Below are 57271 nucleotides of genomic sequence, written 5' to 3' on the forward strand. Positions count from 1 at the left end.
CTGCCCCGGCGCCGCGCCCCCGCACGCCCTCCCAGCCCGCGCTCGAGGCCGTGCGCGACCGCAACCGCGAGCCCGAGGCCGCCGCCGCGCCCGCCGCGAAAAACGCCCCCGCGGCCGACACGCTCCCGCCGCCGCCGCCTCTGCCCTCGGACCTCGCGCCGCCCTCGCCGCCGGTCGCTCCCTCGTCGGTCGAGCGGGTCCTCTCGGCGGCTGAATGGCGCGCCTTCGCGATGGACCTCGACAACGCGCGCGGCCCGAAGCCCGCGGGCGTCATCGATCGGCTCTTCGCGACCCGCTACATGCCCCTCGTCGGCGCCCTCTCGCGTGGCCACGCCGACGGCTCCGTCCAGCGCGTCGTCGACGGCTTCCGCACCGCGTTCGAGCACAGCTACACCGAGGGGTTCGCGGCGATCCGCGCGACCGGTAAGCGCCCGCTCATGGTCCTCGACGCGCCCGACGTGGCTGCGCGGATCGCGCGCCTCAACAACGCCCGCGCCGTTCGCCTGCTCCTCGTCGACGCCCTCCGCTTCGACCTCGGCGAGCGCGTCATGGCGCGCCTCAAGCCGACCTTGCAGGGCCGCGCCGTCTGCGTCGACCGCACCCTGCTCTGGAGCGCCCTGCCCACGACCACGCCGGCCCAGGTCGCGCTCCTCGGCCGCGGCCCCGAGGGCTTGCGCGATCCTTTGCCCGAACCTGGCCCCGAGCCTGACATCGTCCGCGGCCGCGCCCTCTCCACGATCCGGCGCGAGCGGTACGGCACCAAGGAAGTCTTCAAGCTCGACCTCGTCGAGGCGCGTTTGCGTGGCGTCGGCCCTGGCTTCGACGAGCGGCTCGGCGGCATCGCGGACGAGGCGGCGCAGGTGATTGCGCGTTTCATCGAGAGCTCACCCCCGCGCACGCTCCTCTTCGTCTTTGGCGACCACGGCTTCCGCCTCTCGTGCGACGCGCGCGGCACCGCGCCTGCGACCCAGGGCGGCGCGAGCCCCGAAGAGGTGCTCGTGCCCGGGTATGCGTGGCTCGTGGGTGGGGTGCATTGAGCGTGCTGTCCCGTCACCGCGACGGGGCATAGACCGGATCGGGCCGCTGCCAGCACGGCCAGCCGGCCCGTTCCGAGACAAACCGGTCCGCCCGTCGGCGCGGCGGCCGGAAAAGGCTCAAACCAAGGTCATTACGATGAACGGCGTGGCGACGAGCCGAAGCGCCTCGACGGGTTTCGCCCATGCGCGCCCCTCGATGAGGCCGCCGAGCCCGACGACGGTGACGGCGACCCACGCGATGAACGCGAGTTGCATCCTCAGCGGCCGGGTGTTCAGGTCGTTGATGAAAAGGAACCACATCATCATCGCGATCGTGAGCCCCGTCATGGCCATCAAGTAAAGCGCCGACTCGCGGTTGAGCTTCACGTCGTATTTGGGCCGATCGAGCCTGACCTGGGTATCGGCCTTCGCCATGCTCTTCGGTCGCCAGCCGGGGGGCATGATCCAGACACCAAGCTCATCCATGGAGTCCGATGTGCGCGACGCGCGTTCGATCACATCGTCCAGCGGGGCCCACATGCAATGGACGGGGTCGAAGGACGCGACCTGCTCGACCGCGCCGTACACCGGAGGCTCGTGCTCCTCCGCGAACGTGCCGAACATGCGATCCCAGATGATCAGCATGCCCCCGAAGTTCTTGTCGAGGTATTGGGGGTTGATGCCGTGGTGGACGCGGTGATGCGAAGGCGTGTTCAGCACCCACTCGAGCGGGCCGAGCTTGCCGACGAGCTCGGTGTGGAGGAAGAGCTGGTAGGCCGCGTTGATCGTGACTGCAATGGCGGCCTGCCTGGGGGGAAACCCGATGAATGCGAGGGGCAGGTAGAACGCGCGCTCGAAAAACCCCTGCGTCGGGTGCTGGCGGATCCCGAGGGCGAGGTTGTAGTCCTCGCCCTGGTGGTGCAGCGCGTGCGAGGTCCAGGCGACATGCACGCGGTGCGAGAAACGATGAAACCAGTAATAGCAGAAATCGACACCGATGAGCAGTCCGATCCACGCGATCGGTGACATCTTCACGATTTTTAATGCGGCGGAACGATCGTAGATGAATTCGTAGGTGACCTGCAGGAAGCCAAAGAGGACAACAGCGGGGGCGAGCTGCGCCATGCCGAGCAACAAGTTCGACGTCGCGTCGGGCACGCGAAAGACCTGCCGCCCACGCGTGCGGCCCACGTGCCATTCGAGCCCCATGACGATGACGAAGGACAACAACAGGAGCGCTTGAAGCACGGTGGACGAACCTACTACCACACGCGCACTCCATCTTGTAGTAGGATGCCACGCATCGTGGACTTGACCCGGAAGCACCCAGAGAAGCAGCTCTTCGGGCCCATGATTCGCGATCTGGCCATCACCTTCGTATTGCTCGCGCTCGTCGCTGCGTGTTTCGTGCGAGGTGGCAGGTTCGTGCCAGACCTCCCAAATCCCTCGCGGCTCGTGAATGTGGAGGCCGTGAACGAGACGCTCCGCGATGTTTGCGGGGCGTGGGCGCCCGCAGATCATCTCGTCCTTCGTGTCTCGACGCTCGCTGAAAGCAGTCAGTCGGGGCGAGCAAGCCGTCCCGAGAACCCCTGGGCAGGCCTGGAGCTCGGCCCGCTTTTCGATGATTACGTTTTTCCGGTCCTCAAGGTGCTCGCCGTGGGTCTCCTGGGGAGGGAACGACGTATCGGCTTATGGGGAGCGCTGATTCTTTCCGTGGTCCTCACGCCGATCGGAGGGCTCCTCGTCGCGCTGCTCTCCGGGCCTCCGCCGCCTCCGCCCGACGCGGAAGCGACGCGTCACCGCGAAGCGCGCGACGGCGCATAAATCAGATCGGACCGCACCGCATACTTCACGCCGGCCGTGACCTCGGCCCCCTCGTGCAGGAGCAGGTGATCGAACACGACGACGCTCCCCGGGGCGGGCTGCACCGCGAATCGCACGCGATTGTCGAATTTGCGCCCGCGACCCTCCCCGCGGCGGCTCTTCTTGTCCTTCATCTCGAAGAAACGCGTCGAGCCGCCCTCGAAGCCATCGTTCAGATAAATCATCAAGGACGCGCGCGTCTCTCCCCGCGGCACGGTCGTGCGCACGTCGAGGTGCGGGGAGAAGCGCTGTCCGACCTCGTATCGATAGACCCGGAACCGATCGTTCAAGCCCACGAGGGGCGAGGCCTCGTGCTCCGTGTCCACGTGCCCCCGAATGCGCGCCCAGAGCCCCTCGGCGAGCCGCGGCGAATCGAGCACGACGCGCAGATTGTTCCGCGCCGCGAGGTTCACCCGGTACGTGTCGTTGCCAATGGCGAGCCCCGCGTGCGAAAAGCCGATCGCCTCCGCCGTGGTGATGAGGCGCTTGTTTTCCTTCGGCGACATCACGCCATGCAGGACATAGACCCCCTTTTCGACGTCCTCGCGGCGGACCGCGACGGCGCGGTCCTCGTCGAGCAAGACCTCGTCGAGGCGATGCGGCACGGCGCGGAAGGTCTCCTCCCTGCGGAAGGAGATGTGGGTTCGGGTTTTCATGGACATTCCCTCGGGCAGCCTGGACGCCTTTGACGGAGTGAGCGCCATCATGTATACGATGTCGCATGGATTCTCCCATCCTCGAACGTCTCGCCGAGCTTCGTCGACGCCTGACCCGGCTCCGCGACGGACTTTGACCTCCCCCGGCAGGCGCGGCGCCTCGCCGAGCTCGACTTCCTTCTCAGCGAAACCGACCTCTGGCGCGACCGCGAACGTGCGGAAGAGCTCCTCGCGGAGCGAGCACGTCTCGGCGCGCTGAACGATCGGATCACGCACGCCGAGCGCACGCTGGGCGATACGCATCCGTTCGTCCTGCTCGCCCTCCAGGAAGGCGACGCGGACGCGCTCGCCGCGGCCGAAGCCGATCTCGCGGTCATCGAGGTCGAGCTTCGCGAGGCAGAGCGCTCGTGCGTGCCGCCCGAACCGGAGGGGTGCATGGGCGCGATCGTGTCCATTCAACCGGGCGCGGGCGGCATCGACGCCAAAGACTTCGCGGCCATGCTCTTGCGGATGTACCTCCGCTGGGCGGCAAAGCGAGGGCTCGTCGTCGACGAGCTCCACCGGCAGGAAGGAGACGAAGCGGGGATCGACGGCGCCGCGCTCCGGATCCCGGGCGCCGGCGTGTACGGCGCTCTCCGGGGCGAGACCGGCGTCCATCGGCTCGTGCGCGTGAGCCCGTTCGGCAGAGGCGATCGGCGACAAACCTCGTTCGTCGCGGTCGAGGTCCTCGTCGATATCGATGACGCGATTCCCGTCGAGATTCGCGACGACGAGCTCGAGGTGACCACGATGTGCGCCGGCGGGCCCGGCGGACAGAACGTCAACAAGGTCGCGTCGGCGGTCCGGATGCGGCACGTTCCGACGGGGATCGTCGTCGTCGCTCGGTCGGAGCGCAGCCAGCTTCAAAACCGCGCGAGCGCGCTCCGGCTCCTCCGGAGCAAGCTCGTCGAGCTCGAGCTCGAGCGGCGCGAACAGGCTGCGGCGGCGAGGCGCGGCGCCCGTCCGATCGCTCGATTCGGGCACCAGCGGCGCAGTTATGTCTTTGCGCCGCAGCGGCTCGTGCGTGACGAAATCAGCGGGGGCGTAAGCCCCCATGTCGAGCGTGTCCTCGACGGCGACCTCGACGCCCTCCTCGACCTGCCCCCGAAAAACTGATCCACCTCGGCGCGCGCTCGCCTACGCTGAGGCCTCACCTCGGCGAGGCCCACCATGCAAGACCCTGCGCGCAGTGACGTTCCCACCGAACCCACCCCGCCCGCTGAATCCGAGGTCATCGCGGACGACGTCCGCCAGCTCCACCGGATGGGGTATGCCCAGGAGCTCCTCCGGCGGATGAGCGGCTTCTCCAATTTCGCCGTCTCCTTTTCGATCATCTGCATCCTCGCCGGCGGCCTCACCTCCTATCACCTCGGCCTCTCCGCCGCGGGCGGCGCATCCATTGGCCTTGGCTGGCCGCTCTCCTGCCTGCTCTCCTTTTGCTTCGCGCTCGCGATGGCGCAGCTCGCCTCGGCGTTCCCCACGGCGGGCGGCCTCTATCACTGGGCCTCCCTTCTCGGCGGAAAGGGACTCGGCTGGGCGACGGCCTGGTTCAACCTCGTCGGCCTCGTCACCGTCCTCTCCGCGATCAACGTCGGCGCCTATCTCTTCATCGCGAGCTCGCTCGGCCCCGTCGTCGGCGTCGACCCCGACAAACTCGGCCCGGGCCATCAGCTCGTGGCCGTCGTCGTCATCACCGGGACGCAGGCCCTCTTCAATCATCGCGGCATTCGACTCACCACGCGCCTCACCGATTTCAGCGGGTATCTCATCTTCGTCGTCGCGACCGTCCTCACGGTCTCCATGCTCCTCTTCGCGCCGCGCCTCGAATGGTCGCGGCTCGTCACGTTCACGAATTTCAGCGGCGCGCGCGGCGGCGACGTCTGGCCGGCGACGGACGGCATGGGCTGGCTCTTCTTGCTCGGCCTGCTCATGCCGGCGTACACCGTGACCGGGTTCGACGCCTCCGCGCATACCGCCGAGGAGACCGTGGGCGCCGCGGCGAACGTCCCGCGGGCCATTTTGCGCGCCGTGCTCCTCTCGGGCATTTTCGGGTATCTGATGGTGACCTCGATCCTCCTCGGCATGCCGAGCGTGGAGGTCGCCGCCTCGAAAGGCCCGAACGTGTTTTTCTGGGTGATGAGCGAGATCGTGCCGCGACCCTTGCAGATCGCCCTCTACCTCGGGATCGGCATCGCCCAGTATCTTTGCGGGCTCGCCACGGTGACCAGCGCCTCGCGCATGACGTACGCGTTCGCCCGCGACGGCGGCCTGCCCTTCTCTGCGGCCCTTCGCCGCGTGAGCGAGGTCCACAGGACGCCCGCCCATGCGATCTGGGTCGTCGCGGCCGTCAGCACGGCGTTCACCGTCTACACGCCCGTGTATTCGACGATCACCGCGGTCTGCACGATTTTCCTCTACATCTCGTACGGCATGCCCATCGCGCTCGGGCTCTACGCGTACGGACGAACCTGGACCACGATGGGGCCCTTTTCGCTCGGCCCGTGGTATCGCCTCGTCGCCGTGATTTGTGTGTTCGCCTGCGCGCTCATCCTCGGCATCGGCGTCGCGCCCCCGAATGACAAGGCGCTCCCGATCACGCTCGGCGCGCTGCTGCTCTCGATTCTCGTGTGGTTCGGGGGGCTGCGGCGGGTGTTCAAGGGGCCGCCTGCCGCGACGGGTACGTCCTGAAAAACGTTTCTCAGAACAGAACGAAGATCACGAAGAACCCGATGAGCAGCACGATCGCCGCGCCCACCGCAGCCGCCAGGTAAAACCCCATCTTGCTGACGGGGTGCACGTGCTGCGCCGGGCGCTGGTGCAGCTCCGTCACCGTCATCTGCGGCTGCCGCGCGCTGTGCAGCGTCGGCGCCATGGCTCCTGGCGGCGGCGCGGTCGGCGGCGGCGCGGTCGGCTCGTCCTCGATGTGCGCGCCCAGGGGCATCACCGGCGGCGTGAAGACGCCGGATGGCTCGATGTAGACCTGCGTCGGCTCCGAATCACGCGAGGAGCGCGGCGGCGGTACGTACGCCGGTTTCGGCCGCCGCGCCGTTTCTTCGGCCCGCGGCTGCGAAGGCGGCGCCCCCGGGGCCATCATCAACGTGCCGAGCGGACCCGCCGACGACGGCGGAAAACTCCCCGACGCGGGCGACGTCCGCGGCGAAGGCGCGGGCGACGAGGACAATGGCTCCATCACCAGCGTGCCGAGCTGACCTCGCGGCATCGGCGGCTCGTCCGGCATGGGCGTGTGCGCCGCGCCGTTCGTGCCGACGTGGTCCCTCGCCGGAGCCGCGGCCGCGGCCGCCGGCGCTTTCCGCCCCTGCGCCGCGAACACCTCGAGCATGTGCGCGACGACCATCGCGCTGCCGATCCGCTTGTCGCGCTCGCGCTCCATGCACCGCGCCACGATCTCTTCGAGCGCAGGATCCACCGAGGGCATGAGCTGCGAGATGCGCGGCACCGGGCCGCTCGTGATTCTCGCCGTGATGTCCGCACGCCCGCCCTCGAACGGACGTTGCCCCGCGAGCATCTCGAACAGCACCACGCCGAGCGACCAGAGATCGGTCCGCACGTCGAACGACTCGGGCGCGGCGAGCTGCTCCGGGCTCCGATACGACGTCGATCCGAGGCCGAGCATCTCCGCCACGACCGCGGGCACCGCCCGCGCGACCCACAGATCCAGGAGTTTTACGGTGGGCTCGTCCGTGCCCGGCTCTCCGTGCAGGAACACGTTCGCCGGCCGGATGTCGCCGTGGACGAGCCGCGCCCCGTGCGCGATCGACAGCGCCGTCGCGATGTCGCGACCGATCTGCGCGGCGAGCGGCGGCGAGAGCGCACGCTCGCGCGCGAGCCTGTCGGCGAGCGTCTCGCCCGTGAGCAGCTCCATCGCGACGAACGGCTCGCCGCCGGCCGTCTCGCCCACGTCGTGGATCGTGACCAGCGTGGGGTGCTTGGCCGCTTGCGCCGCGCGCGCCTCCTCGCCGAGCCGCCGCCCGACCTCCGCGTTCGCAATGCTGAGGAGCTTCAGCGCGACGTGCCGCGACGCTGTGTGGTCCTCCGCCTCCCAGACGGCCCCGAGCGCGCCTGTCCCGATCTGCCGTACGAGGCCGTATCTATCGCCGATGAGTTCGCCGTCGCTCATTGCTCTGTTCGACTCGACCCGAAATCATGCCCGCGTTCAAGATTCCTTCAGAGCGATCGAATGCGCCGCGCCGCCTCTTCCAGCACGGCGTCCTCCTTCGCGAAGCAGAACCGCGACAGCGTCTCGCCCACCGGATCGCCGTAGAACGAGGTGCCGGGCACGCTCGCGATGCGGACCCGCTCGAGCAAGAGCATCGCCGCCGCCTTCGCGTTCGGCGCGCCGAGCCTGCGGATGTCGGCGAGCACGTAATACGCGCCCCGCGGCACGTACGGCGTGAGGCCCGCGTCCGCGAGCGCGCTGCAGAGGATATCGCGCTTTCGCTGGTAGCCCTGCCCGATCGAGGCGAAGTATTCGTCCGGCATCCCGAGCCCCGCGACCATCGCGTGCTGCAGCGGCGTCGGCGCGCAGACGTAGAGCAGATCGTGCGCCACCGTGATCCGCCGCGCGGCCTCGGGCGGCGCCGTCAGATAACCGCATCGCCAGCCCGTCACCGCGAACGTCTTCGAGAACCCCGAGATCGACACCGTGCGCGCGGCCGCGTTTTTCCGCGTCGCGAGCGGCACGTGTTTCTGCCCGTCGAACACGATGTGCTCGTAGATCTCGTCCGTGATCGCCACGAGGTCGTGCGCCTCGGCCGCGTCCGCGAGCCAGTCGAGCTCCTCCTCGGTCCAGACCTTGCCGCTCGGGTTCGACGGCGTGCAGACGACGACCGCGCGGGTACGAGGACCGATCGCCCGCGCAAACGCCTCCCGATCGATCTCCCACGACGGCGGCCGCGTCGGCACGAGCACCGGCACGAGCCCGAGCGCGAGGATCGTGTTCAGGTGGTAGCCGTAATACGGCTCGAACAGGATCACCTCGTCGCCTGGATCGAGCAGCGCGAGGCACGCCGCCGCGAACGCGCCCGTCGCGCCCGACGTCACCACGACCTCACTCGCCGGATCGACCTCGCGCCCGTAACGCTTCTGCAAATCCCCCGCGATCGCTTGCCGGAGCGGCAGGATCCCCTCGGGGGCGGTGTAGATCGCCACGCTCGCGTCGATCGCCGCGTTCGCCGCGCGGGCCACGGGCGGCGGCGTGGGCAGATCGCACACGCCTTGCCCGAGGTTGATCCCGCCCACCGCCTCACACGCGCGGCTCATCGCGCGAATGTCGGAGATGACCAGCGAGCTCAGGCGTTGACCGATCCGCATGGCTGCACCCTACCTCAACACGGACCTGGAAGTCCCCTCCGCTGCGCACGCCCGTGACCACGAAGCCCCCGGCCGCTCCTTGCCCGAAACGCCGGACCATGGCACCCCCGCCGCCGTGCATCCGTCGACCTCCGCCGAGACCCGCCTCGTTCGTGAGGGTGATCGCGCCCTCATGACCGAGGTCTGGGCGCTCGCCTGGCCGGCGATCACGCACATGCTCTTGATCACGCTCGTCTTCCTGGTCGGGCGGCTCTTGCTCGGGCGGTACTCGCCCACGGCGCTCGCGGCGATCCAGATCGGCGGCGCGACGACCTGGACCCTCTACTCCGTCTGCACCGCCTTCTCCGCCGGCACCCTCGCCGTCGTGGCTCGACGCGTCGGCGCCGGCGACCGACCTGCCGCGGCTCGCGCCGCCCGCGCCGCGCTCCTCTTTGCGGCCGTGCTCGGCGCCGTCGTCGCGTTTGCCCTGTATTTCGCGGAAGGCCCCTTCATTCGAACCCTCTTCCCTCGCGCCGGCGCGGCCGTGCATGCGCAAGCGGGCGCGTACCTCCGCGTCGCGTGCTGGGCCATGCCGCTCACGTTCGTCGAGGCGATCGCGGCCGCGTCGCTGCAAGCCTCGGGCGACACGCGCACGCCGCTCGTCGTCGCGGGCGTGGGCAACGTGCTGAACCTCGCGCTCAACGCGCTGCTCATCTTCGGCCTCTTCGGCCTGCCCGAGCTCGGCATTCGTGGTGCCGCCGTCGCGAACGCCGCGACCATGTCCCTCGAAGGCCTCCTGCTCACCTTCGCGCTCTATCGTCGCGCGAGCCCGCTGCCATTGAACAGCGCGAGCTTCGAGGGAGCGGGGGATGCTTTGCGGCGCGTCCTCCGCGTCTCGAGCGCGGCGTTTGGCGAGAAGGCGGCGTATCACCTCGGGTACATGTTCTACGTCGCGATCGTCGCGCTCCTCGGGGAGGTCGCGCTCGCGGCGCAGCAGGCGGCGATCAGCATCGAGTCGATCTCGTGGCTCTCGGCGGATGGGTTTGGCATCGCGGCGGGCGCGATCGTGGGCCAGAAGCTCGGGGCGAATCGACCCGAGGAGGCGGCGCGGGCGGGCCGGGTCGCGGCCATGCTCGCCGTGTTCTGCTTGACCCTCGTCGGGCTCTCCTTCGTGACCATGGCGCCCTTGCTCGTCGCGGCGTTCACGCCGGATCGGACCATCGTGGAGACGGCCGTCCCGGCGATGCGCGTGGGCGGGTTCGCGCAGCCGTTCATGGGGTTCGCGATGGTCACGGCGATGGCGCTGCGCGGCGCGGGCGACACGCGCACGGTGCTCGGCACGATGATCCTGTGCGGCCTCTTTTTGCGGGCGAGCGTGACCTGGCTCTGCGCGATCAAGCTCGACCTCGGCCTCGCCGGCGTGTGGATGGGCAGCACGGCCGACTGGGTTTGTCGGGCTGTGCTGCTCGGCTGGGCCTTTGCGCGGGGGCGGTGGAAGAAGGTCGAGGTCTAGCAGGCGGGGGGCGCTATGCGCCGTCGAGGCAGGTGAATCCCACGCAGCTCTGATCGTTCTGGCAGTCGTTCGTCGACACGCATTGCACGCCGAGGCACGACGGCAGCGACGAGCACGCGGTGTCGCCGCAATTGGCGATGGCGGCGCGCTGGTCCTCGGTGAGGCCCTCGCAATCGGTGCGACACTTCGCGGTCTCGTCCGCGGCGAGGCCGCACGTCTGGAAATGGTCGCAGGCCGCCTTGCACGCGGCGAGGCTGTCGGGCGGGGGGTTGGTCGTGCTCGACCCGATGCATTGCCGGAACGTGCTCGCGTTCGGATCGCAGATCTGCTGCGTGGGGCAGTTCTCGTCGGTGAGGCAACCCTCCTCGCAAATGGAGACCGAGGGCTGCTCGCAGTGTTGGCCGGGCGAGCAGGTGACATCGCCGCATTCGGTGTAGCCGGGCCCCTTCTGGGGTGTTTCGGAAGACGACGACTGACACCCGCCGCCGAACGCGCCGAGCGCGAGGGCGAGGAGCGAGACGATCTGGAACGGAGCACGTCGAAGCGATGCAAGCATCATGGGTACCTCCCTTTGAAGTGGCCCATATGTGCGTCGCGCACGCGTGTCTGGCTTCTCGCATTTGTGCGAGAAGCCTTCGCAGAGTTGCAATGACACCGCAATCGCGCCGGCTCAGAACGCCGCGCGAAACCGCTGCGTGAGCGCGTCCATGAGCGCCCGCACGCGGGGTGTCTTGCGCAGGTCGGGGTGGGTGAGCAGCCACGCGGTCCGTTCGAGCGGCGCGACGCGCTCGCGATACCCGGGCATCTCCACGAGCTCGGGGTGGAGCGCGGCGATGGGGCGCGGCATGAGCCCGACGCCCACGCCGCCGGCGACGAGCGACACGAGCGCGCTGAACTGGGCGCGCGTGGCGAAGTGAGGCACGTGCTCGCGCTCCCACGCCGACTCGGGCGAGGAACGCTCGCTCAGCGCACGCACGACCCAGAGCGGCTCGGGCTCGCGCCGCACGGCCGTCGCGGTCCCGAAGACCCCGTACGGAAGTTTGCCAAGACGAACCCCCCAGCATCCCGGCGGCGGCCGCCGCATGACGCCGATCGCCACGTCGACCTCGCGATCCCGCACGCTCGGCCCCGAATCGCCGAGGATGAGGTTCACGCGCAAGGGGTATTGCGAGGTGAGCTCGGCGATCGGTTCCACGAGAAAGGGGAGCAAGGCCTCGACGGTCGTGAGGCTGACCTCGCCGACGATTTCCGTGGCCTGGGCGTGCAGTTGCCCCGAGACCTCCGCGAGGGCCTTGCGCATGCGGTGACCGACCTGCGCGACCATGGCCCCGGTCTCGGTCAAGCCGCCGGTCCCTGCGCCGCGCTCGAGGCACGGCGCCCCCACGGCGGATTCGAGGATGGCAATGCGCCGGTACACGGTGGATACCGACACGCCGAGCTCACGCGCGGCGCCGCCCACGCCGCCGGCGCGGGCGACCGCCTCCAGATACCGGACGTCTTCCCAGAGAATCGACATGTCAGGGCTCGATCTTCGAGGGGAAATCGACCGGATCGGGGCAAGCTTGCACGAGGAGCGACGCGCTCGTCGAGCACAGGAACGTCGACGAGTGATCCTCGTAGCCGAACGTGTACACGTACGGGCACTCGCCCTTCACGGCGGGGCTGTAATCGGTGCCCGCCTGCACCCCGAGCGCGGTGCAGCCCGCGCTGTCGTACCGGTAGGTAAAACCATTGTACGCGTGCACCGAATCGGGGCAGCAATACTTGAGGCACGCGTCGTCCCCGGCGCCGACCTTTTGCGTCACCGTGCAGAGATCACACCCGCCGAGGCACGTATTCGCCTTCCCTGGCGCCGCATCCGTGCAGCCTGCGGGTCCACACGAGAGCCTGCGGTTCGCGTGCGCCCCCTCGTCGTGACCGAACCCGACCGCGAAATCGGGGGCGCCGTTCCACGTCCACTCGGGCCCGCCGATGTTCCCGGCGTTGAAGACCGTGCCCGTGGGGATACGGTTCGCCGAATGGCCGTCCGGGCACGTCCCGCAGGAGCCCACGATCACCTTCTTCCCATTGCCGTCGATCATCGTGGGGCACTCCTTGCACCCCGCGGGCGCCGGCGCGAACGCGTCCGACCCGTCCGGGCATTGCGTGTTCACGTCGAACCGGCACCCCGTCCCGCGGCACCAGAAAATGTTGTTCGGATCCGGCGCGCCGCCCCCGCAGCTCTTCATGCCGACCGAGCTCGCCGTCGTCCACGCGTTGACCGCGCTGATGTCGTAATAAAGCGAGCCCTGGCCGGGGCTATCGTACGTGAACTCGAACGTGGAGTTCTTCGCGGCCTCGCTTCCGACCTCGCACGCATTGCCGTACGGATTGCACCCCGTCGCGAGCCAGCCCGTCCCGCTCGGGAACGCGGCGTCGTTCGGCAGGACGATCTCGTGCTCTTCGCCCGGCTCGAGCTCGAAGAACGGGTTGCACGCGCAGGTGTTCCCCTTGCAATACACGAGCCCGGGATCCCCGCCGCCGGCCATGTCCTTCGCGATCTGCGTGCATTGCCCCACGCCCTCGGGGTCGCCGCACGCCGCCCCGTTCCACGCGCAATCCGTCGGCCTCGCCCACGTCGGCGTCGTCCGGCCATCCATCTTGAACCAGCGCGTCTCGGCGCAATTGTTCACGAGCTTGATCCGGCGCACGCCGTCGTCGGCCGGACAGAATGCCGTCCCGGCCTCGTACGCGGGCCCGCGCGAGCCCGCGCCGCCGCTGCCGCCCGCGCCCGCGCTGCCGCCCGAGCCTGCGTCCCCGCCGGCCCCGCCCGCGCCCGCGGATCCCCCGGATCCCGTCGCATTCGTGCCGGGGCCGTCGCCCGAGCAGCCCCAGCACACGAGAGCCACCGACGCCACGGCGGTCCACCCGATGTTCCACGCACGGTTCGTCATGGCAGGGAGCCTATCATCGCCCGGCCCTCCCGTGGTATATGCCCCGCCATGGCACAGGTCCACGGCGGCAGGCTCGTATCGAAGGCGCTCGCGCGGCACGGGGTCACCCACCTCTTCACGCTCTGCGGCGGGCACATCCAGGCCATTTACGATGGGTGTCTCGACGACGGCATCCGCGTCGTCGACGTCCGGCACGAGCAGACCGCGGGTCACGCGGCCGACGCCTGGGCCCGCGTCACGGGCAAGCCCGGCGTTTGCGCGGTCACGGCCGGACCCGGCGTCACCGACACCGTCACCGCCGTCGCCAATGCCCAGCGCGCGGGCATCCCCATGATCGTCATCGGCGGCGCCGGACCGCGTTTGCTCGCCGACATGGGCTCGCTCCAGGACATGAACCACGTCGAGCTCATGCGCCCCATCACGAAGTGGAGCGTCTCCGTCCCCTCCACCGAGCGCATCCAGGAGTACATCGACGCCGCCTTCCGCATCGCGCAGGGCAACGTCCCCGGCCCCGTCTTCCTGGAGATGCCGCTCGATCTCCTCATGAACTTCGGCGACGACGCCCCGCCCGCCACGGTGCCCTTCGACGAACCCCCGCGCCCCGGCGGCAATCCGCACGCGATCGCCCGCGCCGCGGCCATGCTGCGCGAGGCCGAGCGGCCCATGTTCATCGTCGGCACGCAGCTCCGCTGGTCGCCGCGCAAGGACATCCTGCGCGCGTTCGCCGACGCCATCGACGCCCCGTATTTCCTGAACGGCATGGCGCGCGGCGGCCTGCCCCACGCGCACCCGAACTTCTTCGCCCGTTCGCGCCGCGTCGCGCTCGGACAAACCGACCTCTGCGTCGTCCTCGGCACGCCCTTCGATTTCCGCCTCGAATACGGCCGCGCCATCAACCCGGGCGCCCGCGTCGTTCAGATCGACCTCGATGGCAACGAGATGGGACGAAACCGCAAGGTCGACGTCGCCATTCACGGCGACAGCGGCCTCGTCCTCGAGCAGCTGCTCGCCGAGGTGAAGGAGAAGCGCGCGCCCGGCTGGATCGCGGCGATGCGCGCGGCCGAGGACAAGTCGCGGGCCAAGATGCAGCCCGAGATCGACGCCACGACCGACCCGCCGAACCCGCTGCGCGTCTGCGACGAGATCGGAAAGCGCCTCGGCAAGGAGGACATCGTCATCGGCGACGGCGGCGATTTCGTGGCCACTGCGGCGAACGTGATCAAGCTCGAATGGCCGCAGCTCTGGATGGATCCCGGCCCGCTCGGCACGCTCGGCGTCGGCCCCGGGTATGCGATGGCCGCGAAGCTCGCCCGTCCGGGCGCGAAGGTCGTGCTCATTTACGGCGACGGCTCGTTCGGCTTCAACGCGGCCGAGTTCGAGGCGCTCGCGCGGCAAGGGATTCCGGTCGTCAGCATCATCGGCAACGACGCCGCGTGGATGCAGATTCGCCGCGGTCAGGTCGATCTGTACGGCACGGAGCGCGCGCCGGCCACGGCGCTCGAATACACGCGTTATGAAAAGGTCGTCGAGGCGCTCGGCGGCGTGGGCTACTGGGTCGAGCGCACCGAGGACCTCGGCCCCGCGCTCGACGCGGCCTTCGCCGCGGACAAACCGTCCTGCGTGAACGTCAAGATCGCCCGGAGCGAGTTCCGCAAGGGCGCGATCAGCGTGTAGCGAGGCGGGACGTGGAGCTCCGCTTCTGCAACCCCGAGCTCACGAGCCTCGATGATCTCGACACCGAGATCCTCGCGTGCAGCGTGTGGGCGGACGCGCGCCCGGTGCACGGCACCTTCGGCCTTTGTGATTGGCGCCTCGCCGGGCACCTGTCCGGGCTTTTGCGCAGCGGCTTTTTGACGGGCAAGCTCGGCGAGGTCTTGATGGTCCCGGCCAAGCCGCGCCTCACGTTCGACAAGCTCCTGTTTTTCGGGGCGGGTCCGCGCGAGGGGTTCGGCGAGGAGGCCTTCCGTCGCGTCGTGCAGCACATGCTCGACGTGATGGAGGGCCTCGCCGCGCGCGTCGCTGTCGTCGAATTGCCGGGCCGCCCGGACGGCCTGATTCCGGCCGAACGAGCGGCCGACATCCTGCTCGCGAGCGCCGGCCGCAAGCGCGAGCACGACGTCTGGACGCTCGTCGAGGGCGCCGACGGCAAGCAACGGATCACGCAGCACATGATCGAGGAGCGGCGGCGGGTGCGGCGGGTCCTCTAGCGGCTCAGGGCAGGGCTCGACAAACCCCTTTTCGCTGCGTATTGCAGATTCGCCCGTCGACCATCGGCGCGAGCGGTTTTCCCTGCGCGTGAAGCGCGCCGAGCGCGTCCACGACGACCTGCTTCAGGTCCCGCCCCTTGGCCACGACCATGGATGGATTCAGCATCGTGTATCCGTCCTGGTTCGTCTTCGGATTCGGCGTGACCAAAAACTCGGTCGTCACTGCGTAGATCACGTCCTTCGGTCCGATCTTGTGGGGTTTGTCGCCGAGCAACGTCAACCTCGTGGCCGTCTTCGCGGCCGGGTCGTGCTCGAATGCGAGGCCGGCGATCTGCAGAAAATGCCCCTGTCCCGTCCAGTCCTCGATGCTGCGGTTCAAGACCTGCTGCAGCGTCTCCCCGTTGATCTCCACGAGCCGCAGCTCCGCGGAATACGCGAAGAGCTCCTCGATATGCCGCCGCGTGATCGGCTCGCCTTTGGGCAAGTTCAGGTTCAGCCGGAGGGATCCGCTGTTCACGAAGGCGACGTCGGGGCGCTTCTTCGCGTCGGGAAAGGCGCCGAGCGCGAGGTCGAGGATCCAGTCTCCGAGGTTCGTCTCGAAGCGACGAATGTCGAGCTCCTCGGCGACGAGGTCCTCCCCCGCCGTGGCGAGCACCTCGCCGAGGCACCCCGGGCCCGCGGGCGGCTTCTGCTGCGGGCAGTATTCGTCCTCGTGTTTTCGTAACGTGGCATCGACCCACGACTTCATGTCGGCATCCTCGGGCACGGACGGATCCTCGAGCGGGATCCATTCGTGCGCGATATGGAGGTCACCCTTCAATCGAGCGATCCGGAGCACGTTCGCGGTCACCGCCTCCGCGTCGGCCTTGTAGATGCCGCGCTTCCCGGCCATGAACTTTTGCTTTTGATGCTCGTGCCCACCGACGAGGACGTCCGGTCCCTCGGCGCCGAGCCGTCCGAGGAGCGCCTGGTCCGTGCTCATCGAGAGGTGCGTGAGCCCGACGACCGCGTCCGCGCCCTCCTTTCGCAGCGCCGCCGTCTGCGCGCGCGCGGCTTCGATCGGGTCGTGGATCGCCGCAACGTACGGTGCCTTCGCGCCGATCGTCACGCCGAAGATCCCGACCTTCAGCGATCCGCATTGCACGATCGTCCGCGGCAGCACCTTGCCTTCGGGCCATGTGACCGCGGGTTTGCCCTCTTCGTCGATCTTGAAATGCACGTTGCTCGATAACCAGCGGAACTCCGACTCCGCGAGCCGCGCCGACAGGACGTTCGGATCCTCCTTGTCGAACTCGTGATTGCCGAGGGCCACGAAGAGCCGCTCGTCGTTCCCCTCCCGGCCGTCGAGCCGGTTCACGGCTTCGATCATCTGCCCGCCCTTGTACCTGTTGCTGAGGAGCGACGGAAACAGGAGGTCGCCGGCGTGCAGCACCACGAGGTCCGGGTACGTTTTTTCGAGCTTCTTCCGGAGCGTACGGACACGCGCCATGCCGCCTCGGCCGCGCGGCAAGGATTCGATCCGATAGGTATCGTTGATCGAAAGGATGGCGCAGCCCGGCTCGGGCGCCGGGGGCTTCAGGGGCGTCTCGGCCGCGGGCGCGCCGCAACCCGACGCGAGGACGAGGGCCACGAACAGGGCCGGGGCGTGTGTCCGGGCACGATCACGAATCCGAGGCGGCATCGTCCCCAGCGTATACGCCTCCCCGAGTTGAAATCCAGCGCGACATCGCTGTTGACTTTCAATTTCAAGAACGTTACACGGCATCGACTCGAATCGAGAACCGCATGCATCCTCGCACCCTGCTCGGCTCGTTTTTCCTGCTCGCCAGCGCGACGCCGGCCTTCGCCGACGAGGCCAAACCTGCGCCCTCCGCCTCCGAGGCCCCGCCAAACGAGGCGCCCGCGAAGGCCGAGGCGAAGCCCGAAGCCGCTCCGGAAAAGTCGAAGGAAGGTGAGGCCGCGGCCGAAGCGCAGCGGCCGCCGCCCGCGGTGATCGAGGTGAGCGTGCTCGGCCGGAGCGACGACGCGCTCCAGAAGGTCCCGGGCTCGGGCACGTTGATCGGCGCGAAGGAGATCCGCCGCGCGATGCCCGCGGAGACGGGCGAGATCCTGCGGCGCGTGCCGGGGGTCGTGGTGCGCCCGGAGGAGGGCCTCGGCCTGCGCCTCAACATCGGCATGCGTGGTCTCGACCCGACGCGCAGCCGGCAGGTGCTCATTCTCGAAGACGGCATCCCCGTCGCGATCAACCCCTACGGCGAGCCCGATCTCTACTACTCGACGCCCGTCGAGCGCATCCGCGCGGTCGAGGTCGTGAAGGGCTCGGGCAGCATTTTATTCGGACCTCAAACCATTGGCGGGGTCGTCAACTTCCTCACGGCGCTGCCCCCGGACAAACCCGAGTGGTCGCTCGAAGCGCAGGCGGGCCAGCGCAACTACTACAAGCTCTCGGGCCTCTACGGCGGGACGGCCGGCGACGCGCGGTACGTGCTGCAATTGACCCGCAAGCAAGGCGACGGCTTCCGCGGGATCGAGTTCCACGCCACGGATTTCCTGGGCAAGATCGCGTTCCCGACCTCGGCGCGCGGCGAGGCCACGTTCAAGATCGCGGTGTACGACGAGTTCTCGCGCTCGACGTACGTGGGCCTGACGCGCCGCATGTTCGAGCTCGACCCGCGCACCCCGTCGATCGCGCCGCACGACCAGTTCAACGTGCGCCGCTACGACGCCTCGCTCACCCACGAATACCGCATCTCCGAGGCGACGCGGCTGCGCACGACCGTCTATGGCTACATCACGGACCGCGTCTGGCGCCGGCAGAACTACGACCGCGAGGCCAGGCCGGACGTCAGCTACGAGCGGATCGTCGGCGATCCGACGGTCTCGGGCGCCGCGGTTTATTTCCGCAACACCTCGATGGTCCGGGACCGCGAATACGAGGTCCTCGGCATCGAGCCGCGTATCGAGCACCGCTTCGAGACGGGCCGGGTGCGCCACACGATCTCGGCCGGCGTGCGCGGGCACGTGGAGACGGCCGATCGAAAGCAATTCCAGGGCGAGATCATCGAGACGGAGGCCGGCAACGTCCAGGACCGCGAGCACCACCGCACGTTCGCGTTCGCCGCGTATGCCCAGGACCGCCTCGCGTTCCGGGACGACCTGCTCGTCACGCCCGGCGTCCGCGTCGAGTATGCGGCGAACCTGCGCAGCGTGGATCGGACGGCGGAGAGCGGAACGTCAAAGGACGTGACGAACCGCGGCACGAGTGATTCGGTCGCGGTGATGCCCGGCATTGGAATGGTGTACGGCACGCCGAAGCTGAACGTCTTCGGGGGCGTGCACGTCGGGTATGCGCCGCCGCGCGTGTCGGCCGCCATTTCCCCGGGCGGCCAGGACGCGCAGCTCGACGCCGAGCAGAGCACGAACTACGAGATCGGCATGCGGCTCGCGAGGCCGAAATGGATTCGCGCCGAGGTCACGGGGTTCGTCATGAGCTTCCGCAACCAGATCGTCACGGGCACGGAGGCGAGCGGGCAACAGAGCGAGCTCGCGAATGGGGGACAAACCCTGCACAAGGGCGTCGAGGCCCAGGTCACGCTCGGCATCGGCCAGGCCCTCTCCCTGCCGCTCATGGTCGACGTGACGGGCCGCTACACGTATTCCGTCGCGACGTTCCGCGGCGGCCCCTTCGACGGCAATCGCCTGCCGTACGCGCCGCTCCACACGGCGAGCGCGACGCTCGACGTCGAGCACCGCATCGGGATCGGAGCGCAGGTCGCGTGGAGCTTCATGAGCGATCAATTCGCCGACGAATACAACACGGTGCTCGTGGACCCCACGGGGCGGATCGGCATCGTGCCGTCGTATCACCTCGTCGACGTGGCATTGCGGTACCGCCACGCGAAGACGGGGCTCGGCGCGCTCCTCACGGTGAAGAACGCGCTCGATCAGGTGTTCGTGGCGACGAGGTTGCCCGACGGCATTCAAACGGGCGGGTTCCGCCAGATCAACGTCGGGCTCCGGTGGGATCACCGCTGAGGCGATTCGCGATTACTTCGGAATCGGCGGGACCGGGGTCGTGCCGACGGTCGTGCCGGCCTCGGCGCTCCATTGCCAGTTGTCGATGACGGCCGTCGAGTCGAGGGAGCCGTCGCCCGAATCGTAGGCGCCCCAGCGAATGCGAATGGTGCTGCCCGGCGTGACGGGCGCCTGCGTCTTCAGCCAGCTCGTCGCCGCGTGGCCCTCGAAGCCGGTGCCGTCGAGCTCCGCCGTGCCGAGCGGACAATCGAACGTCTTGCCGCCCGCGGTGCAGGGCGGGCCGCCCGCGCAGCCGCACACGTTCATGAACGCGTTGTTCACGCTGATGGGGTTACCCTGCATGTCGAACGAGATCTGCCCGTCCGTTTGTCCGTCCGGGATCGGCGAGAGGATCGCCACGAAGAAGTCGTTGTACTGGCTGCAAATGAAGACCGGCCATTCGTACGTGTAGAAGTTGAAGTCGAACGAGAAGCCCTTCGCGTTCTGCGGCACGCGAATCTCGAGCTCGACCGCCGTGGCGTCGAACGGCGTCCCCGTGAGTTTGCCCGGACAAGCAGGCGACTCCTTCGGGAAGCCCTGAGGATGGCCACTCGAATATCCCTTGGTGAAGCCGCCCGGGCTCTGGTAGCCCGGATCCGAGGGCTGGCGCGCCGCGCCGCTGGAGACGCCGAAGATCTTGCTGCCCGCCCGCGGCGTGACGTTCGGGCCGAAGCCGCTGAGGATGCCGTGGCCGAGGTGATAGTTCGTGCTGCCGTTGGCCGGCGAGCCGTCGGCCATGACCCATTGCGCGCTGACCACGCCCCAATCCGTGCCGCCCGGCGTGGCGACCTTGCAGAGCTCCACCGCGCGCGCCGCGTCGAAGGGATCCATGCTGTCGACCGCGAGGGCCCCGTCGCAGGTCTCGACCGGCTCGTCGGCCACCATGTTGCAGTTCTCGTCCGCGGGCTTGTACGCGGGGTTCATCACGTCCCCGACGACCTCGACCGAGTTCGGGCTGACGTTCGCGTCGCAATCGTTGCAATCGCCCGTCGCCTCGCTGAACCCGTCGCCGTCGTCGTCCGCGTTGATGTCGGTGTCGCATACGGGCTGGCCGGCGCCGTTGCCGCCCCCGCCCGGGCCGACGAACGAGCCGCCGACGTCGGTGTTCGAGCCGGCGGTGCCGCCCTGCCCGCCCATTCCGCCGTTCCACTCCTCGCCCCCGGAACCCCCGTCGCCAAAGACGTTGCGACCGCTCGTGGCCGTGCATGCGGCGCCCAGCGCGGTGCTGCCTGCAAGGCCGACGAGACCGATCCACTTCACCAAGCTCCGCATGGCCACTCCTTGAAAAGCTGCTCCACATCGCGGCCTGCCGGCCCCGCTCCACGTGGGGCCGCTCGGCCGGTCGACAGTCTACAGGCAAGGCCGGTCGTTGGTGCAGCAAGAAAACGGCGGAGGGACGAACGAAAGATGAGGCCCATCGTCCGGGCGAACCCGGGCGTTGGAATGGTCGGTTTTTCTAGCGTTCTCCGGGCTAACGCGCGCGCCCGGTCTCCGAAATCGCGCGCCAGAACCGCTCGAGCCGATGCTCGATCGCGCCGAAGACCGTGCCCGCAGGGTAATGGCCGGTGTCGTCCGCGATACCTGCGGGCGAACCTGTGAGCAGCTCGATACCCTCTTCGACCGCAGAAATCACGTGAACGTGAAATTGTTTGCGCTCGATAGCTTCGACCACGTCCCCGCGCAACATCAGCGCGTGCTGATTCGTGGCCGGGATCAGGACGCCCTGGTTGCCCGTGAGGCCTTTGGCCGCGCAGAGATCGTAGAATGCCTCGATTTTTTCATTGAGGCCACCCACGGGCAGGACGCCGCCTTGCTGATCGACGCTGCCGGTCACCGCGAGGTCCTGCCGGAGCGCATACCCGGAGAGCGCCGAGAGCAGCGCGTACAGCTCGCTCGACGAGGCGCTGTCGCCGTCGATCGCCTCGTACGTCTGCTCGAAGACGAGCGAGGCGCCAAACGAGAGCGGGCGAAGCTGCGCGAACCGGAGCGACAAGAAGCCCGACAGGACGAGCACGCCCTTCGCGTGGATCGGGCCGCTCATTTCGACCTCGCGCGCGATGTTCACGGGCCCCTCGGTCCCCGGATACACGACGGCCGTGACGCGGCACGGCCTGCCGAACGTGACCGGTCCGTCGCTCAAGACCGAGATCGCGTTGACCTGGCCGACGCGCCGGCCCGTCACCTCGATGCGGATCGTGCCGTCGGCGAGCAGCTCGTGGACCTGGTCGCGGAAATGATCGCTGCGCCTGCGCGCCGCCGCGAGCGCGCTGCAAATCTCGGCGCCGTCGACGATGCGTTTGTCCTTTCGCGCCGCGCGGTAGCTCGCCTCCGTCGCGACCTCCGCGAGCAGGCCGAGCTGCGCCGTGACCTTGCGCTGGCTCTCGGCGAGTCGGCCGCCGTAAAAAAAGAGCTCGGCGACGGCGTCCGACGTGAGCGGCAAGAGGCGCCGCTCGCGCACGATGTCCGCGAGGAACGAGGGGTAGGTCGCGAGCGCCGCCGCGAGCGGCATCGTGCCCTCGAAGCGCGCCTGCACCTTGAAGAGCTGCGAGAACTCGGGGTCGGCCTCGTGCAGGTCCTGGTAGAGGTCGGGGCTCGCGATGAGCACGACCTTCAGGTCGAGCTGCATCGGCGGGAACATGAGCTCCTCGCTCGTGCCGCGGTAATACGTGGGGTTGTGCTCGGGCACGATGAACTTGCTCGCGAGCAAGCACGCCTTGAGCTGCTCGTAGAGCGCCTCGTTCTTGAGCAGCGCGTTCGCCGGCAGGATCAAAAATCCCCCGTTCGCCAGGTGCAGCGCGCCTGCCACGGCAAACCCCGGCTCCGGCGGCGTGCCCGTGTCGGGCGGCGCGTAGCTCCGGCCGAACAGCGCGGACAAGGTCGGGTACGGGACCTCCACGACCGGCGCGCCCGACCCGGGCTTGTGCTCGGTGAGCAGCGTCGGCACGACGATGCCCCGCACGAGCACGGGCTGTTCGTCATTGCCGGGTTCGTCCACGAGCAGGCGCGTCTCGCGCGTGACGAGCGTCTCCACCTCGCCGAGGAACGCGAGCAGCTCGTCCCGGCCCTCGAAGCGGGCGCGCACCGGCGAGAAGCACGCCTTCACCGCGTCGCCGAGGAGTTGCTTCGTCGTCCCGCGGAGCTCCGAGTCGGCCTCGTCCTGCACCTCGGCGAGCCGCTCCTCGAAGGCCTCGATCGCCGTCGTGATCTGCCGGATCGACTCGCTCGGCGGGCTCTCGTCGACGAGCGGCGTCACCTGGAACTCGCGCCCCGCGCGCACGACGTCGAGCCCGAGCCCCTTCGCCTGCGTGCGCAGCTCCTCCTCGAGCCGCGACTCCTCGGCCTCCACGCGACGCTGCCCCCGCGCCCGCGCCTGCTTCCATCGCTCGCCTTCCGTCGCGCCGTGGATCGACTCCAGGAGTTTTGCGTAGAGCTCCTCCATCGCCTCCGTGAACGGACGGCCTTCGCCCGCGGGCAGCGTCAGCACGGTCGGCTCGCTCGGCCTTCGCGGGTTCGGAAGAAGCAACATGTCGTCCGGCGTCGACAGCGTCGACGCGAGCCTCCGCGCCACCTGACGCGCGCAGAAGGTCCGTCCCGACCCGGACGGACCCACGACGACCACGTGAAACCGTGAGTGCCGTATGTCGAGCCCGAACGAGAGCGCCGCGAGCGCGCGCTCCTGCGCTGCGATGCCCGAGACGGGCTCCACCTCTTCGGTCGTCTGGAACGACAGCTCCGCGGGCTCGATGCGCTTCAGGCACTCCGCTGCGGTCAGCTCACGTGCGGGCATATCGCCGGAAGATACCACCCGACCCCGCCCCCCGCCCGGTCCTCCTGGCGAGGTAGGTCAGATGTTTCGGACGGAATATGACCGAGGCGGCCCGATCCCCCCTCAGGGGCAACAACGCAGCACGAGCACGGGGCACGTCGCCTTGCGCAGGACGCGCTCGAAGACCGCTCCGTGCTCCTCGCTGCGCAGCCCGTGCCACACGAGCACGGTGAGATCCGCGGCGAGGAGGTCGGCGAAGCGGAGGATCTCGTCCGCCGGGTCGCCGGCGCCGAGGAAGAAGCGCGTCGGCACGTCCGCGGGGCAGTGGCCGATGGTCTTCGCGAATCGATGCACGAACTCGGCGGAGAACGCGGGCCACTCGTGATGGGGCTGGTCGACGTACTGCGGCGCGCCCATCGCGCCCGGCTCCACGTGGGGGCCGTGCTGCGCCTCGCCCACGAGCACGAGGTCGAGCGAGGCGCCCGCCCGCCGCGCGAGATCCCCCGCCGGCTCGAGCACGCTCGCCGTGCTCGGCGTCCCGTCGAGGGGCACGAGGATCCGCGCGAGCGAGAGCCGCTCCTCCGGCCGCACCACGATCACCGGCGCGTGCGACCGCTCGATCGTGTGCGCCGCGAGGTCGCCGACCCCGAGCACGCCGTGCGGGTCGATCGCGGCCCCCACGATCACGAACGCCGTCGGGTGCGCCTCCGTGAAGGCCACGATCCGCTCCCCGGGCTCGCCGACCTCCACGTCGAGCACCACGCCGTCGAGCGCGTGCGTGGGCAGCCCGAGCAGCTTCGGCAGCTCGGCGGCCACGACCTTCGCCTTCGACACGAAGATCCCGTGCAGCGGCTCGTGCAGCGTCCTCGCCACGAGCCTGCCCATCGCGATCGCCGCCGATGCCGCGGCCGCGTCCTCGCCATTCAGGGCCACGAGGACCCGGTGCCGCTTCGGCCGCGCCTCGCTGCGCGGCCCTTCCTCGGCGCCTCGCTCGACGCCGTGGGCCAATCCTTCCGCGAGCTCCGCCGGCTTCATGGCTCGACCTCCTCCCAGGCCAAAAACCCTTTTTCATCGCGCCGCGCCGCGTAGGCTCGTCCCGGCTCGGCGCGCACCGTGTGCCTCGCTCCCCCCGCCCCGAAGACGGTGACCCCGAGCGGCGCCGTCCCCTCGACCACGTGCACCTCCACCGCGCCCGGCAGCGCGTGCACCTGGAGCGAGCGACCGCGGACCTGCATGGGCAAGGACACGCGCCGCATGCCCGGCAGGAGCGTCGGTTCGACGATCAGCGTCTCGGGGTCGTCGGGCGCGGCGCGCAGGCCCGCCACGCCGAAGGCCACGGCTTGCCACAGGCTCCCGAGCCCCGCCGCGTGCACGCCGCCCGCGGCGTTGCCCATGTTGTTGCCGAGATCGATCGACGCCGTCTGTTCGAGGTATCGCGTGGCCGTCGCGAGGAGCCCGAGCCGCGCGGCCACGAGCGCGTGGATCCCCGGCGAAAGCGAGCTGCCGTGCGCGGTGCGTGGCTCGTAATAGAGAAAATTTTCTCGCCGCACGTCGGGTGAAAACTCGTCCCAGAGCAGCGCCAGGAGCTGCACCACGTCCGCCTGCTTCACCACCTGCGACTTCCGCGTCCGCTCTCGACCGAGCAGCACGTCGATCGGCACCGTGCGCGGCGAGAACGCGGCGACGTCGACGTATTCGAGATCAAAAAACCCTTTGTGTTGTTCGAGGAGCCCCGTGCGTGGGTCCTCGCCGAGGTACATCCGCGCGGCGATCGTCTCCCAGCGTGAGATCTCGTCCGGCGTGACCCCGAGCGCGGCCGCCTTCGCGCTCCCGACGCCCCGCGCGATCGTCACCGCATACCGGAGGTTTTGCCGCGCCATCCAGTTCGTGAACGCATTGTCGTCCACGCTCTCGTGATACTCGTCGGGCCCGATCACCCGGTCGATGTGGAACCTGCCGTCGGCCTGGATGGCGCCGCGGCTCACCCAGAAGCGCGCCGTCTCGATCAGGATCTCCGCGCCCTCCTCGCGCAGGATCCGCTCGTCGCCCGTGCTCTGCGCGTAGGCCCAGATCGCGTGCGCCACGTCGGCGCTGATGTGGTGCTCCTCGAACCCCGACAGGATCGGCATGATCTCGCCGAGCGGGCTGCGCACGAACTCCGGCGTCGTCTCGTCCCCCGTGTCCGCCGACTCCCACGCGTAGAGCGCGCCCTCGTAGCCGAGCTTCTTCGCCTTGCGCCGCGCCCCGTCGATCGTGAGGTGCCGGTAGAGCAGGAGCGTCCGCGCCGCCTCGGGCCACGTGTGCACGTAGAACGGCACCATGAAGATCTCCGTGTCCCAGAAGACGTGACCGCGGTACGCCTCGCCCGAGAGCGCGCGCGCCCCGATCGAGCAGCGCGGATCGTGCGGCTGCACTGTCGCGATCAGGTGGTAGAGCGCGAACCGGAGCGCCCGCTCGATCCGCGGCATGCCGACGATCTCCACGTCCGACTGCTTCCACCGCGCCTGCCACGCCGCCACGTGCGCCTCGAGCAGCACGTCGAACGACGTCGCCGCCGCCTCCCGTTCGAGCAGCTCCGCCCGGTGCACCGGCGCCGTCCCGTCCCGTGACGTGAACATCCCGACCACGCGATGGAGCACGCTCGACTCGCCGAGCCTGACGTGCAGCCTGCACTGCTCCATCGCCGACACCGGCCCGACTTCCCGCTCGCAGCGCATCTCGAGCGACCCCGGATCGGCCGCCGTCGTGCGCGACGCGAGCGCGAGCTCGAGCCCCCCGTGCGTCTTTCCCACGAGGATCGGCCCCACGAGCCCGTGGCGCGGCTCGAACCCGGCCCAGTGCGACGAGCCGCTCCCGCTCTTCACGTCGCCCGACAGCACCGCGTCGATGACCACCGTGCCCGAGAAATTCTGCGGCGTGATCTCCACCGCCTCCAAGAGCGCGTGCCGGTTCGCGAGCGACGCGACGTGCGCCGTCCGGATCCGCGTCGCGTGCCCGCCCGGCCCCGTCCCGAGCCCTTCCCGCAGGAGCAGCCCGCGCCGCATGTCGAGCGTCCGGTGGTGCCGCTCCATCGCCGTCGTCTCCACCCCGAACGCCTCGCCCTCCACCGTGAACCGAAGGCGCCCCCAATCCGGCGCGATCACGAGCTCCGGCACCGGCGACACGTCCGACGACAGCTCGAACGCCCCCGCCAGGAACGTCGCCGGCCGCGACACGCTGCTGCCCTCCGCGAGCGACCCGCGCACGCCGAGGTAGCCGTTCGCGATCGTCAGCAGCGACTCGATCTCGTGCTCCCGCGCCACGTCGAAGCCGCTCTCGACGATCACCCACGAAGGGTCCCGCGGCGGCGCGAACGGCCCCATCTGCGCCTCCAGCGCGAGCTGCTGCTCCAGGATGTCCGCGAGCCCGGAGAGCCCCGGCCCCTCGCCCACGACGAGCACGTCCTCGGGCTCGATCCCGAGCGGCTTCACGAGCTCGCGCATCATGAACGAGAGCGCGTCCCCGTGATCGGCCGTGGGGACGATCTCGATGGGCCTGCCGCGGTGGTCGAACCCGAACATGTGCTCGCCGCCGTCGGCCGCGGCGTACAGCCGTTTCCTCGGCTCGACGGCGATCGACGCCTCGATGGCGGGCAGGAGCGCCCCGAGGCTCGTGTCGGTCACGAGGGCCACCCGCGCGCCTCGATCGAGCAGAGCGCCTACGAGGCCGAGCGCCCGCATCGACGCGGGCGTTTGTGCCGATGTCCCGTCGAGCTCCCAGCTCAGCACGAACAGCCGAAAGAGGTGATCGAGCTCGGGCAGGGGGGACGTCGTGACGAACCCCGACGAGCGATCGGGCGCGGGCTCCTGGATCTCGGCGGCAGCGGTGGACGTCATGAGCCCCGTCGATCGAGCGAGGATCGTGCCGTCCCTGCGCCCCCCTTCCGCGTCTCCTGATCCGTGCAGCGCCGTGGCATTTGCACCCGCTGCGCACGGACGCGCGAAACGGCCGGGCGTACGGGGCGCTCGTTCAGGCGGCGAGCCGCGAAAGCTCGTCGAGCAGCTTTTCGAGGTCGAAGGGTTTGCGGATCATCGCGCGCACCCGGCGGACGGGCACGTCGAGCCGCGACTCGTTCATCGCGGAGAGCACCATCACGGGGACGTCGATTCCTGCGCGATCGAGGGCGGCGAGGAACGCGTCGCCTTTCATCTCGGGCATCAAGTAATCGAGGAGAATCACGTCGGGCCGTGCGCCTGCTACGAGCCGCGCGAGCGCCTCGCTTGCCACGGTGTGGGCTTCTACGTCGTAGCCTTCTTCTCGCAGGAGATCGGAAAGAGCTTCGACCAGGGCATCATCGTCATCCACGATTAAAACCGAGGCTCCGGACTTCTTGTCGTCGGGGCAACCGGGTGGCGCGGCCGGCACGTTCGGGCTCGGGCTCATGGGCCCCTTCCATCGAGCAGGATCCCCGCGTCGTCGAGCCTCTGGACCCCTTGCCGCCGCCGGACGATCGATTCATACGTTGCGAACGGCTGGCTGGGTTGGGTGGGGTCGTTTGTCCAGGCGGAAATCGATCGGGGTAGGGACTTTCCGTAGGGCGTGTTCCGCGTGCGCCCGACCACAGCCGCACTTGACGCGCGAGTCAGGCTGAGGCCCAATTCGATGAAGGGCGGTCCTTGTCATGTCGGACACGAATAACAGCATCCGCGTTTACCTCATCGATGATCATCCCGTGTTGCGGGAGGGTTTTGCCAAAGCGCTGGAGGCAGAGCCGGGGATGACCGTCGTCGGGCAAGCGGGGACGGCGGCCGACGCGCTTCGGGAAGTGCAGTCGATCAAGCCCGAAGTCGTGCTGGTCGACTTGAACATCCCCGACCGCGACGGCATCGAGCTCCTCGCGGCCCTTCGCGTCCAGGTGCCCTCCGCAAAGCTGCTCGTGCTGAGCTGCTACGACGACGAATTCCGCGTCGCCGAGGCGCTGCGTGCCGGCGCGCAGGGCTACCTCGTCAAGACCAGCGAGCTCGCCGAGGTCATCGACGGCATTCGACGCATCGCGAGCGGCGGCGCGCCGCTCAGCCAGCGCATCGCGGGGGCTGTCGTCCGCGCGATGCGCAAGCCTGCGCCCGAGGGCACGGGCGGCCTCGATGCGCTCACGCCGCGCGAGCGACAGGTCTTGCGCCTGCTCGCGGCGGGCATCTCCACGCGCGAGACGGCCGCGCGGCTCACGATCAGCCCGAAGACCGTGGAGACGCACCGCGTGCGGATCTACGCGAAGCTCGGCTGCAAAAGCGCCGTCGAGCTGACGCGCATCGCGGTCCGCACCGGCCTCATCGAGGCCTGACCCGTCCCCCGATCCATCGGGAAAACCGAACGATCCCCTCGGAGCTTCGATCAGGTGTCGCCGCCGCGCGGCGCGCCGGATCGTTTGTGCTGCAACAGAAGATCGATTCGCACTCCATCGATCGTCAGGCCCTCGATCGCGCAGTTCGTGATCGTCACGCCGGCGAGGTTCACGTCGTCGAGCGACGCCCCTTCGAAGGAAGCGTTGTGGACCCGTGCTTTTGCGAACGTCACATCGTCGAACCGTACGTCCTCAAACGATACGTTCTTCACCTTCGCTCGCGCGAAGCTCGCGTCGTCGAGCTTCGTGTCCTCGAACGACGCGTTGTGGATCGTCGCCCGGGAAAAACTCACGTCGTCGAACGACGCGCCTTCGAAGGTCGTGTCGTGCACCTTCGCGTCGGCCATCGTGACGTCGTCGAGTTCGATTTTTTCGAAGGACGCGTTCGAAAGCTTCGTCGGCAAGGTGGGTGTGTTTCCGGACTTGTCTCCGGTCGTCTTCGCAGGGCCGCCAGGCTTCGATCGCGCCTTCTTCTTCATGCGCACATGCTACCCCTCTTCTCCGACTCCGGCCTCTCCCGTACGGCCACATCCAGGACGCCATGCACGAGCCCGCCACGCTTCCCCACCACGCCATCGTCACCGCGCCCGGCGCGTCGCCTTCGTGCTGCATGCTCGTGCTCCACGGGATCTTCGGCTCCGGCGGCAACTTTCGCACGTTCGCCCGCGCGCTCGCGTCGGCGTGCCCCTCCTATGCCTTCGTGCTCGTCGACCTCCGCGCGCACGGCCTCTCCACTTCGCTTCCGCCCCCCCACACGCTCGGGGCCGCGGCCGACGATCTCGTCCGGCTCTCTGGGGCGCTCCCGCTTCCCGTGCGCGGCGTCATGGGCCACTCCTTCGGCGGCAAGGTCGCGCTCGCGTACGCCGATCGCAGGCGCGGCGAGCTCGACCAGCTCTGGGTGCTCGATTCGACCCCGAGCGCGCGCCCGTTCGGCATGGAGAACGTCGGCGCGGCGAAGGTCCTCGCCATGCTCGAATCCTTCCCGGCCGAGCTCCCGTCCCGCGAGCGATTCCTCGAGCTCGTCACCTCCCACGGCGTCTCGCGGGCCGAGGCCGACTGGCTCGCGATGAACGTGCGCCGCGAGGGTGACGCCTTCCGCTTCCGCCTCGACCTCGCCGCGATTCGCGCGCTGCTCATGGACTACTTCGCCGAGGACCTCTGGCATGTCGTCGAGCAGCCCGACGGCCGCCGACGCACGGGCTTCGTCATCGGGGGCCGCTCCGACACGGTCAGCCCCGACGATCGGGCGCGCCTGCTCGCGCTCGCGGCCCGTGACCCGAGCCTCGCCGTGCACATCCTGCCGAATGCCGCTCACTGGGTGCACGTCGACGACCCCGAGGGCTTGCTCCGCATCCTCTCGGCGGCCCTCGGCGGCTGAGGGCTTCTCGCGAGGGTTTTTCCGGGCTACGGAGGGGGCGCCATGCGAATCGCCTCCTGGAACGTGAACTCGATCCGCGCCCGCCTCGAACACCTCCGCACCTTCCTCGGGAGCGCGAGCCCGGACGTCCTCTGCATGCAGGAGACCAAGGTCGAGGACGACAAATTCCCCGAGGAGGCCCTCGGCGACGCGGGCTACCGCGTCGTTTATTTCGGCCAGAAGACCTACAACGGCGTCGCCATCGCCGCGCGTTACGGCCTCGGCATCGAGGACGTGAAGAAGAACCTCGACGGCGACGAGGACGACGCCCCGCGCAGGTTTCTCGCGGCCACGATCGAGGGCGTCCGCATCGTCAACGTCTACGTGCCCAACGGCCAGGCCGTCGGCACCAAGCCTTTCGCCTACAAGCTTGCCTGGTTCGAGCGGCTCGGCCTCGACCTCGCCACGCACCACAAGCCCGACGAGCCCTTGCTCGTTTGCGGCGACTTCAACGTCGCGCCGACGAACCTCGACGTCCACGAGCCCAAGCGCTGGGAGGGGCAGGTCCTTTGCCACCCGGACGAGCGCGCCGCCCTTGGGCGCCTGCTCTCCTGGGGCCTCGTCGACGCCCTGCGCGAGCGCCACCCCGAGGACAAGATCTACTCCTGGTGGGACTACCGCATGGGCGCCTACCGCAAGAACCACGGCCTGCGCATCGACCTCGCCCTCGTCACGCCGCCGCTGCTCGCGCGCACCAAGGACGTGTGGGTCGACCGCAGCGTCCGCGAGCTCGAACGACCGAGCGACCACGCCCCCGTCCTGATCGACATCGGCGAAAGTCAAGCCTGACTTCGGACAATCTCCGTCCGATCGGACCAGAAACGACCGCCCTCAGATCGGACATATCCTGTCCGATATGCCTCCATTTCGCCCCTGATCGAACCGGTCGATTTGCTAGTTTTCTCCGCGTGATGCGGCTCAACCTTCACGGTTATTCGCTCGACCTTCCCCCCGCCTGGTCCGGTCTCGAGGACGTGACCTATTCCGATCCGAGCACCCTGCCTCCGGTCGCGCTCGCGGCTGAAGGGGGCACGGGCAGGCTCATGGTGGCCGAGATGCTCTTCGACGACGACGACGAGCAACCCGGCAGCGAGCCCGAAGAGCTCGAAGCCCTCGCGCGCGCCTGGGGCAAACGCCGCAGGCTCGAACCCCTCGAGATGGGCACCCACGAGCGTCCCGACGGCGTCGTCGCCACGGCCACCTACCTCGTGCGTGGCTGCTTCGTGCAGATCTGGTTCCTCTCGAACGGCGACCGCGTCGTGCAGGCGAGTTACGTCTGCCCGTGGGACGAACGTGACAACGAGGAGGCCGATCGCGAGGCGATCGTGCGCTCTCTCCGCTGGTCCTGACGCATTAGTCGTCCTTCGCGCCGCCCTCGTCCTTCTTGGCCTTCGTGGCCGCGGGCGGGGGCGGCGCTGCTTCCTTGGCTTCGTTTTCTTCCTTGGCTTCGCCCGCCTCTTCCTTCGGCGCCGCGTCCCCCTTCGCGTCCTTGCTCGCCGCGCCCGCCGCGCCCGCCGCGTTCGCCGCGTTCGCCGCGCTGCCTCCGCCGCCGCCGCGCAGGTACGACTCCTCCACGCACGTGGGCCGCATCCTCTCGGGACAGGCGATCCGCACGTGAAAGTGATCGTCGTGCACGTCTGCGTCCGCGGGGCTCATCAGCACCGACGCGGCCTTCGTGTAGAGATCCTTCGACACGTTTTTCTTCGCCGCGTACTTGAGCAGCCGCGTGCGCAGGCCTGCTGACACGAACAGGTACCGCACGTCGGTCTTCGTATCGGTGAGCAGCGCTTCGACGAACGCCCAGTTCCGCTCGTCGTCGAAGCGCACGACCTCGCCGCCGCGGGCGCGCCCGTCGCTGCCGAAGGCCACGAACCTGTGCGGGTTCACGTGCTTGCCCTTCTCGCTCACCATGTAGAAGCCGACGTCCGCGTCGCGCCCCGACTGATGCGAGTTGTGCCCGAAGAGCGTCCCGCCGTTTTTCGCGGACAGGTCGCCCACGTAGAGCACCGACCCCTTATGCTTCCCGCTCACCTTGGCGGCCGCGCGCCGCAGCACCCGCACGAGGTCCGGCAGCCCGTGCGCGTGCGCGCCGCCGCGCACCTCGAGCGACTTGCTCGACGCGAGCTTCTCGCCCCCGTACAGCCGGCCCTTGTTTGGCGCGCCGGACGACAGCGCGCCTTTGGGCTTCCGCTCCTTCTCTGCGCCCTTCTTCGGCTCGCCCTTGTCCTTCTTGCCCTTGTCCTTCGTGGGCTCGGACTTCGCCGCCTTGGCGCCGGGAGCGGCCTCGGAGGCGCGCGGGCCCAGGGCGACGAGCGCGAGGCCGAGGGTGAGGGGCGCGGCGATCCGGGCGAGCAGACGCATGATGCCGCGGACGTTAGCGCGCTCGTCGTGCGCGGGGGAGGGGATGTGAACGTCCGATCGTGGGGTTTTGCGCGACCGAACTCAGCCGTGGCGGGATCATGAGCCAGCCCACACGAAAAAAGAATCGAATCAGGTGCTTGACATGGCCCATCGGGACGGGTAGAAGCCTCGTCGCGTCCCACCCGAAGGGCGGCGCGGATGCGCCCGTAGCTCAGCTGGATAGAGCGTCGGACTTCGAATCCGAAAGTCGCCCGTTCGAATCGGGCCGGGCGTACCGGGTTCCGAGTCGACTCTATGCAGGGGAGCTCGGGAGCCGTTGAAAATCGAAGCAGTAAAACCGGGCCATTAGCTCAATTGGTAGAGCAGTGGACTCTTAATCCATTGGCTGAAGGTTCAAGTCCTTCATGGCCCACCCGGATCCAGAACGAAAAAGGCCGACACGCTCACAGCGTGCCGGCCTTTCGCGTTTTGTACCGCGTTTCACCGATTCTTCCGTCGCCCCGCCTTCTGCGTACGCCGTCGCGCCTTTTTCTTGTTCCGCTCCGCGCGGGACAACGTCGTCGAAGGGCGCGGAGCCGGCTCCAGTCGCGCGCGCTCTCGGATCGCGTGGAGGAGCGCCTCCGGATCGAACAACGCCTCCTCGTCGTCCTCCTCCACTTCCAGCGCGTCGAGCTCTTGGCTTGTCCGCAACACGTGCGTGAGGGCGAGCGTCATTCCTTTGTCGAGCACCTCTGCGCATTCCTTCGCGTGTGGCAGCCCGAGCTCGCGGTCTGCGAACGTGAAAAACGCCTGCAGGCTCGACACGAACATCGGCGCGAGCTCCGAAGGCAGCTCCGTCTCCATCTCGGGCACGCCGTCGAGCAGCGCCGCCACGAGGTCCTCTGGCGTGACCCTCGTCAGCACCACGTCTTGCTCGTGGCGCATGATGCGCAGGATCGCCTTGGGACAAAGCCCCCTCGGATCCTTCACGCGGAGCGCTGCCGCCTCCGGCGACGAACCGAATCGCAAGCAGAGTTCCCCTTCGAGCTTCTCGGCCTCCTCGTCGACGAGCCAGCCGTCCGCCGTCACCATCCGCTCGTCCAGCGCGCGGCGCTCCGAGCCCTCCGGGAAGTCCTCCGCCCACCTGGCGTCGCGCGCGGGGCGGCTCGCCATCAGGCTCGTCGTGTCCGATCGTTCTGCGTGTTCCACGTAAAACCTCCACGACTGCTCTACGCGAACACGGCACGGTTTGTCCAGGGGACGTGGACGAACCGGCCGGCGCGGAGCTCGGGGAGGCGGTCGAGCGTGGCCCTCCGGGCTCGTGCCGGAGGGCGCTCGTCAGGGGCTCTCGGGGAAGGTCGGGCGGCTCAGAACCACTGCCCGACGAGCTTGCCCTTGCGCTGGAGGCTCTTCAGGTGGTGCAGCTCCAGCACCCAGAGCTCCGTCTCCTTGATCACCGCCTTCGTGTCCGTGGGCTTCTTCTTTTCGTGCTGCTTCACGAACGCGTAGCCCATGAGCTTGTCGCCGACCTGAACCGTCACGCCCTCGGGCATCTCCCCGAGCGTGATCCGCGTCGTCGACTCGCGGGTGTGCTTGCCGGTCTTGCAGATCTCCCGGTAGACGATCCGCCCATCCCGGATGCTGTGGATCCGGTTCGTCTCCACGCAATCGTAGGGGTACTCGCTGGTGTAGCTGTAAAAGGCTTCGAGCTCGGTCTTGCCGCCGTTCTGCGTGACTTTCGTCACCTCGTTGGTCTCCGACATGTATCCGAGCTTCGGGTGCCCTGGCATCTCCTTTTCGCCCTTCGCGATGTCCTCGATGTACACCTTTTCGATGGAGGCCGGACGCACCTCGTCGACGGACTTCTTCGACTCCTTTTCGCGGAGCCGGTCGATCTTCTTCAGCGTCTCGTCGGAGAAGAGAGGCTTCACGTACTTGGCGCCCTCCTCCGTGTACGAGTTGCTGAAGGCGTTCGCCCCGCCCGACGCGTGAAAGCAATACATGTCGCGCTCCGTCGCGGCGTCGAGCCGGGCGCGGACGCCGTTGTCGGGCGCCCCCGGGCCTTCGATTGCGTACAGGTAATCACGCCCCGTGGCCTCGTACGCCTGCTTGATCGCGATGCGCAGCTCCCTTTGAAACCCGACCTTCGTCATCAGGTTGTCGACGTACGGATCGGTCTTCGGGACATCCTCGTTGGCCTTCTTCCGCAGGCCGAGCAGCGCGCCGATGCGCCCGTACGGGCCCGGGATTTTCGACGCCTCTGCGATCTCGACGGACCACTTCGCGTCGAGCGCGCGCGCCTGCTTGTCGATTGCGGCGTAGTCCGCATAGCACTTCGCCAGCCACGTCCTGCGCATGGCCGCCACGATCATCGCCTTGTACGTGACGTCCGCCGTGTTGGCGAGCTCGCTGTCCGACAGCTTGTCCCAGTGCGTGAGCCACGTCGGGTCCGGGTTCTTCAGCGTCCGGCGCGGGTTGAAATGATTGATGTACGTCTTCGCGTCCTGGTACTCCGTCACGCCCGCTTGCTTCCTGAAGTCGCCCACGCATTTGTGGGCCTCGCAGGACTCGTAATTCCACGACTTGAACGTCGCGAGCACCGCCTTGCCCACCTCGTCCTCGTCATAGGGCACCATGCCAAAAGGCCCCGCCTGCGCGGGCCCCGACGACTCCCCCGACAGGCCCGGGATGTTCGTTTGAAGGTTGACGAGGCCACATCCGGACGCGAAGAACCCGGCGGCCATCAGAAGCGCGTAATTTCTCATTGTTCCGGGCCGCCAGCTATCACGCGCAGGCGACCCCTGGCAACCCGTCCCCTCGGACGTCACCCGCCCTCGGCGAGCTCCTTCTCGATCGCCTCCCACTCCTGCATCAGGGCCTCGATCTTCTGATCGAGCTCTTTCTGTCGTCGATCCAGCGCCGCCACGTCCTCTTTGCTCGTCCGCTCGAAAAACCCCGGCTCGCAGTAACGCGACTCGAGCTCTCGTTTCTGCGACTCGGCCGCCTCGATCGCCGCCACCACCTTGTCGCGCTTCCCGGGCAGCTCCTTCAGCCGGTTGCGCTTCTTCTTCTGCTCCTCCCACGCCGAGCCCGACACCTGCGCCGCGGGCTCCTGCGCCTTCGCTGCGCTCTTCGCGGCCTTGTCCTTCTGGACCACGGCCTCCGCGTCGAGGTGATCGTCGCCGCAGCGCGCGAGGTATTCCTCGTACGTCCCCGGGAAATCGTTCCGGCCGCCGGGGAGCACCTCCAGAATGCGCGTCGCGATCTTCGAGACGAACCATCGATCGTGCGACACCAGAATGAGCGTCCCCTCGTAGGCCACGAGCGCCTCTGCGAGCGCCTCGATCGCCTCCACGTCGAGGTGGTTCGTCGGCTCGTCCAGCAAAAGCACGTTCGGCTCCTCCACGAGGATCCGGCAAAACAAGAGCCGCGCCGCTTCGCCGCCGGACAGGAGCCCCACCTTCTTGTTCACGTCGTCGCCCGAGAACAGCATTCGCCCGAGCCGCCCCCGCACCGCGCTCTCCGGCTCCGTCGGGCACGCCGCTTTCATGATCCCGATCGGCGTCGCCTCCGGATCGTCCAGGACCTCGCGGTGATCCTGCGCGAAATACCCCACGCGCGCCTCGTGCCCCCAGCGCACCGTGCCCGCGTCCTTTTCGAGCCGGTCGGCGAGGATCTTGAGCAGCGTCGATTTGCCGATCCCGTTCGGCCCGATCACCGCCACCCGCTCGCCTCGCCGCACGACCAGCGACACCGCGGTGAGCACCCGCTTGTCCCCGTACGACTTGTTGATCCCGGAGGCGTCGAGCACGTCCCGCCCGCTCGGCCGCGCGATCGACAGCTTGAACGTCGGCGTCCGCCGCGAGCTCTCCTCGAGCTCCGGCACCTCGATCTTCTCGATCTGCTTCAGCCGGCTCTGCGCCTGCTTCGCCTTCGTCGCCTTGTACCGGAACCGGTCCACGTACGACTGCTTGTGCGCGATCACCTCCTCGATTCGCTCGACCTCCGCCTGCTGCCGCTCCCGCTCGGCGCGCTTCTCCTTCACGAACGCCGTGTAATTGCCGTGGTAGAGCGTCACCGTGCCGTAATCGATGTCGAGGATGTGCGTCGCCACGTTGTCGAGGAAGCGCTGGTCGTGGGAGATCACGAGCACCGACCCCTCGTGCGCGCATAGAAATTTTTCGAGCCAGCGGATCGTCAGGATGTCGAGGTGGTTCGTCGGCTCGTCGAGCAAGAGCACGTCCGGCCCGCCCACGAGCACCTGCGCGAGCAGCACGCGCAGCTTGAAGCCGCCGGACAGCGTCCCGAGCGGCCGCTCGTGCGCCTCCATCGGGATCCCGAGCCCGACCAGGATCGACGTCGCCCGCGCCTTCAGCGTGTAGCCGTCGTACGCCCGGATCACGTCGGCGAGCTCGGCGAGCCTGTGCGCGTCGCCGGCGCCCTCCTCCACGATCCGCCTCTCCTCTTCGAGCGCGTCCCACACGATCCGGTCGCCCATCATCGCGAGGTCGAGGATCTTTGCCTCGTCTTCGAGGAACCGGTCCTGCCGCAGCACGCCCATGCGGGCGCCTGCGGGGATGTTGAAGCTGCCTTCGGTCGGCGCCTCGTCGCCGGCCAGGATCTCGAGCAGCGTCGTCTTGCCCGACCCGTTCGCGCCGATGAGCCCGTAGCGGCTCGCCCGGTTCAGCTTCAGCGACACCTCCTCGAAGAGGGTCCGGTCGCCGTACGATTTGCCCAGGTTCGACGTGACGATCATCGCGCGTGCGGTGGTATATCCTCCCGCAACTGAGGAGGCCACGTGCGCTTTCGAGAGCTCATCCAAGATTCCAGCGCCACCATCGACGCCATCGCCAGCTACCTCGACGGGCTCTCCGCCGAAGACAGGCTCAAGGAGACCCGGACCCTCTCGCGGGACGAGCAACGCAAGCTCTACCAGAGGGCCGAGAAGGCGTCCCCCATCACGCTCGACCACTTCGTCCCGGCGGACATGGCGAAGCTCTCGCCGGTCCACCACGACGGCCGCAACACGCTCCCCTTGCCGTCGGGCCTCAAGCTCTTCCAGAAACGGTTTTGCCGGCCCGAGGACGGCTCGGCGCGGCTCTTCGGGTACAACGAGTCGCCGTTCCTCGGCACGGTCGGCCCGGGCTTTTTCGTGGCCGTCCCGACGGCGGGCCGCCCGGAGTGGGAGGGACGCGGCGGCGTCGTGATCGACTACTTCCAGGTCCCGGACGGCGCCGTCGCGGCGGGCTGGCCCAAGGTCATCCCGAACTCCAAGGGCCTTCAGACGTTCGTCTACAACGGGACGCGCGACTACATGCGCAAGGTCTCGACGCACGTCTCGATCGGCGCGGCGTACAAGGGCGAAAAGGCCCTCGATCATTACTTCATTCTCTGCCGCGACCGGTAGCCCCGCCCCGGGACGTCTCCCCGCCTCGTCCCGCCCCTCACCCCCGTCCACTTTTCGACATTTTTCTGACGGCCGGCGCACCGACGTTTGGCACGCTGGCCATCCTTTCACCTTTGCAATCCAATCCGCTCTTTTCCATTTCCTTCTGAAGCGGCCTCAGTATCATGGTTACTATCCCGGGATATTTTTTCCTTGGGCTCTGGAGGTTCGCGATGAAGAGGCTCTTCACGTGGTCTACGTGTGCCCTGTTCGCCCTTCTTGCCCCCGCATTCGCGTCGGCCGCCGTACCCAATCCGCCGATCGTGCCCCGTCCTCCGACGGGCTTTTCCACGATCGAGCAGCGGTACGTTCACGCCACGCCCGACGAGGGCATCCTCGAATTCCCGCTGCAGCTCGGCGTGGTCGTCCCCGGGGAGGTCATGATCGAGGAGCCGAGCATTTGTAACGGCGGCTCCGTCGTCATGCGTTTCACGTACTCCAAGAAGAAGAACAAGGTCACCGTCGAGGCCGTCTTCAAGGGTCTGCCTTACCGGATGGATTACTCCCGTCCGACCGACCCATCCACGCAATGGAACCAGTGGCCGACCTCGGTCCATGACGGCAAGTGGCAGATCTGGCTCGCTGGCCGCGTCTTCAACCGCTCGAGCGTCTTCTATTACGACAGCGAGCAGAACCTCATCGGCAACGAGTTCGACGTCGCGCGAAACGGCGGCCCGCCGCCGGGCGCCATCCCGATCGAGCTGCCCGTCGTCCAGATGATCGAGACCTCGATCTTCGAGGGCCAGCCGAATGGCAAGGCGTACGTCAAATTCGAGTACCCCTACGACAACATGCTCGACGACATCGGCTCGGCGGGTGTCCTCCAGGCCCTCGTCCCGAAGAAGCTCTGCCGCCCGGACGACTACGTCTCCTATTACACGAACGGCGGCCTCCCGCCCTCCGAGGCGCTCACCTTCGACGATTACATCGACTCGATCAACAGCGGCTACGGCATCATCGTCGCCGTCAGCCTCGAACCCGACCCGAAGCCCGCGTACCTCGCGGCCCGCGACAACATCATGGTCGCCTGGTCCACCCTCTATCCGGGCCTCGAGTTCGACGGCCACGCCTACACGATGAGCCTCGGCACCGGCGTCTTCGAGTCGCGCACCACGCCCTGCGGCACGCGCGTCAATCCGTATTACCCGCCCGGCTACTACGACACTTGCCCCTGAGCGACCCACGGAGGTGCGACCATGAAAACGTCATTCAAGCTCTCCACGCTCCTCTCCGTCATCACGCTCGCGGCCCTCGCCCCTGGCGCCGCGGACGCCGCCATCGGCGACCCCGTCCCTGGCCTCACGCCCTCCGAAAAAGCCCTCTTCTTCCAGGGCAAGGCCCTCTACGAGCACGAGTTCACCGTCGACGAGGGCGTCGGCCCCCTCCTCAATGCCAAGGCCTGCAACACCTGCCACAACGCCCCCGTCACCGGCGGCAGCGAGATCGACACGGCCCACCTCGTCCTTCATTTCGGCATCGAGACACACGGCCGCTTCTACCAGGCGCACGAGTTCGGCGGCCCCGTGCTCGACCCCCTCTCGATCGCGGGCGAGGCCGAGGCGGGCACCTGCTCCATGCCGCCGGACACGCTCCCCGTCGGCCTGCCCGGGCTCATCACGAGCCCCCGCCACACCCCGCCCGTCTTCGGCTTTGGCCTCATCGACGCCATCGGCGATAACGACCTCCGCAAGCTCGCGGGCCGGCAGCACTGGAAAGACGACTCCGTCGCGGGCATCGCCCATTACGGCGTCGAGATGGAGGGCATCGCGCCCATCAACGAGTTCACGACGCAGCCCGACCGCAAGGTCCCGATCGGCCCGCCCCGCGTGGGCCGCTTTGGCTGGAAGGCGCAAAACGCGACGCTCTTCCAGTTCACGGCCGAGCCTTTCAACACCGAGCTCGGCGTCTCGTCGCCCTTCGCCCCGCGCGAAAAAACTCCGGACGGCAAGGTCCCACTCCCGAATGCGTGCCTCGTCGCCGACGCCCAGCCGAACGACGTCCAGAGCCAGGACACGCTCCTGCTCTTCTACTTCCAGGCCTTCCTCGACGCGCCCGAGCGCTTGCCCAAAAATGGCGCCATCGCCCAGGGCGAGGCCCTCTTCGACCAGATCGGCTGCGCCGATTGCCACGTCGAGAAGCACCGCACCATCAAGGACTATTACGTCCCCTGGCCCGACGGGAAGGCGCACCGCGTCGCGGCGCTCAGCAACAAGAAGCTTGAGCCCTGGAGTGATTTCCTCATTCACGACATGGGCCCCGACCTCGACGATCACCGCCGCATGGGCAAGGCCTCCGGCCGCTTCTGGCGCACGACCCCGCTCTGGGGCCTTCGCTTCAAGGGCCGCATGCTCCACAATGGCTCGGCCATCACCATCGACGAGGCGATCGCCGCGCACGGCGGCGAGGGCGCGGCCTCCCGCGACCGCTACTTCGCGCTGCCCATGCACAAGCAGGAGCGCGTCGACGCCTTCCTCAACAGCCTCTGACCGCCGCCCTCACCCGAGCCCCTCACCCGCGCGGGCGAGGGGCGACGCCGCCTCGAGCTCCACGAACGCCTCCCCGAGCCAATCGAGGAACGCCGCGTCCCACGCCGGCCCCTCCGGAAACCCCGCCGCCACGCGCGCCGACAGCTCCGCGTCCCACCGCTCGTACGTTGCCCGCAGCGCGCCGTGCGCCTGCCTTGCCAGGACCGCGCTCCGCTCGCCTTTCCGCTCGCCCCCTTCGATGAACGTATCCTCGCAGAGAAAGTAATTGCAGGTCGCGGGCCGCAAGGGCGGCGCGATCGTGCATCCGCCTGCCCCGTGGAACACGCATTTGCGCTCCATCGGCTCCGTCGGGGCCTCGCGCCGCTTCACCCGCCGGAGCACGAGCCCATCCTCCGTCGGAATCAGGTCCTTCTTGGCAATCCGCGCAAGTAAAAAATCCCGACCGCCGCCGGCGACGACGCGCCCCACGTCCGACCAATCCATCTCGGGGGGTGCTTTGCAACAGCCTGCCGGGCCCTGCGGGCATTTCGCGCAGAGCGTCGAGAGAAGCAGGGTGTGGGGGCCGAGGACTTCGAGTCGGATCATCGCACCGCGAGGCGGGAGGCGAGCGCTGCGCGGACCGAGCGGCCCACGGCGTCTGCTTCTTTCTTCAGCTCTTCGGGCATCCAGAAATGGAGCACGCGGCCGAGCGCCTCCGTGTTCGACCGGAGGAACGCCATTCCGCCCGTCTCGGCCCGCTCGGTGCTTTGCGGGAAGCACTCCTTGCACAGGCATGGCAGGGGCCCGGCTGGATCGTGTTTCGTCACGTTCACCGCCGGCGCCACGCCCGAGCTCCAGGCCGCGCCGAACAGCAGCGCGGCCGAGGGCGCGTCGAGCAAACGCGGCGTCTGGAGCGACATCCCGAGCGTCCCGGGGGACGCGGTGATGCCTTTTCCGTTGGCGAACTGGATGCGGGGCACGAGCGAGCTGATGTCGTGGATCGGCACCCGGTTTCGCCCGCTGCGCCAGCCCTTGCCGTTGTTCTGCGGGTTCTCGAGCACGGCGACGAGCCAAAGTGTGTCGGCCGGCGGCCGTACGGTCACGAGGAACAGCCGTCCGCCGCTGGCGAGCGGGGCGAGGGCCTTGCTCTGGCTGTGGTAGGTGTCGATGGGCCACACCTTGCCGGGCTTGCGCCCGCCCGCTTCCTTCTCGAACACGGCCTTGCTGACGATGGCGAGGACGTCCGGCATGGGCGCGACTCTACCAGAACCGGCGTGGGAGGTCAGGGCCCATCCCGCGTACGCGCCTCGGCCGTGGGAAACGCCTTCGCGGAGCCCGCGCGCCCGATTTCCCGGTGGGAAACGTGTTCGCGGTGACCGCGAAGGCGCCCGTCACCTGCCGGACGGGTCCGCGGCGCGCGCGAAGACGACCGTCGTCGGAAAAACGGGTCCGCGGCGAGCGCGAAGGCGTCCGTCGTCGGAAAAACGGGTCTGCGATGGCCGCGAAGGCGTTTCCCATGGGAAAGTCGTCCTCGCGGCGGCCGCGAAGGCGATTCCCAGCGTCTTTGGCGGCTTGCGGCGTGGCGCGGGCTCGGGCAACCTCAGGGCATGGCTGCTGACGCTGCGCGGAAACGTGCGACGTACGAGGACCTCCTGGCGCTCCCGCCGAACGTGAAGGGGGAGATCCTGGATGGGGTGCTGTATACGCAGCCGCGTCCGCGGTTTCGGCACATGCGAACCGCCACGATCCTCGGTGGGAACATCAGCAGCCCCTTCGACAGCGGCTGGACCGGTCCTGGCGGCTGGTGGATCGTCGTCGAGCCCGGCATCGAGCTGCCCGACTCGCCGGAGGTCTCTCCGGACATCGCAGGCTGGCGCCGCGAGAGGATGCTGGAAACGCCGGAGGATGGGCCCATTACGGTCGTCCCCGACTGGGTCTGCGAGATCCTCTCGCCCAGCACGCGTCGCTACGACGAGCACACCAAAAAGTGGTTTTACGCGAGGCACGGCGTCTCGTGGTTGTGGCTCATCGACCCCGACGCCCGCCTGCTCACGGCACATCGCCTGCAGAACGGGGGCTGGTTCCAGTTTGGCTCGTGGGTGGACGACGACCGCGCGCGGATCGAGCCGTTCGAGTCGGTCGAGCTGTCGCTCTCCGCTCTTTGGACGCCGAAAGACAACTGACTTCGGCGCGCTCCCTCTGGCTCCCCGCAGACGCCTGACCTCACCCCTCCGGCGCCGGCTCCGCCCCTTCAATCTCCGCCCCCTCGTCCTCCCCGCGGATCTTCCGCTGCGTCGGACGCACCTTCTCCGCCAGATCCCGATATCCGGCCAGCCGGTACAGCCCCTCCAGCGTCGACGCCGTCCCCTGATACACATCCGACCACGCCGCTGCCGCGCGGTCCCGCGCCGCGAGCGCCGTCTCGAGCTCGCGCGCCTCGCGGTGGTCGTCCCCGACGGCCGCTTCGAGCTGGTTGCATTGCTTGATCACCGATTGCTGCGCCACCGACGCGTTGAACGTCGAGCCGAGCGGTGAGACCACGACCACCGGGTGCTCGCCGAGCAGGCGCGCCACCGTCTTCGTGTACTGGAGCAGCTTCGCCGGCACGCGCGGCGATTCGGTGGAGAGGCCGTACGTCGCGAGCGCCGCCGCCCCCATGTGGTCCTCGATCGTCCGGCGCAAAAGGCCGAGCAAGGTCGCGAGCGCCGTCGCCGCCGCGTCGCGCGAAGCCCGCACCGGGCCGTCGTCCGCGCGCTCGGCGGCGAGGTCCTCCTCCGCTTTGCCGAGCTCCGAGGCGGCCCGCGCGAGGCCGTCCGCCAGCGACTCGAAGATCGACGCGTACGCTTGTTTCGTCGCCTGCGACCGCGCCGCGAGGATCTCCGCGACCGCCGCCCCGTGCGCGCGCGCCGAAGCGACGACCTTGTCGCTGACCCGGATCTGATTCTGCACCTGTTCGCCGACCTTCGACATGAGCACTCCCTCCAGCGGCCGCGAGGGTAATCGGGAGCGGACGAGCGGAGCAAGCCGAGAATCGCGCCGCGCCGCTTGACATTCGAAGGACTTTGCCGTCCCGCTCGCAGGCGATCCCGTGGACCGCTCCTCCCCCTCGAACCTCCCCGCGCTCGTTCGCCTCCTCGACGAGGACGCCGAGGTCCGGCGCGACGCCGTCGAATCGCTCGACCCCCGGCCGCTGCCCGCCCGTTTCGCCCTGCGCCAGGCCTTGCTCGGCGACGAGGACGCCGACGTCCGCGCGGCGGCCGCCCAGAAGCTCGGCGAGCTGCGCAGTCGACGCTTCGCGCACGCCTTCGTCGAGGCGCTGGAAGACCCGATGCCCTCGGTGCGGGACCGCGCCTATCGCGCGCTCGCGCGGCTCGTCCCAAGGGGGACGGCTCGCGTCCCCCTCTCGTCTGGGCAAAGCCCAGACGATTCACCCCCCGAGGCGATCTCGCTGCGCGATCTCGCAGAGCGCCCACTGGGCGCTCTCGAATCGCGCGACGTGTTGCCCCACGCGGCCCGCGCCATTCGAAAGGAGCCCGTGTGGTGGGTGCGCAGGTCGGCCGTGCGCGCCGTCGCCGCGGCCGGCGGGAAGGAGGCGCTGCCGCTGCTCGTCGAATCCCTCGCGGATCCATTCTGGCGCGTGCGCCACGCCGCCGTGCAAGCGCTCGTCGTGCTCGGCGAGGACGATTCCGAGGTGCGGGACGAAGTCGCCCAGGCCGCCGCGAAGGATGAGGCCGGGACCGTGTCCTCCGCGGCGCATTACCTCCGCGCCGCCTGGGCCGGCGTGGTCGATACGCCCGCCGCGACGGCTTCGCCGCCCGTGTTCCTCTCCGAAGGCCTCGCCGACGAGGATCCCGCCGTCGTCACGGCGCGGCTCGAGAAAGCCGATCCGTCGGTCGTGCCCGCCGCCGCTCTCGTCGCGTGGCTCGGCGACCCCCACGCGGCCCTGCGCGCCCTCGCCCGGCGTCGGCTGCGCGAGCGGAACGATCCCGATGCGCTCCTGCTCGCCCTGCGATGGCTCGACGAGCCCCGCGTGCCCCACGCCGCCGCCGAGGTGCGCGCGGTGCTCGATCGGCTGGGGAGCGCAGAGGATCTCCCGCTCGCGCGGCGCGTCCTCGCGGCGGATCCGCCGTCCCCCGGCGCGCTCGCCTGGGCCGCGGAGGTGCTCGCGGTGCGAGGGAATGCGGAGGACGTCGGGCGGGTGCGCGAGCTGGCGAAAGGCGGCGCGCCGGCCGTGCGCGCGGCCGCGGTGACGGGATTGCTCCGCGAGCAGCGCTCGCTGCCGATCGTGCTCGGCGCGCTCGACGATCCGGACGAGGAGGTCCGCGCGGCAGCGCTCGCCGGCTGGGAGCGGCGCCCCGGAGCCCCGCGGATTCTGGCGGCGTGGGCCGAGGCCCTCGTTGCGTCCGCCCCGCGCGCCGTCTCCGCGCGGGAACGCCGCGCCGTCGCCGAAGCGGCGGCCCTCCTCGGCGACGATGGGCTGCTCGCCCGCGCCATGGCCGATGCGGACCCCGCGATTCGCGCGGTCGCCCTCGCCGCCCGCGCTGCTTCAGGGGAGCTCCCGCCCGCCGAATGCGCCAGCGCCCTCGCCGACGAGGACCCGTGGATTCGCGCCGCCGTGCTCGACGCGGTCGCCGCGCTCGCCGCCGCCGTCAGCGACGCCGACCCGTGGATCCGGCGCCAGGCAGTGACCCTCGTGTTTCGCTCTCGGGACATCCTTGCGGCCGAGGACGTCCGCGCCTGCGCCCTTGCTTCCGCCCTCGCCCCCGACCCGTTCCTCCGCGCCCGCGCCGCCGATCTGCTCGCGCCCGAGGACGACGCGGTCGACCCGGAAGCGCTCCGCGCCTTGCTCCGCCTCTCCCAGGACCGCACGCCGATGGTCCGCGCGGCCGCCGCGAGCGCCCTCGAAGGCGTCGCCGGCCTGGAAGACCGGCTCCTCGCGCTGCTGGATCCGTCGAAGCCCGAGCCGGACGAGGCCGTGCGCACGTCGGCCTATACGTGGCTCTTGCGCGACGGCGACGATCGGGCCCTCGCGCGGCTCGTGGCGGCCCTCATGCCCGGCGCGGAAGGGGCGCTCGTGAAGGCGCACCTCGAGGCCCTGACGCTCGTGCTGCCGGACGAGGCGTTCTCCAAGCAGCCGTCCCTCGCCGAGCACCGCCCGGCCTCGCCCCCGGCCGCCGCGGAGCCGCCTCGAAGGCGCCCGCCGGCGCCCGCGCGGCCCGAAGGCGTCACCCTCCGGCCCCTCGGGACGACGGGGCTCTTCGTGTCGCCGCTCGTGGTCTCCGGTGCCCACGGCCTCGTCGCGTCGAGCTTTGCCGATGCCCGCGAGGCGGGGGTCAATGCGTTCTTCTGGGAGCCGCGATATCACGAGCTCACGCGGTTCCTGCGGTCGCGCCGGGCGGGGCGGGAGGGGCTCGTCGTCGTCGCAGGCACCTACCATTCTGGCCCCGAGGCCCTCCGCGCCGATGTCGAGCGCACGCTTGCGCGCTTGCGCGTCGACTGGATCGACGTCTTCCTGCTTTTCTGGGTCCGCTCCCCGGATCGCCTCGCCGACGAGGATTACGGCGCCCTCGCGCGTCTGCGCGAAGAAGGCAAGCTGCGGGCGTTTGGCTTCTCCACGCACGACCGAGCCATTGCGGTCTCGGCGCTCCAGAAGCACCCCTGGCCCGTCGTGATGACCCGCCACAGCGCGGCCCACCCCGGCGCCGAGAGCCAGCTTTTGCCCGAGGCCCTCGCCCGCGGCACGGGCGTGCTCACGTTCACGGCGACCTCGTACGGCCGCCTTTTACGGCCTGCGTCCGGCGACGAGACCAAACCCCCGAGCGCCCCCGATTGCTACCGTTATTCGCTCACGCAGTCCGGCGTGTGCGCCACGCTCACGGCGCCGCGCAGCCACCGCGAGCTCGTCGAAAACCTCACGGTCCTCGCGCGCCCGACGCTGCCCGAGGACGCGCTCCCTTTGCTTCGTGCCCACGGCGAGCGTGTCCGTGCCGAGACGCGGCGCTTCGACGCCCTGGTCCGCCGCGCCCCGGGCGGCCCGCGCGACCGGCTGCGGGCGCTGCTCGAAGAAGACACGACGCGCCCCGACGATGCTCTTCCACCCGAGCCGAAGATGTGATGACATCGCCGGGCTCACGGGAGGCGCGAGCAGCCAGCTATCACCCCGCGATGTCACGTCGCGGCTGCGAACGACTCCCCATGGAGAATGAAGCGTCACGGGGACCGCCCCGCAGGGCTTTTCGTCCCCGTACGCCTCTGCCGAGCAGGTGGCGGCGCCTCCCGTGAGTTGCGTTTCTTCGGGGCTTCCCTGGGTCGGGGAAATATGCTCCGATGGGGATGGCTCCCGGGGACACGAGCAGCCAGCTATCACCCCGCGATGTCACGTCGCGGCTGCGACCTGTACCCCATGAAGAATGATGCGTCACGAGACCGCCCTGCGGGGCGATACAGCTTACAGCTGTAGGTCTTGTGCACGCCTCTGCCGTGCAAGTGGCGAGGTCTCCGGGAGCCTTCTCTTTCCTCGTCGAGGTCAGCCGACCGCCGTCTCCGCGGGGCTCTCCTGGGTTCGCCGCGCCTCCGCGCGCCGCTTGCGCGCGTACTCGCTCGTCACCTCTCGCACGATCTCCGGTCGATCGCGGAACACAAACCGCGCCGCAGCTCGCACGATCGCGATTCGTTCGAGCAGCAGCGCGACGAGCCGATTCCGCAGCAAGAGCGCGTCCCTCGTCACCTCGCTCGCGGCCGCGCGCCCGGGCTTTTCTCGCAGCGCCGCCGCCACCTTCTTCGCCTCGCCGATGGAGGCTGCCGAGAAACCCCCGAGCCCATCGAGCTCTTTTTCGTACGTAGCCGCGAGCGCTGCATGATCTGCGAGCGCCGCCGCGATCGCGTCCGCGGAGCGCGGATCCGCCTCGTGCGCCGCGCCGACCCGCGCGAGCTGCGCGTCGGCGGCGTCGGTCACCCCATCGTCGAAATGGTACGCGAGCGCGGCCTTGATCTCGCCGAGCAGGAATCGGCCCCGCTCGATCGGATCCTCGTCGGGTTTCGTCGTATCGACCGTCAAGAGATACCGTGTCTGCGCTTCCTGCGTGGCCCGCTGGATCGACAGAATCTCCTTGCCCGTCTTCGGCCCGATCTTCCGCGCCCCTTTCCCCTTCCCGCGGCCTGCCACGGAATCGAGCCCGCGGCGGACGACCGCGCCACCCTCGCTGACCTGCGTCTTGTAATACTTCTCGAAGAACCTCGCGACGTCCACGGCCTCCCCGAAGAGCACGTGCAAGGGCACGGGCGACGGGGGCAAAGCGTCGGCGTCGACGTTCATGGAACGAACGACCTCGGACCACCGCACGAAATCGGTGCTCGACTTTGACATGATGTAGAGCTCCCTGGGACGCAGACGCGCCGAACGCGGCCGGCAGCGCCCCGGTCGACGGAGGAGGATGATCCCGCCTCCGAAATGGGTGAACGCTGGGGATAACCATCACGTGCCTGGCTGCAATGGGTCGAGCAGGAATTTTGCGCTCGGGCAGGACAGGGGAGGGAGCGTCCTGCTGTCCTGGAGGGTGGGGTCGGTGTCCTGGAGGCGGGGGTTGGTGTCCTGGAGGGGGAGCGGGGTGTCCTGGAGGTGTCTTGCGGCGTCCTGGACCCTCTGGTACGCGCACAGACGGCCAGCCCGGGAGGCAGCGGTGCACATCGCAAGTATTCAGATTACGAACTACAAGAGCTACCGCGAGTCCGCCGAGCTGAAGCTGACCACCGGGATCAACATCATCACGGGGCAGAACAACGCGGGGAAGACGGCGCTGCTCGAAGCGCTCTCCTTGAACATCGCGGACAAGCCCCACCGCAGCATGGCGACCGTGCCGCAGGTGGGAATGGGGCCCGCGGGAGGCTCGGTCCTGCGCGTGAGTATGAGGGTGGAGGAGCAAGAGCTGCCCCAGTTCATCCGACCTACGCTTGATATTGATCTTCCTCGGGACGGTACCAGACTTATTGGAGACCCACAGAGGAGATCTGTTTTCCGATCCTTTTGGAGAAGGTCGCGCGCAAGCCGCTCCTCGGCACGGCCATCATCGCCGTGAACAGCACCGGGGATCTCGAAGGACGCCACGCGAAGACGGTCTTCGAGATTTACGAGCGCCTCAGCAAAGCCAAGGGCCTCCTGCCGCCCGCCGTCGGCTTTGTGTTCGACAAGGAAGAGCGCACCGAAAAGCAGATGTCCGACATCCGAGCGCAGAGCAATGGCGTGGTCACCTTCACGCCGCGGCGCCTCTACGAAAACTACCTGCTCAACCCTCGCGCGATCGCCGAGGTGATCAACGGGATCCCCGGCTTCCGCGAGGAACCCGTGACGGAAGCCGAGGTGGACGCGTGGATCCGAGGGCAGCTCGATGCCTGGCGCGAGGGAACTGCCGAGGTGAAGCGGTACAAGTATTTCCCTGCCGCATCCTTCGACGCAGACCGCTGGAAGGACTCAATTCACGGCGCCAGACTCCTCGAGCGACTGTTTACCGACCTCTCGCAGACACGTGTCTCGTACCAGAAGACCGAGCATTCGGTGCGGCTGACACAGTGGATTGCCGAGCACTCGCCCGAAGACCTACGCGAGCTCGCCGACCTGCTGGGCAACGTCCTCGACAAGGGCCGCGAGCGATTGGCGCTGCGCTGACGCTCCACACAGCGAAACGTCGGTCGCAAGCGCACTCACCAGAAGTGTCCCAAAAAAACGGGTAGCCAAGATTGGCTGGACGGCGGGGTTTTTCCGGGTACGTTCGTTTGTCGGCGCATGACCGACAACCCGCACGACGCGCTCTTCCAGTACGTCTTCTCGAATCCGGAGCACGCGGGCCCTGCGCTCCGCACGATGCTCCCGGCGGCGCTCGTCCAGGCGATCGACTTCTCGACGCTCGCGCTCTCCCCGGGGCATTTCGTGGACCCGGAGCTCGACGGGCACCGGAGTGATTTGCTCTTTTCGGCCAAGCTTTCAGGCCGCGACGCGCTGATCTACGTGCTCTGGGAGCACCAGAGCTACGTGGACACGTGGCTGCCTCTGCGGCTGCTCGAGTACATGGTGCGGATCTGGCGCTCGTACCGGGACGAACACCCGCGGGCAAAGAAGGTGCCGGTCATCGTCCCGGTCGTCTTGCACCACAGCAAGACCGGGTGGCGCGCGGCACGGCGGTTCGAGGAGCTCGTCGATGTCGACGCGGCGGGCCTCTCCGTGCTCGAACACGTGCCGCGGTTCGAGTTCGTGCTGGACGACATCAGCCACGTGGACGACGCCGAGCTGTCGCGCCGGGCGATGACGATGCTCGGTCGGTTGGTCCTGTACCTCTTCCGTCACGCGCGCGACCCGGAGGAGCTCTTCGCAGGGCTCGGCCGGTGGGCGGAGGCGCTGCGGCAGGTGATGCGCGCGCCGGACGGGGAGACTGCAATCAAGGCGGTGATGGAGTATCTTCGAAGCGTCGGCAAGCGAGACGAGGTCGAGGTAGTCATGGCGGTGAAGAAGGTGGTGGGCGACAGCGCGTTCGACCGGATCTTCTACGCAGGCGAGCGGATCGAGCAGTACAAGCGGTGGCAGGAGGAACGAGCGAAGGAGCCCGGGAAACGCGAGCTTCTGGCGCGCCAGCTGAAGCTCCGCTTCGGCGAGCTCCCCGCTTCCGCCCAGGAAGCCCTCGACGCGGCCACGTTCGAGGAGCTTGATGGGATCGCGGAACGAATCCTCACCGCGTCCACGCTCGCCGAGGTCCTCGGCGAGGCCACCCAGCGGCGCGGGCACAAGGAAAAAGAACCCGAGGATCCGTTTGCCTGGATCGTGAAGGCCTTGGAAACCGCCGAGTCGACCAAGCCCCCTCGAAAGAGCCCCACACGCAAGTCCCCGCAACGCCGCACCCGCGGTCGCTGAGTCCCTCACACGGCGCCTCCGTTCCCCCTTAAAAATCTCCCCTCATCCCTGGTAGGATGCGCCGCCATGAGCCTTGTCGGCCTCCTCCTCGAGCTCAAGCCCTTGCTTGCCGATCCCGACGCGAACCTCGATCGCGTCGCCGAGCTGCTCGAGCGACACCAGGGCCTCGCGGAGTACGAGGTCGCGCGGTTTTACGCGGGTCGCGCCTTCGTCGAGCCCGTGGGGCGACTGCTGCGCAGCGAGGATCCGCGCGAGCGGCTGCGCGGCGTCCGGATTGTCCCGCTCCTCTTCGCCCGGGGAAACGCAGCGCAGCACCTCCGCCGCATGGTCAAGGACGCCGACAATGGCGTCGCGGGCGCCGCGCGCGCCGCGGTCAAGACGCTCGGAATCGCCGACGTCGCGCCGCCCGATCGGCGCGCCACGCCCTCGCGGTTCGCGAGCCCCACCGCGCCCGGCGGCTGGAATCCCACGGGCTGGACGTTCGGGCTCTATGGCGCGCGGTACGTCTTCCGCCGCGGCGCGGCCCCCACGAAGACGCCGCCAAAGGTCGATGTCCCCAAGCTGAGCAGCCGCGCCGGCGTGGCCAAGCTCGTCGGCGTCAAGCCCGGCGAGCTGCCCGCCCTCATGCGCCCCGGCACCGGCAAGGGCAGCGGTTACGTCGAGTTCGAGATCCCCAAGCGCACCGGCGGCCTCCGCAAGATCTCCGCCCCGCGCGTCCGCTTGAAGGGCGTCCAGCGCGCGATTCTGCGCGAGATCCTCGCCAAGATCCCCACCCACCCCGCGGCCCACGGCTTCATCGAGGAGCGCTCCACGCTCACGAATGCGAGCCCCCACGTCGGCGCCGCCGTCGTCGTGCGCGTCGACATCGAGGACTTCTTCCCGACGGTCCATTACCGCCGCGTCGTCGGCTTCTTCCGGCGCCATTATGACGAGGAGGTCGCCGCCGCGCTCGCCGGCCTCACGACCCACCGCACCAAGCTGGCGGACGGCACCGTGGTTTGGCCGGGCGCATTGCCGCAGGGCGCGCCCACCTCGCCGGCCCTCGCGAACCTCGTCTGCCGCCGCCTCGACGCGCGCCTCGACGCGCTCGCCAAGAAGGCGGGCGCGACGTATACCCGGTACGCCGACGACCTCACGTTCTCGTTTCGCGACCCGCCCGCGCGCCTCGGGCGGTTCCTCTGGTGGGTCAATGCGATCCTCCAGCAGGAGGGCTTCGCCGAGAACGTGAAGAAGCGCCGCATCATGCGCAAGGGCAATCGCCAGCGCGTGACGGGCCTCGTCGTCGACCAGAAGCCATCCATCCCGCGCGAGGACCGGAGGCGGTTCAAGGCCATCCTGCACAACTGCCGCGAGCACGGCATCGCCTCCCAGGCCCGCGGCAAAAGCGACTTCGCGGCGTGGCTGCGCGGATACGCGGCCTACGTGCGCATGATTCACCCCGACCTCGGCGCGAAATGGCAACGCGAGGTCGAGGAGATCCTGACGAAATCATGATTCGTGACGGGACGCCGCGCTCGCGTGGCTCGCACGAGGGGAAGGGGAGATCGTGTCGAACGTGGACGACCTGAATCCGTACGAAGCGCCCAAAGAAACGAACACCACGAAGCGGATCAAGAAAAAGAAGGCGGTTGAAGACGACGCGCCCCACGATCCCTCGATCGACGCGATCGTCTTCTCGCTCCAGAGGACGCGGCCCTGGATCACCCTGTTCGGCACGCTGTGCTTCCTCGGCGCCGTCGGGCTCGTAGTCTTCGGCCTCTACATGACGAAAATGGGGCCGGATTATAACCCCGCGTATTGGGTCGGCGCCTTCATCGCGTACATCACGCTCGCGATCCTCTACGTCGTCACCGGCATACGCCTCTTCCGATACCGCGACAGCATCAAGCAGGTGATCGCGAGCGACGGGCGCCTCGATTTCATCGCGACCGCGATCGAGCGCCAGCGCGAGTTCTGGGCGTTCGTCGGGGTCGTGACCGTCGTACTCCTCGGCCTGTACCTGCTCCTCATCCTCGGTGGGTTCATGTTCGCGTTCTCTCGCTGAAACGCCGTCCCCGATGTCCATCCACGAATTCCCTCCCTCCCACGCCGCCCGCGTCCGGCCGCTCTGGGATCTCGACCCCGCGATCACCTTCCTCAACCACGGCTCCTTCGGCGCCTGTCCGCTCCGGGTTCGCGAGGCGCAGGATCGATTGCGCGTGCAGATGGAGCGCGAGCCCGTTCGATTCTTCGTCCGCGAGCTCGAAGCGCTCGCCGACGCGGCCCTCGAAGCGCTCGCGGCGTTCGTCGGCGCAGGCGCCGCGGATCTCGCGTTCGTCCCCAATGCGACGGCCGGCGTCAATACCGTCCTCCGCTCGCTCGATCTTCGCCCCGGCGACGAGCTCGTCACGACGAACCACGAATACAACGCCTGCCGCAATGCCCTCGACGACGCGGCCGCACGCGCCGGCGCCCGCGTCGTCGTCGCGTCCGTCCCTTTCCCCCTCGATTCTCCCGACGACGTCGTCCGGGCCGTCCTCGATTGCGTCGGACCGCGCACCCGCCTCGCGCTCGTCGACCACGTCACGAGCCAGACCGGCCTCGTCTTCCCCGTGGAGCGCATCGTCGCCGAGCTCGCCCACCGGGGCGTCGATACCCTCGTCGACGGCGCGCACGCCCCCGGCATGGTCCCGCTCGACCTCCGCGCGCTCGGCGCCGCCTATTACACCGGCAATTGCCACAAATGGATGTGCGCGCCGAAGGGCGCCGCGTTCCTGCACGTGCGCCCCGACAAACAGCCCGGCGTTCGTCCGCTCTCGATCAGCCACGGCGCGAACAGCCCCCGCACGGACAGGTCTCGCTTCCGGCTCGAATTCGACTGGACCGGCACGCATGATCCCACGCCGTACCTCGTCCTGCCCGAGGCGATTCGTTTCCTCGCGTCCCTCCTGCCGGGCGGCGCGCCTGCGCTCGCCGAGCACAATCGGCGGACGGCCCTCGCCGCGCGGGAGCGCTTGTGCGAGGCCCTCGGCGCGCCGCCGCCCGCGCCTGCGTCCATGGTCGGCGCACTTGCCACCGTCTGGCTCCCGGAGGCCGCGGGGGATCCGCCTGCGCCCCCGCTTTTCCTCGATCCCTTGCAAGAGGCGCTTTTTTCGCGCCATGGCATCGAGGTCCCCGTCATCCCATTTCCGCCTCCACGGGGCAGGGTCCTCCGGATCTCCGCGCAAATCTACAACGACCCCGAAGATTACGCGCGCCTCGTAGACGCGCTCCGGGCCGAAGGGGTATCTTGATCGCCTCCTGGCTTCCTTGGAGGTGCCCATGAAATTCAAGAGTGATTCCCCGAACCAGAATCCCGTCAAGACGCTCACTCCTGGCATCCGCCGCCGCGATTTTCTCAATGGCCTGCTCGTCGGCGCCTCCGGGATGCTGCTCGGCGGCCTGGGCACGGGATGCAGCGACGAAGGGGGCACGGGCACCCCGCCGGCGCCGGGACCGCAGTACAAAGGCGACGTCTTCACGATCTGCCACCAGGTCCGCGACGGCAAGGCCTTCGAATTGCCCGCCGCCTCGGGTGAGCCTTACGACTGCGTGATCATCGGCGGCGGCATCAGCGGTCTCGTCGCCGCGCGCAAATTGCAGAACAGCGGGGTCACGAACATCCTGCTCCTCGAAAAAGAGGACCCCGTCGGCGGTGTCGCCAAGAAGGGCGGCGATCCGGACCGCACGCACGGCCAGGCCGCCGCGTACACCGTGTTTCCCTACAACGACAACCTCTACGAGACGTACGAGGATCTCGGCATCATCACGGGCTACGACATGGACGGGGCCCCCATCGTCGACGAGAAATACATCGTCAAGGGCCCGGCGAACGGCGATTGGTTCGACGGCAAATGGTACGAGGACGGCTGGGAGGCGGGCATGGATGCCCTGCCTTATTCGCCGAACGTCATCGACGACCTCAAGGCCTTCCGCCAGGACATGATCGACTGGTACAACTACGAGGGCCAGGACCAGAAGCTCGGCTTCGACACGCCGACCGACAACTCCACCACGGATCCCGACGTCCGCGACCTCGACAACGTCACGCTCTCCGAATACGTCGCCTCGAAGGGCTGGGCCCCCGAGGTCAGCGAATTCTTCGACCCGTACGTCCGCTCCGCGCTCGGCACGACGCACGACAAGGTGTCCGCGTGGGCGGCGATTGGCTTCCTCGGCGCTGAGTTTTCCCCCGTCCTCTCCCAGCCCGGCGGCAATGCGTACCTCGCGCTCATGCTCGCGGAAAAGATTGGCGCCGATCGCATCAAGGCCGGCGCATTCGTCCTCCGCGTGAAGAACGAGGGCGACGAGGTCCACGTCTCCTACATGATCGACGGCGTGATCACCACGATCCGCGCGAAGACCGCCATTTATGCGGCGAATCGGTACATCGCCAAGCACGTCGTGCCCGAGCTCGGCGCTGCCGGGCGCGACGAGGCCAAGGACTATCGATACACGCCCTACATCGTCGCCGCCGTGTACGTGAACAAGACGCCGCCGAATCTCGGCTTCGACAACTGGGTCCACGGCGATTTCATTTTCACGGACTTCATCGTCGCCGACTGGACGAGCCACGCCGATCCCGCGGCGGCCCCGCTCGATCGGCCGAACGTGCTCTCCTGTTATTGCCCGCTCTTCGGGCCCACGGCCCGCCTCGATCTGCAAACGAAGCCGTTCGAGGAATACGAGGAGCGCATCCTCGCGGACCTGGAAAAGGCCGTGCCCGGCGTGCGCGAGACCGTCACCGGCGTCGACCTCTATCGCTGGGGGCACGCCATGCTCGTGGCCGAAAAAGGCTTCGTTTTCGGCCCGGCGCGCCTCTCGGCGAAGATGCCGCTCGGCAAGATCAGCTTCGCCTGCCACGACTCCGACGGCCTCCCCGCGTTCGAGAATGCCGTCGGAGCCGCTTATACGGCGGTCGGCGAGGTGGCGGCCCACCTCGGCGTCATGATCTGATCGCGCTCAGGGCAAGAGCTTCGCCACGAACCCGTCATTGGCGCCGGCGCTCGACACGAAGCCGGTTCCGAGGTCCAGCGTGCCCTGGAATCGCCCCCCGACGATGACGCTGCCCGAGCCGTCCACGGCCACGGCGCGGCACTGCTGTTCGAGATTGTCCCCGCCGCGGCGGCTCCACACGTGCGCGCCGAGCGCGTCGAGCTTCGCGACGAATGCGTCGTTGCCGCCCAGGCTCGCGATCGGCGAGGCGCCGCCGAAGTTCACCGAGCCCGTCATCCGGCCCGCCAGCACGACGTTGTTTTGCGCGTCCGTGGCGACGGCGAATCCGGTCTGATCGCCGGTGTCCCCGAAAACCTTGGCCCACTGGAACACGCCCGTGCCGGCGTACTTCGCGACGAAGATGTCGTTGCTGCCCGCGCTCGTCAGGTCTCCGCCGCCGTAATCGACGGTGCCCGCGGCCGCGCCGGTCACGATCACGTTCCCCGCGCCGTCCACGGTCACGCCATTGCCGATCTGGTTGCCGATGCCGCCGAGGCGGCGGCTCCATTGATGTTGCCCCGCCGCCGTGAGCTTGACGAGCATCGCGTCCTGCGTGCCCAAGCTGATGAGGTCCCCCCCGCCGAAATTGACCGTGCCCTCCAAGAGGCCTGTGAAATACACGGCGCCGCTCGCGTCCGTGGCGACGCCCCGCATCCCCTGGTTGTTCGCGTCGCCGTAGCTCCGGCTCCAGACGTGCGCGCCCGCCGGATCGAGCTTCAGCACGAAATGATCGTCGAGCCCCGCCGCCGTAAACGCGCCGCCGCCGAAATCGACCGTGTTGCGATAATGACCCACCACGATCACGTTGCCCGTCGCGTCCACGGCCACCGCCGAGCCCTCGTCCCCGCCCGCGGCCCCGTACGCGCGGCTCCACATGAACCCGCCCACGGGCGAGAGCTTCAGCACGAACACGTCGCTCGTCCCGGTCACGCTCACGTGCGGCCCGCCGCCGAAATCGACCGTCGACTGGAAGACCCCCGTCACCACGATGTTTCCCGCGCTGTCGACGGCCACGCCGCGCGCCCCGTCGGTGCCATTCGCGCCGTATCGATGGCTCCAGAGGTGATTGCCCTGCGCGTCGTACTTGGCCACGAGGATGTCGTGCACCGTGTTCGGCGACGAGAGCGGCCCTCCGCCGAGATCGATCGTCCCGACGAACTGCCCCACGGCAATCACGTTGCCCTGCGCGTCCGTGGCGACGTCGATGATGTCCTGATCGAACGTATCGCCGAACGACCGGATCCACCCGGTCGCGCCGCACATGTCGCCCACGAGCCCGGTGCAGCTCTCGTCCTCGGGGGTCATGCAATTCTCGGCCTGAGGCAGCACTTCGCCGACGCAAGGCCCATACGCCGAGCCCTGTGCATTGCACGTCTGCGTGCCCGCCTTGCAGATGCCGACGCCGAGCGTCCCGCCCGGCCCGGTATAACAAGCCGTGGTCGATCCCGGCTGGCAGACGCAGCCCGCGCCGCTCTCGTTGACGAACCCGTCGCAATCGTCGTCCTCCGGCGTCGCGCACGTCTCGGTCTGGGGCACGATTTGCCCGACGCAGCTCCCGTACGCCGTCCCGTCGGCATTGCACGTCTGCATACCCGCCTTGCAGATGCCGACGCCGAGCGTCCCGCCCGGTCCGGTATAACAGAAGGTGGTGGATCCCGGGGCGCAGACGCAGCCCGTGCCGCTCTCGTTGACGAGCCCGTCGCAATCCTCGTCCGCTGGGGAGAGGCACGTCTCGGTCTGCGGCAAAACCTGCCCCATGCAGGCCCCGTACGCCGTGCCCTCGGCATTGCATACCTGCGTCCCCGCCTTGCACACGCCCTTGTCGAGCGTGCCCATCGGCCCCGTGTAACAAGGCGCCGTCGCGCCGGGGCTGCAGGCGCAGCCCTCCTCGTTCGAGAGCCCGTCGCAATCGTCGTCGCCCATGGTCTGGCAGGA

General features: G+C 68.7%; 46 protein-coding genes, 2 tRNA genes and 2 pseudogenes (1 of these 50 cut by a window edge). 26 read left to right on the forward strand and 24 right to left on the reverse strand.

Going from position 1 to position 57271, the window contains the following annotated elements:
- Positions 1-1037: pseudogene (locus tag QHF85_RS39280) on the forward strand (hypothetical protein); the annotation flags it as partial.
- Between the two features lie 117 nt (positions 1038-1154).
- On the opposite strand, the gene QHF85_RS39285 reads toward QHF85_RS39280, so the two are convergent.
- Entirely contained in the window at positions 1155-2264 is a 1110-nt protein-coding gene (locus QHF85_RS39285) for a sterol desaturase family protein (RefSeq protein ID WP_281332555.1), read from the reverse strand.
- Positions 2265-2321: 57 nt separating this feature from the next.
- On the opposite strand from QHF85_RS39285, the gene QHF85_RS39290 reads away from it, so the two are divergent.
- Positions 2322-2840 (forward strand): hypothetical protein, encoded by a 519-nt coding sequence (locus QHF85_RS39290; RefSeq protein ID WP_281332556.1) that lies wholly within the window; start codon positions 2322-2324, stop codon positions 2838-2840.
- On the opposite strand, the gene QHF85_RS39295 is transcribed toward QHF85_RS39290, so the two are convergent.
- Positions 2813-3535, reverse strand: coding sequence for a 2OG-Fe(II) oxygenase (locus QHF85_RS39295; protein WP_281332557.1), 723 nt, complete (start codon positions 3533-3535; stop codon positions 2813-2815). The two genes, QHF85_RS39290 and QHF85_RS39295, sit on opposite strands and share 28 nt — an antisense overlap.
- 165 nt (positions 3536-3700) lie before the next feature.
- On the opposite strand from QHF85_RS39295, the pseudogene QHF85_RS39300 reads away from it, so the two are divergent.
- The 3 genes and pseudogenes from QHF85_RS39300 to QHF85_RS39310 form a co-directional block, all read left to right on the forward strand.
- Positions 3701-4243, forward strand: a pseudogene (locus tag QHF85_RS39300) (PCRF domain-containing protein); the annotation flags it as partial.
- A 51-nt stretch (positions 4244-4294) separates the two neighbouring features.
- The gene (locus QHF85_RS39305) at positions 4295-4690 is read left to right on the forward strand and encodes a peptide chain release factor-like protein (protein ID WP_281332605.1); all 396 of its coding nucleotides are present in this window, start codon (positions 4295-4297) and stop codon (positions 4688-4690) included.
- Between the two features lie 54 nt (positions 4691-4744).
- Positions 4745-6262 (forward strand): amino acid permease, encoded by a 1518-nt coding sequence (locus QHF85_RS39310; protein ID WP_281332558.1) that lies wholly within the window; start codon positions 4745-4747, stop codon positions 6260-6262.
- Positions 6263-6272: 10 nt separating this feature from the next.
- Here QHF85_RS39310 and QHF85_RS39315 read toward each other — a convergent pair whose 3' ends face one another.
- Together QHF85_RS39315 and QHF85_RS39320 are read right to left on the reverse strand one after the other, a co-directional pair.
- Complete coding sequence (locus tag QHF85_RS39315) at positions 6273-7712, reverse strand: serine/threonine-protein kinase (protein WP_281332559.1); 1440 nt, start codon at positions 7710-7712, stop codon at positions 6273-6275.
- Between the two features lie 47 nt (positions 7713-7759).
- Positions 7760-8905 (reverse strand): aminotransferase class I/II-fold pyridoxal phosphate-dependent enzyme, encoded by a 1146-nt coding sequence (locus QHF85_RS39320; protein ID WP_281332560.1) that lies wholly within the window; start codon positions 8903-8905, stop codon positions 7760-7762.
- On the opposite strand from QHF85_RS39320, the gene QHF85_RS39325 reads away from it, so the two are divergent.
- Entirely contained in the window at positions 8904-10397 is a 1494-nt protein-coding gene (locus tag QHF85_RS39325; protein ID WP_281332561.1) for an MATE family efflux transporter, read from the forward strand. The two genes, QHF85_RS39320 and QHF85_RS39325, sit on opposite strands and share 2 nt — an antisense overlap.
- 13 nt (positions 10398-10410) lie before the next feature.
- Here QHF85_RS39325 and QHF85_RS39330 read toward each other — a convergent pair whose 3' ends face one another.
- The 3 genes from QHF85_RS39330 to QHF85_RS39340 all read right to left on the reverse strand — a co-directional run bounded on the left by QHF85_RS39330 (position 10411) and on the right by QHF85_RS39340 (position 13330).
- A complete protein-coding gene (locus tag QHF85_RS39330) occupies positions 10411-10956 on the reverse strand; it encodes a hypothetical protein (protein WP_281332562.1) in 546 nt (181 codons plus the stop codon).
- Between the two features lie 111 nt (positions 10957-11067).
- Positions 11068-11913 (reverse strand): LysR family transcriptional regulator, encoded by an 846-nt coding sequence (locus QHF85_RS39335; protein WP_281332563.1) that lies wholly within the window; start codon positions 11911-11913, stop codon positions 11068-11070.
- A 1-nt stretch (position 11914) separates the two neighbouring features.
- The gene (locus tag QHF85_RS39340) at positions 11915-13330 is read right to left on the reverse strand and encodes a hypothetical protein (protein WP_281332564.1); all 1416 of its coding nucleotides are present in this window, start codon (positions 13328-13330) and stop codon (positions 11915-11917) included.
- A gap of 48 nt (positions 13331-13378) precedes the next feature.
- Between QHF85_RS39340 and QHF85_RS39345 the strand changes: the two genes are divergently transcribed.
- Positions 13379-15004 (forward strand): thiamine pyrophosphate-binding protein, encoded by a 1626-nt coding sequence (locus QHF85_RS39345; RefSeq protein ID WP_281332565.1) that lies wholly within the window; start codon positions 13379-13381, stop codon positions 15002-15004.
- 11 nt (positions 15005-15015) lie between these two features.
- Positions 15016-15537, forward strand: coding sequence for a M17 family peptidase N-terminal domain-containing protein (locus tag QHF85_RS39350; protein WP_281332566.1), 522 nt, complete (start codon positions 15016-15018; stop codon positions 15535-15537).
- Between the two features lie 4 nt (positions 15538-15541).
- Here QHF85_RS39350 and QHF85_RS39355 read toward each other — a convergent pair whose 3' ends face one another.
- Positions 15542-17218: a 5'-nucleotidase C-terminal domain-containing protein gene (locus QHF85_RS39355; protein WP_281332567.1), complete on the reverse strand. Its 1677-nt coding sequence runs from the start codon at positions 17216-17218 to the stop codon at positions 15542-15544.
- Between the two features lie 104 nt (positions 17219-17322).
- Here QHF85_RS39355 and QHF85_RS39360 point away from each other — a divergent pair, with 104 nt between their 5' ends.
- The gene (locus QHF85_RS39360; RefSeq protein WP_281332568.1) at positions 17323-19572 is read left to right on the forward strand and encodes a TonB-dependent receptor; all 2250 of its coding nucleotides are present in this window, start codon (positions 17323-17325) and stop codon (positions 19570-19572) included.
- A gap of 12 nt (positions 19573-19584) precedes the next feature.
- On the opposite strand, the gene QHF85_RS39365 is transcribed toward QHF85_RS39360, so the two are convergent.
- The 5 genes from QHF85_RS39365 to QHF85_RS39385 form a co-directional block, all read right to left on the reverse strand.
- Entirely contained in the window at positions 19585-20883 is a 1299-nt protein-coding gene (locus QHF85_RS39365; RefSeq protein ID WP_281332569.1) for a choice-of-anchor L domain-containing protein, read from the reverse strand.
- Between the two features lie 199 nt (positions 20884-21082).
- Positions 21083-23398, reverse strand: coding sequence for an AAA family ATPase (locus QHF85_RS39370; protein WP_281332570.1), 2316 nt, complete (start codon positions 23396-23398; stop codon positions 21083-21085).
- Positions 23399-23500: 102 nt separating this feature from the next.
- Positions 23501-24412, reverse strand: a complete 912-nt coding sequence (locus QHF85_RS39375; protein WP_281332571.1) for a universal stress protein — start codon at positions 24410-24412, stop codon at positions 23501-23503.
- On the reverse strand, positions 24409-27252 hold the full coding sequence (locus QHF85_RS39380) for a glycosyl hydrolase family 65 protein (RefSeq protein ID WP_281332572.1): 2844 nt from the start codon (positions 27250-27252) through the stop codon (positions 24409-24411). The genes QHF85_RS39375 and QHF85_RS39380 overlap by 4 nt, the downstream gene beginning before the upstream one ends.
- 133 nt (positions 27253-27385) lie before the next feature.
- Positions 27386-27799 (reverse strand): response regulator, encoded by a 414-nt coding sequence (locus tag QHF85_RS39385; RefSeq protein WP_281332573.1) that lies wholly within the window; start codon positions 27797-27799, stop codon positions 27386-27388.
- Between the two features lie 238 nt (positions 27800-28037).
- Here QHF85_RS39385 and QHF85_RS39390 point away from each other — a divergent pair, with 238 nt between their 5' ends.
- The gene (locus QHF85_RS39390; protein ID WP_136934084.1) at positions 28038-28697 is read left to right on the forward strand and encodes a response regulator transcription factor; all 660 of its coding nucleotides are present in this window, start codon (positions 28038-28040) and stop codon (positions 28695-28697) included.
- Positions 28698-28747: 50 nt separating this feature from the next.
- Here the strand turns inward: QHF85_RS39390 and QHF85_RS39395 are convergent, their stop codons facing one another.
- On the reverse strand, positions 28748-29236 hold the full coding sequence (locus QHF85_RS39395) for a pentapeptide repeat-containing protein (protein ID WP_281332574.1): 489 nt from the start codon (positions 29234-29236) through the stop codon (positions 28748-28750).
- A 62-nt stretch (positions 29237-29298) separates the two neighbouring features.
- On the opposite strand from QHF85_RS39395, the gene QHF85_RS39400 reads away from it, so the two are divergent.
- The 3 genes from QHF85_RS39400 to QHF85_RS39410 all read left to right on the forward strand — a co-directional run bounded on the left by QHF85_RS39400 (position 29299) and on the right by QHF85_RS39410 (position 31523).
- A complete protein-coding gene (locus tag QHF85_RS39400; RefSeq protein ID WP_281332575.1) occupies positions 29299-30135 on the forward strand; it encodes an alpha/beta hydrolase in 837 nt (278 codons plus the stop codon).
- Between the two features lie 42 nt (positions 30136-30177).
- On the forward strand, positions 30178-30963 hold the full coding sequence (gene xth, locus QHF85_RS39405; RefSeq protein ID WP_281332576.1) for an exodeoxyribonuclease III: 786 nt from the start codon (positions 30178-30180) through the stop codon (positions 30961-30963).
- 119 nt (positions 30964-31082) lie between these two features.
- Entirely contained in the window at positions 31083-31523 is a 441-nt protein-coding gene (locus tag QHF85_RS39410; protein ID WP_281332577.1) for a hypothetical protein, read from the forward strand.
- Between the two features lie 4 nt (positions 31524-31527).
- Here QHF85_RS39410 and QHF85_RS39415 read toward each other — a convergent pair whose 3' ends face one another.
- On the reverse strand, positions 31528-32535 hold the full coding sequence (locus QHF85_RS39415) for a penicillin-insensitive murein endopeptidase (RefSeq protein WP_281332578.1): 1008 nt from the start codon (positions 32533-32535) through the stop codon (positions 31528-31530).
- A 200-nt stretch (positions 32536-32735) separates the two neighbouring features.
- On the opposite strand from QHF85_RS39415, the gene QHF85_RS39420 reads away from it, so the two are divergent.
- Together QHF85_RS39420 and QHF85_RS39425 are read left to right on the forward strand one after the other, a co-directional pair.
- Positions 32736-32809, forward strand: a tRNA-Arg gene (locus tag QHF85_RS39420).
- 65 nt (positions 32810-32874) lie between these two features.
- Positions 32875-32947 (forward strand) — tRNA-Lys (locus QHF85_RS39425).
- A 68-nt stretch (positions 32948-33015) separates the two neighbouring features.
- Here QHF85_RS39425 and QHF85_RS39430 read toward each other — a convergent pair.
- The 3 genes from QHF85_RS39430 to abc-f form a co-directional block, all read right to left on the reverse strand.
- A complete protein-coding gene (locus tag QHF85_RS39430) occupies positions 33016-33723 on the reverse strand; it encodes a hypothetical protein (RefSeq protein ID WP_281332579.1) in 708 nt (235 codons plus the stop codon).
- Positions 33724-33881: 158 nt separating this feature from the next.
- Positions 33882-35258 carry a hypothetical protein gene (locus QHF85_RS39435; RefSeq protein ID WP_281332580.1) on the reverse strand — a complete coding sequence of 459 codons (1377 nt, stop codon included), beginning with the start codon at positions 35256-35258 and terminating at the stop codon, positions 33882-33884.
- An 80-nt stretch (positions 35259-35338) separates the two neighbouring features.
- On the reverse strand, positions 35339-37270 hold the full coding sequence (abc-f, locus tag QHF85_RS39440) for a ribosomal protection-like ABC-F family protein (RefSeq protein WP_281332581.1): 1932 nt from the start codon (positions 37268-37270) through the stop codon (positions 35339-35341).
- 42 nt (positions 37271-37312) lie between these two features.
- Between abc-f and QHF85_RS39445 the strand changes: the two genes are divergently transcribed.
- The 3 genes from QHF85_RS39445 (at position 37313) to QHF85_RS39455 (ending at position 40446) form a co-directional block, all read left to right on the forward strand.
- The gene (locus tag QHF85_RS39445) at positions 37313-37921 is read left to right on the forward strand and encodes a hypothetical protein (RefSeq protein ID WP_281332582.1); all 609 of its coding nucleotides are present in this window, start codon (positions 37313-37315) and stop codon (positions 37919-37921) included.
- A gap of 212 nt (positions 37922-38133) precedes the next feature.
- Positions 38134-39135 carry a hypothetical protein gene (locus QHF85_RS39450; RefSeq protein WP_281332583.1) on the forward strand — a complete coding sequence of 334 codons (1002 nt, stop codon included), beginning with the start codon at positions 38134-38136 and terminating at the stop codon, positions 39133-39135.
- A 21-nt stretch (positions 39136-39156) separates the two neighbouring features.
- Positions 39157-40446, forward strand: a complete 1290-nt coding sequence (locus tag QHF85_RS39455) for a di-heme oxidoredictase family protein (protein ID WP_281332584.1) — start codon at positions 39157-39159, stop codon at positions 40444-40446.
- Positions 40447-40455: 9 nt separating this feature from the next.
- Here the strand turns inward: QHF85_RS39455 and QHF85_RS39460 are convergent, their stop codons facing one another.
- A complete protein-coding gene (locus QHF85_RS39460) occupies positions 40456-41031 on the reverse strand; it encodes a hypothetical protein (protein ID WP_281332585.1) in 576 nt (191 codons plus the stop codon).
- Positions 41028-41675, reverse strand: coding sequence for a hypothetical protein (locus tag QHF85_RS39465; RefSeq protein ID WP_281332586.1), 648 nt, complete (start codon positions 41673-41675; stop codon positions 41028-41030). Before QHF85_RS39465 ends, QHF85_RS39460 begins: the two co-directional genes overlap by 4 nt.
- Positions 41676-42032: 357 nt before the next feature.
- On the opposite strand from QHF85_RS39465, the gene QHF85_RS39470 reads away from it, so the two are divergent.
- On the forward strand, positions 42033-42608 hold the full coding sequence (locus QHF85_RS39470) for a Uma2 family endonuclease (protein ID WP_281332587.1): 576 nt from the start codon (positions 42033-42035) through the stop codon (positions 42606-42608).
- A 40-nt stretch (positions 42609-42648) separates the two neighbouring features.
- On the opposite strand, the gene QHF85_RS39475 is transcribed toward QHF85_RS39470, so the two are convergent.
- Positions 42649-43395 carry a hypothetical protein gene (locus tag QHF85_RS39475; RefSeq protein WP_281332588.1) on the reverse strand — a complete coding sequence of 249 codons (747 nt, stop codon included), beginning with the start codon at positions 43393-43395 and terminating at the stop codon, positions 42649-42651.
- Between the two features lie 118 nt (positions 43396-43513).
- Here QHF85_RS39475 and QHF85_RS39480 point away from each other — a divergent pair, with 118 nt between their 5' ends.
- Positions 43514-46540, forward strand: a complete 3027-nt coding sequence (locus tag QHF85_RS39480) for an aldo/keto reductase (RefSeq protein WP_281332589.1) — start codon at positions 43514-43516, stop codon at positions 46538-46540.
- A gap of 411 nt (positions 46541-46951) precedes the next feature.
- On the opposite strand, the gene QHF85_RS39485 is transcribed toward QHF85_RS39480, so the two are convergent.
- Positions 46952-47791: a hypothetical protein gene (locus QHF85_RS39485; protein WP_281332590.1), complete on the reverse strand. Its 840-nt coding sequence runs from the start codon at positions 47789-47791 to the stop codon at positions 46952-46954.
- A 351-nt stretch (positions 47792-48142) separates the two neighbouring features.
- The gene (locus QHF85_RS39490; RefSeq protein WP_281332591.1) at positions 48143-48364 is read right to left on the reverse strand and encodes a hypothetical protein; all 222 of its coding nucleotides are present in this window, start codon (positions 48362-48364) and stop codon (positions 48143-48145) included.
- Positions 48365-48448: 84 nt separating this feature from the next.
- Here QHF85_RS39490 and QHF85_RS39495 point away from each other — a divergent pair, with 84 nt between their 5' ends.
- From QHF85_RS39495 to QHF85_RS39520, 6 genes are all read left to right on the forward strand, one after another.
- Positions 48449-49087: a hypothetical protein gene (locus tag QHF85_RS39495; RefSeq protein ID WP_281332592.1), complete on the forward strand. Its 639-nt coding sequence runs from the start codon at positions 48449-48451 to the stop codon at positions 49085-49087.
- A 117-nt stretch (positions 49088-49204) separates the two neighbouring features.
- Positions 49205-50323 (forward strand): Rpn family recombination-promoting nuclease/putative transposase, encoded by a 1119-nt coding sequence (locus tag QHF85_RS39500; protein WP_281332593.1) that lies wholly within the window; start codon positions 49205-49207, stop codon positions 50321-50323.
- Positions 50324-50389: 66 nt separating this feature from the next.
- On the forward strand, positions 50390-51817 hold the full coding sequence (locus tag QHF85_RS39505) for a reverse transcriptase family protein (RefSeq protein WP_281332594.1): 1428 nt from the start codon (positions 50390-50392) through the stop codon (positions 51815-51817).
- Positions 51818-51869: 52 nt separating this feature from the next.
- Positions 51870-52367 (forward strand): hypothetical protein, encoded by a 498-nt coding sequence (locus QHF85_RS39510; protein ID WP_281332595.1) that lies wholly within the window; start codon positions 51870-51872, stop codon positions 52365-52367.
- Positions 52368-52380: 13 nt separating this feature from the next.
- Positions 52381-53595, forward strand: coding sequence for an aminotransferase class V-fold PLP-dependent enzyme (locus QHF85_RS39515; RefSeq protein WP_281332596.1), 1215 nt, complete (start codon positions 52381-52383; stop codon positions 53593-53595).
- Between the two features lie 28 nt (positions 53596-53623).
- Positions 53624-55297 carry an FAD-dependent oxidoreductase gene (locus QHF85_RS39520; protein WP_281332597.1) on the forward strand — a complete coding sequence of 558 codons (1674 nt, stop codon included), beginning with the start codon at positions 53624-53626 and terminating at the stop codon, positions 55295-55297.
- Positions 55298-55303: 6 nt separating this feature from the next.
- Here the strand turns inward: QHF85_RS39520 and QHF85_RS39525 are convergent, their stop codons facing one another.
- Positions 55304-57271, reverse strand: the 3' portion of a protein-coding gene (locus QHF85_RS39525; RefSeq protein WP_281332598.1) for an SBBP repeat-containing protein. Its footprint extends 456 nt past the window's final position; only the last 1968 of its 2424 coding nucleotides appear in the window; the start codon falls outside the window, past its right edge; it ends in the stop codon at positions 55304-55306.

The sequence above is a fragment of the Polyangium sp. 6x1 genome (assembly GCF_029946515.1).
Lineage (GTDB): Bacteria > Myxococcota_A > Polyangia > Polyangiales > Polyangiaceae > Polyangium.

What these genes read in the sequence shown, in the direction of transcription:
- xth (WP_281332576.1), top strand. Translation starts at nt 30,178, where the DNA reads ATGCGAATCGCCTCCTGGAACGTGAACTCGATCCGCGCCCGCCTCGAA.
- QHF85_RS39320 (WP_281332560.1), bottom strand. Translation starts at nt 8,905, where the DNA reads ATGCGGATCGGTCAACGCCTGAGCTCGCTGGTCATCTCCGACATTCGC.
- QHF85_RS39315 (WP_281332559.1), bottom strand. Translation starts at nt 7,712, where the DNA reads ATGAGCGACGGCGAACTCATCGGCGATAGATACGGCCTCGTACGGCAG.
- QHF85_RS39395 (WP_281332574.1), bottom strand. Translation starts at nt 29,236, where the DNA reads ATGAAGAAGAAGGCGCGATCGAAGCCTGGCGGCCCTGCGAAGACGACC.
- QHF85_RS39325 (WP_281332561.1), top strand. Translation starts at nt 8,904, where the DNA reads ATGGCTGCACCCTACCTCAACACGGACCTGGAAGTCCCCTCCGCTGCG.
- QHF85_RS39490 (WP_281332591.1), bottom strand. Translation starts at nt 48,364, where the DNA reads ATGAACTGGGGCAGCTCTTGCTCCTCCACCCTCATACTCACGCGCAGG.
- QHF85_RS39380 (WP_281332572.1), bottom strand. Translation starts at nt 27,252, where the DNA reads ATGACGTCCACCGCTGCCGCCGAGATCCAGGAGCCCGCGCCCGATCGC.
- QHF85_RS39375 (WP_281332571.1), bottom strand. Translation starts at nt 24,412, where the DNA reads ATGAAGCCGGCGGAGCTCGCGGAAGGATTGGCCCACGGCGTCGAGCGA.
- QHF85_RS39340 (WP_281332564.1), bottom strand. Translation starts at nt 13,330, where the DNA reads ATGACGAACCGTGCGTGGAACATCGGGTGGACCGCCGTGGCGTCGGTG.
- QHF85_RS39435 (WP_281332580.1), bottom strand. Translation starts at nt 35,258, where the DNA reads ATGGCCGCCGGGTTCTTCGCGTCCGGATGTGGCCTCGTCAACCTTCAA.
- QHF85_RS39475 (WP_281332588.1), bottom strand. Translation starts at nt 43,395, where the DNA reads ATGTCGAAGGTCGGCGAACAGGTGCAGAATCAGATCCGGGTCAGCGAC.
- QHF85_RS39460 (WP_281332585.1), bottom strand. Translation starts at nt 41,031, where the DNA reads ATGATCCGACTCGAAGTCCTCGGCCCCCACACCCTGCTTCTCTCGACG.
- QHF85_RS39450 (WP_281332583.1), top strand. Translation starts at nt 38,134, where the DNA reads ATGAAGAGGCTCTTCACGTGGTCTACGTGTGCCCTGTTCGCCCTTCTT.
- QHF85_RS39505 (WP_281332594.1), top strand. Translation starts at nt 50,390, where the DNA reads ATGAGCCTTGTCGGCCTCCTCCTCGAGCTCAAGCCCTTGCTTGCCGAT.
- QHF85_RS39500 (WP_281332593.1), top strand. Translation starts at nt 49,205, where the DNA reads ATGACCGACAACCCGCACGACGCGCTCTTCCAGTACGTCTTCTCGAAT.
- QHF85_RS39370 (WP_281332570.1), bottom strand. Translation starts at nt 23,398, where the DNA reads ATGCCCGCACGTGAGCTGACCGCAGCGGAGTGCCTGAAGCGCATCGAG.
- QHF85_RS39400 (WP_281332575.1), top strand. Translation starts at nt 29,299, where the DNA reads ATGCACGAGCCCGCCACGCTTCCCCACCACGCCATCGTCACCGCGCCC.
- QHF85_RS39295 (WP_281332557.1), bottom strand. Translation starts at nt 3,535, where the DNA reads ATGAAAACCCGAACCCACATCTCCTTCCGCAGGGAGGAGACCTTCCGC.
- QHF85_RS39335 (WP_281332563.1), bottom strand. Translation starts at nt 11,913, where the DNA reads ATGTCGATTCTCTGGGAAGACGTCCGGTATCTGGAGGCGGTCGCCCGC.
- QHF85_RS39415 (WP_281332578.1), bottom strand. Translation starts at nt 32,535, where the DNA reads ATGCGTCTGCTCGCCCGGATCGCCGCGCCCCTCACCCTCGGCCTCGCG.
- abc-f (WP_281332581.1), bottom strand. Translation starts at nt 37,270, where the DNA reads ATGATCGTCACGTCGAACCTGGGCAAATCGTACGGCGACCGGACCCTC.
- QHF85_RS39330 (WP_281332562.1), bottom strand. Translation starts at nt 10,956, where the DNA reads ATGATGCTTGCATCGCTTCGACGTGCTCCGTTCCAGATCGTCTCGCTC.
- QHF85_RS39515 (WP_281332596.1), top strand. Translation starts at nt 52,381, where the DNA reads ATGTCCATCCACGAATTCCCTCCCTCCCACGCCGCCCGCGTCCGGCCG.
- QHF85_RS39365 (WP_281332569.1), bottom strand. Translation starts at nt 20,883, where the DNA reads ATGCGGAGCTTGGTGAAGTGGATCGGTCTCGTCGGCCTTGCAGGCAGC.
- QHF85_RS39355 (WP_281332567.1), bottom strand. Translation starts at nt 17,218, where the DNA reads ATGCCGCCTCGGATTCGTGATCGTGCCCGGACACACGCCCCGGCCCTG.
- QHF85_RS39485 (WP_281332590.1), bottom strand. Translation starts at nt 47,791, where the DNA reads ATGTCAAAGTCGAGCACCGATTTCGTGCGGTGGTCCGAGGTCGTTCGT.
- QHF85_RS39520 (WP_281332597.1), top strand. Translation starts at nt 53,624, where the DNA reads ATGAAATTCAAGAGTGATTCCCCGAACCAGAATCCCGTCAAGACGCTC.
- QHF85_RS39465 (WP_281332586.1), bottom strand. Translation starts at nt 41,675, where the DNA reads ATGCCGGACGTCCTCGCCATCGTCAGCAAGGCCGTGTTCGAGAAGGAA.
- QHF85_RS39470 (WP_281332587.1), top strand. Translation starts at nt 42,033, where the DNA reads ATGGCTGCTGACGCTGCGCGGAAACGTGCGACGTACGAGGACCTCCTG.
- QHF85_RS39345 (WP_281332565.1), top strand. Translation starts at nt 13,379, where the DNA reads ATGGCACAGGTCCACGGCGGCAGGCTCGTATCGAAGGCGCTCGCGCGG.
- QHF85_RS39310 (WP_281332558.1), top strand. Translation starts at nt 4,745, where the DNA reads ATGCAAGACCCTGCGCGCAGTGACGTTCCCACCGAACCCACCCCGCCC.
- QHF85_RS39385 (WP_281332573.1), bottom strand. Translation starts at nt 27,799, where the DNA reads ATGAGCCCGAGCCCGAACGTGCCGGCCGCGCCACCCGGTTGCCCCGAC.
- QHF85_RS39390 (WP_136934084.1), top strand. Translation starts at nt 28,038, where the DNA reads ATGTCGGACACGAATAACAGCATCCGCGTTTACCTCATCGATGATCAT.
- QHF85_RS39455 (WP_281332584.1), top strand. Translation starts at nt 39,157, where the DNA reads ATGAAAACGTCATTCAAGCTCTCCACGCTCCTCTCCGTCATCACGCTC.
- QHF85_RS39360 (WP_281332568.1), top strand. Translation starts at nt 17,323, where the DNA reads ATGCATCCTCGCACCCTGCTCGGCTCGTTTTTCCTGCTCGCCAGCGCG.